52 protein-coding genes and 1 tRNA gene (2 of these 53 only partly in view) are annotated in these 57,671 nt (G+C 66.0%); 44 read left to right on the forward strand and 9 right to left on the reverse strand.

The window, feature by feature from the left end:
* Together IP91_RS11505 and pssA are read left to right on the forward strand one after the other, a co-directional pair.
* Positions 1-523 carry the 3' portion of an SIMPL domain-containing protein gene (locus IP91_RS11505; RefSeq protein WP_145649098.1) on the forward strand. Its footprint begins 239 nt before the window's first position, so the window shows 523 of its 762 coding nt (coding positions 240-762); the start codon falls outside the window, past its left edge; it ends in the stop codon at positions 521-523.
* Positions 524-662: 139 nt separating this feature from the next.
* Positions 663-1,529 (forward strand): CDP-diacylglycerol--serine O-phosphatidyltransferase, encoded by an 867-nt coding sequence (gene pssA / locus IP91_RS11510; RefSeq protein ID WP_145649099.1) that lies wholly within the window; start codon positions 663-665, stop codon positions 1,527-1,529.
* A 27-nt stretch (positions 1,530-1,556) separates the two neighbouring features.
* Here pssA and IP91_RS11515 read toward each other — a convergent pair whose 3' ends face one another.
* Positions 1,557-2,033 (reverse strand): hypothetical protein, encoded by a 477-nt coding sequence (locus IP91_RS11515; RefSeq protein ID WP_145649100.1) that lies wholly within the window; start codon positions 2,031-2,033, stop codon positions 1,557-1,559.
* 175 nt (positions 2,034-2,208) lie between these two features.
* Between IP91_RS11515 and rpsO the strand changes: the two genes are divergently transcribed.
* The 10 genes from rpsO (at position 2,209) to IP91_RS11565 (ending at position 14,276) form a co-directional block, all read left to right on the forward strand.
* On the forward strand, positions 2,209-2,478 hold the full coding sequence (gene rpsO / locus IP91_RS11520) for a 30S ribosomal protein S15 (RefSeq protein WP_145649101.1): 270 nt from the start codon (positions 2,209-2,211) through the stop codon (positions 2,476-2,478).
* A gap of 220 nt (positions 2,479-2,698) precedes the next feature.
* Complete coding sequence (gene pnp, locus IP91_RS11525; protein ID WP_145649102.1) at positions 2,699-4,813, forward strand: polyribonucleotide nucleotidyltransferase; 2,115 nt, start codon at positions 2,699-2,701, stop codon at positions 4,811-4,813.
* A gap of 119 nt (positions 4,814-4,932) precedes the next feature.
* Positions 4,933-6,522: an AAA family ATPase gene (locus IP91_RS11530; RefSeq protein WP_145649103.1), complete on the forward strand. Its 1,590-nt coding sequence runs from the start codon at positions 4,933-4,935 to the stop codon at positions 6,520-6,522.
* A complete protein-coding gene (locus IP91_RS11535; RefSeq protein WP_145649104.1) occupies positions 6,504-7,538 on the forward strand; it encodes a hypothetical protein in 1,035 nt (344 codons plus the stop codon). The genes IP91_RS11530 and IP91_RS11535 overlap by 19 nt, the downstream gene beginning before the upstream one ends.
* Positions 7,535-9,283, forward strand: coding sequence for a vWA domain-containing protein (locus tag IP91_RS11540; RefSeq protein ID WP_145649105.1), 1,749 nt, complete (start codon positions 7,535-7,537; stop codon positions 9,281-9,283). Before IP91_RS11535 ends, IP91_RS11540 begins: the two co-directional genes overlap by 4 nt.
* Complete coding sequence (locus IP91_RS11545; RefSeq protein WP_145649106.1) at positions 9,280-9,831, forward strand: hypothetical protein; 552 nt, start codon at positions 9,280-9,282, stop codon at positions 9,829-9,831. The genes IP91_RS11540 and IP91_RS11545 overlap by 4 nt, the downstream gene beginning before the upstream one ends.
* Positions 9,816-11,177, forward strand: a complete 1,362-nt coding sequence (locus IP91_RS11550) for a phenylacetate--CoA ligase family protein (protein WP_229474268.1) — start codon at positions 9,816-9,818, stop codon at positions 11,175-11,177. Before IP91_RS11545 ends, IP91_RS11550 begins: the two co-directional genes overlap by 16 nt.
* A complete protein-coding gene (locus IP91_RS11555) occupies positions 11,174-12,205 on the forward strand; it encodes an AAA family ATPase (protein ID WP_145649107.1) in 1,032 nt (343 codons plus the stop codon). The genes IP91_RS11550 and IP91_RS11555 overlap by 4 nt, the downstream gene beginning before the upstream one ends.
* Before the next feature lie 77 nt (positions 12,206-12,282).
* Positions 12,283-13,329 carry a zinc ribbon domain-containing protein gene (locus IP91_RS11560; RefSeq protein ID WP_145649108.1) on the forward strand — a complete coding sequence of 349 codons (1,047 nt, stop codon included), beginning with the start codon at positions 12,283-12,285 and terminating at the stop codon, positions 13,327-13,329.
* A 92-nt stretch (positions 13,330-13,421) separates the two neighbouring features.
* Positions 13,422-14,276 (forward strand): alpha/beta hydrolase, encoded by an 855-nt coding sequence (locus IP91_RS11565; protein WP_145649109.1) that lies wholly within the window; start codon positions 13,422-13,424, stop codon positions 14,274-14,276.
* Here the strand turns inward: IP91_RS11565 and IP91_RS26690 are convergent.
* The 5 genes from IP91_RS26690 to IP91_RS11590 form a co-directional block, all read right to left on the reverse strand.
* Entirely contained in the window at positions 14,273-15,880 is a 1,608-nt protein-coding gene (locus IP91_RS26690) for a methyl-accepting chemotaxis protein (RefSeq protein ID WP_145649110.1), read from the reverse strand. The genes IP91_RS11565 and IP91_RS26690 overlap by 4 nt on opposite strands.
* Before the next feature lie 285 nt (positions 15,881-16,165).
* Positions 16,166-17,620, reverse strand: a complete 1,455-nt coding sequence (locus tag IP91_RS11575; protein WP_145649111.1) for a DUF7133 domain-containing protein — start codon at positions 17,618-17,620, stop codon at positions 16,166-16,168.
* A gap of 39 nt (positions 17,621-17,659) precedes the next feature.
* Positions 17,660-18,580, reverse strand: coding sequence for a carbohydrate kinase family protein (locus tag IP91_RS11580; protein WP_145649112.1), 921 nt, complete (start codon positions 18,578-18,580; stop codon positions 17,660-17,662).
* The gene (locus IP91_RS11585) at positions 18,577-19,788 is read right to left on the reverse strand and encodes an AGE family epimerase/isomerase (RefSeq protein WP_145649113.1); all 1,212 of its coding nucleotides are present in this window, start codon (positions 19,786-19,788) and stop codon (positions 18,577-18,579) included. Before IP91_RS11585 ends, IP91_RS11580 begins: the two co-directional genes overlap by 4 nt.
* 163 nt (positions 19,789-19,951) lie before the next feature.
* Positions 19,952-20,956, reverse strand: a complete 1,005-nt coding sequence (locus IP91_RS11590; RefSeq protein ID WP_145649114.1) for a LacI family DNA-binding transcriptional regulator — start codon at positions 20,954-20,956, stop codon at positions 19,952-19,954.
* Positions 20,957-21,310: 354 nt separating this feature from the next.
* On the opposite strand from IP91_RS11590, the gene IP91_RS11595 reads away from it, so the two are divergent.
* From IP91_RS11595 to axe2C, 6 genes are read left to right on the forward strand one after another with little or no spacing between them, the layout of a single operon-like run.
* Positions 21,311-22,621, forward strand: a complete 1,311-nt coding sequence (locus IP91_RS11595; protein ID WP_229474330.1) for a sugar MFS transporter — start codon at positions 21,311-21,313, stop codon at positions 22,619-22,621.
* 27 nt (positions 22,622-22,648) lie between these two features.
* Entirely contained in the window at positions 22,649-24,880 is a 2,232-nt protein-coding gene (locus IP91_RS11600) for a glycoside hydrolase family 3 C-terminal domain-containing protein (RefSeq protein WP_145649116.1), read from the forward strand.
* Position 24,881: 1 nt separating this feature from the next.
* A complete protein-coding gene (locus tag IP91_RS11605; protein WP_145649117.1) occupies positions 24,882-26,216 on the forward strand; it encodes a glycoside hydrolase 5 family protein in 1,335 nt (444 codons plus the stop codon).
* A 20-nt stretch (positions 26,217-26,236) separates the two neighbouring features.
* Positions 26,237-27,412, forward strand: a complete 1,176-nt coding sequence (locus tag IP91_RS11610) for a glycoside hydrolase family 27 protein (protein WP_229474270.1) — start codon at positions 26,237-26,239, stop codon at positions 27,410-27,412.
* Between the two features lie 13 nt (positions 27,413-27,425).
* A complete protein-coding gene (locus IP91_RS11615) occupies positions 27,426-28,154 on the forward strand; it encodes a GDSL-type esterase/lipase family protein (RefSeq protein ID WP_145649119.1) in 729 nt (242 codons plus the stop codon).
* Complete coding sequence (gene axe2C, locus IP91_RS11620) at positions 28,151-29,242, forward strand: bifunctional acetylxylan esterase/glucomannan deacetylase AxeC2 (protein ID WP_229474272.1); 1,092 nt, start codon at positions 28,151-28,153, stop codon at positions 29,240-29,242. The genes IP91_RS11615 and axe2C overlap by 4 nt, the downstream gene beginning before the upstream one ends.
* Before the next feature lie 77 nt (positions 29,243-29,319).
* Here the strand turns inward: axe2C and IP91_RS11625 are convergent, their stop codons facing one another.
* The gene (locus IP91_RS11625) at positions 29,320-29,928 is read right to left on the reverse strand and encodes a transposase (RefSeq protein ID WP_145649120.1); all 609 of its coding nucleotides are present in this window, start codon (positions 29,926-29,928) and stop codon (positions 29,320-29,322) included.
* Between the two features lie 200 nt (positions 29,929-30,128).
* Entirely contained in the window at positions 30,129-32,822 is a 2,694-nt protein-coding gene (locus IP91_RS11630; protein WP_145649121.1) for a TonB-dependent receptor, read from the reverse strand.
* A 411-nt stretch (positions 32,823-33,233) separates the two neighbouring features.
* Here IP91_RS11630 and IP91_RS11635 point away from each other — a divergent pair, with 411 nt between their 5' ends.
* From IP91_RS11635 to IP91_RS11760, 26 genes are all read left to right on the forward strand, one after another.
* Positions 33,234-33,983 (forward strand): GIN domain-containing protein, encoded by a 750-nt coding sequence (locus IP91_RS11635; protein ID WP_145649122.1) that lies wholly within the window; start codon positions 33,234-33,236, stop codon positions 33,981-33,983.
* A 67-nt stretch (positions 33,984-34,050) separates the two neighbouring features.
* On the forward strand, positions 34,051-34,656 hold the full coding sequence (locus tag IP91_RS11640) for a tetratricopeptide repeat protein (RefSeq protein WP_145649298.1): 606 nt from the start codon (positions 34,051-34,053) through the stop codon (positions 34,654-34,656).
* 112 nt (positions 34,657-34,768) lie between these two features.
* Positions 34,769-35,749, forward strand: coding sequence for an NAD(P)H-quinone oxidoreductase (locus IP91_RS11645; protein WP_145649123.1), 981 nt, complete (start codon positions 34,769-34,771; stop codon positions 35,747-35,749).
* A 127-nt stretch (positions 35,750-35,876) separates the two neighbouring features.
* Positions 35,877-36,650 carry a triose-phosphate isomerase gene (gene tpiA / locus IP91_RS11650; protein ID WP_145649124.1) on the forward strand — a complete coding sequence of 258 codons (774 nt, stop codon included), beginning with the start codon at positions 35,877-35,879 and terminating at the stop codon, positions 36,648-36,650.
* 86 nt (positions 36,651-36,736) lie between these two features.
* Positions 36,737-37,159 (forward strand): preprotein translocase subunit SecG, encoded by a 423-nt coding sequence (gene secG / locus IP91_RS11655; RefSeq protein WP_145649125.1) that lies wholly within the window; start codon positions 36,737-36,739, stop codon positions 37,157-37,159.
* A gap of 96 nt (positions 37,160-37,255) precedes the next feature.
* Positions 37,256-37,340, forward strand: a tRNA-Leu gene (locus IP91_RS11660).
* A gap of 183 nt (positions 37,341-37,523) precedes the next feature.
* Positions 37,524-37,883, forward strand: coding sequence for an NADH-quinone oxidoreductase subunit A (locus tag IP91_RS11665; RefSeq protein ID WP_145649126.1), 360 nt, complete (start codon positions 37,524-37,526; stop codon positions 37,881-37,883).
* Between the two features lie 3 nt (positions 37,884-37,886).
* Positions 37,887-38,363 carry a NuoB/complex I 20 kDa subunit family protein gene (locus IP91_RS11670; RefSeq protein WP_145649127.1) on the forward strand — a complete coding sequence of 159 codons (477 nt, stop codon included), beginning with the start codon at positions 37,887-37,889 and terminating at the stop codon, positions 38,361-38,363.
* 17 nt (positions 38,364-38,380) lie between these two features.
* On the forward strand, positions 38,381-38,974 hold the full coding sequence (locus IP91_RS11675) for an NADH-quinone oxidoreductase subunit C (RefSeq protein ID WP_145649128.1): 594 nt from the start codon (positions 38,381-38,383) through the stop codon (positions 38,972-38,974).
* A complete protein-coding gene (locus IP91_RS11680; RefSeq protein ID WP_145649129.1) occupies positions 38,974-40,227 on the forward strand; it encodes an NADH-quinone oxidoreductase subunit D in 1,254 nt (417 codons plus the stop codon). Before IP91_RS11675 ends, IP91_RS11680 begins: the two co-directional genes overlap by 1 nt.
* Before the next feature lie 15 nt (positions 40,228-40,242).
* Entirely contained in the window at positions 40,243-40,722 is a 480-nt protein-coding gene (gene nuoE / locus IP91_RS11685; RefSeq protein ID WP_145649130.1) for an NADH-quinone oxidoreductase subunit NuoE, read from the forward strand.
* Positions 40,719-42,017, forward strand: a complete 1,299-nt coding sequence (gene nuoF, locus IP91_RS11690; RefSeq protein WP_145649131.1) for an NADH-quinone oxidoreductase subunit NuoF — start codon at positions 40,719-40,721, stop codon at positions 42,015-42,017. The genes nuoE and nuoF overlap by 4 nt, the downstream gene beginning before the upstream one ends.
* A gap of 9 nt (positions 42,018-42,026) precedes the next feature.
* On the forward strand, positions 42,027-44,381 hold the full coding sequence (gene nuoG / locus IP91_RS11695) for an NADH-quinone oxidoreductase subunit NuoG (RefSeq protein ID WP_145649132.1): 2,355 nt from the start codon (positions 42,027-42,029) through the stop codon (positions 44,379-44,381).
* Positions 44,381-45,460 (forward strand): NADH-quinone oxidoreductase subunit NuoH, encoded by a 1,080-nt coding sequence (nuoH, locus tag IP91_RS11700; RefSeq protein ID WP_145649133.1) that lies wholly within the window; start codon positions 44,381-44,383, stop codon positions 45,458-45,460. The genes nuoG and nuoH overlap by 1 nt, the downstream gene beginning before the upstream one ends.
* 15 nt (positions 45,461-45,475) lie before the next feature.
* Positions 45,476-45,964, forward strand: a complete 489-nt coding sequence (nuoI, locus tag IP91_RS11705; RefSeq protein WP_145649134.1) for an NADH-quinone oxidoreductase subunit NuoI — start codon at positions 45,476-45,478, stop codon at positions 45,962-45,964.
* An 18-nt stretch (positions 45,965-45,982) separates the two neighbouring features.
* Positions 45,983-46,627, forward strand: a complete 645-nt coding sequence (locus tag IP91_RS11710; RefSeq protein WP_145649135.1) for an NADH-quinone oxidoreductase subunit J — start codon at positions 45,983-45,985, stop codon at positions 46,625-46,627.
* On the forward strand, positions 46,624-46,932 hold the full coding sequence (gene nuoK, locus IP91_RS11715; RefSeq protein WP_145649136.1) for an NADH-quinone oxidoreductase subunit NuoK: 309 nt from the start codon (positions 46,624-46,626) through the stop codon (positions 46,930-46,932). The genes IP91_RS11710 and nuoK overlap by 4 nt, the downstream gene beginning before the upstream one ends.
* A 35-nt stretch (positions 46,933-46,967) precedes the next feature.
* Entirely contained in the window at positions 46,968-49,076 is a 2,109-nt protein-coding gene (nuoL, locus tag IP91_RS11720; RefSeq protein ID WP_145649137.1) for an NADH-quinone oxidoreductase subunit L, read from the forward strand.
* A 23-nt stretch (positions 49,077-49,099) separates the two neighbouring features.
* Positions 49,100-50,599, forward strand: coding sequence for an NADH-quinone oxidoreductase subunit M (locus IP91_RS11725; protein ID WP_145649138.1), 1,500 nt, complete (start codon positions 49,100-49,102; stop codon positions 50,597-50,599).
* Positions 50,600-50,621: 22 nt separating this feature from the next.
* Positions 50,622-52,115 (forward strand): NADH-quinone oxidoreductase subunit NuoN, encoded by a 1,494-nt coding sequence (gene nuoN, locus IP91_RS11730; RefSeq protein WP_145649139.1) that lies wholly within the window; start codon positions 50,622-50,624, stop codon positions 52,113-52,115.
* Positions 52,116-52,120: 5 nt separating this feature from the next.
* Entirely contained in the window at positions 52,121-52,462 is a 342-nt protein-coding gene (locus IP91_RS11735; protein ID WP_145649300.1) for a DUF2818 family protein, read from the forward strand.
* A 71-nt stretch (positions 52,463-52,533) separates the two neighbouring features.
* The gene (locus IP91_RS11740; protein ID WP_145649140.1) at positions 52,534-53,097 is read left to right on the forward strand and encodes an NUDIX domain-containing protein; all 564 of its coding nucleotides are present in this window, start codon (positions 52,534-52,536) and stop codon (positions 53,095-53,097) included.
* Positions 53,094-53,816, forward strand: a complete 723-nt coding sequence (locus tag IP91_RS11745; protein WP_145649141.1) for a hypothetical protein — start codon at positions 53,094-53,096, stop codon at positions 53,814-53,816. Before IP91_RS11740 ends, IP91_RS11745 begins: the two co-directional genes overlap by 4 nt.
* Before the next feature lie 14 nt (positions 53,817-53,830).
* A complete protein-coding gene (gene ispD / locus IP91_RS11750) occupies positions 53,831-54,529 on the forward strand; it encodes a 2-C-methyl-D-erythritol 4-phosphate cytidylyltransferase (protein WP_145649142.1) in 699 nt (232 codons plus the stop codon).
* Positions 54,526-55,047, forward strand: a complete 522-nt coding sequence (gene ispF, locus IP91_RS11755) for a 2-C-methyl-D-erythritol 2,4-cyclodiphosphate synthase (RefSeq protein WP_145649143.1) — start codon at positions 54,526-54,528, stop codon at positions 55,045-55,047. The genes ispD and ispF overlap by 4 nt, the downstream gene beginning before the upstream one ends.
* A gap of 1 nt (position 55,048) precedes the next feature.
* Positions 55,049-55,345: a hypothetical protein gene (locus IP91_RS11760; RefSeq protein ID WP_145649144.1), complete on the forward strand. Its 297-nt coding sequence runs from the start codon at positions 55,049-55,051 to the stop codon at positions 55,343-55,345.
* Between the two features lie 241 nt (positions 55,346-55,586).
* On the opposite strand, the gene IP91_RS11765 is transcribed toward IP91_RS11760, so the two are convergent.
* Positions 55,587-57,671, reverse strand: partial view of an ATP-binding protein gene (locus IP91_RS11765; RefSeq protein ID WP_199754575.1) — the 3' portion only. Its footprint extends 108 nt past the window's final position; only the last 2,085 of its 2,193 coding nucleotides appear in the window; its start codon lies off the right edge, out of view — the gene reads right to left on this strand; its stop codon occupies positions 55,587-55,589.

The raw sequence follows: 57,671 nt of genomic DNA on the forward strand, positions 1-57,671 counted from the left end.
GGAGGACCCGAAAGCGATCCTGAAGACGACCGGCTACTACACCTATCCCGTGTATCCGGAAGACCGTCCGGTACAGCCGATGGCCGCCAGCAAGCCGCGCGTGCCGACCGCCTGGCGCGTGGGCCATTACGTGGAAGTGAAGACGACCAACCTGGCCGGCCTGCCGAAAACGGTGGCCGCCGCGCAGAAGGTGCTCACGCTCAATTCGATCCGCTTCGGCCTGGCGCCGGCCACGGAGAAGAAGCTGGACGACCAGCGCATCGCCGCCACCTATAAAAACCTGAACGAGCGCATCGCCTCGGTGGCCGGCGCGATGGGCCGCCCGGTCAGCGACGCCGTGGTCGACACCATCGACTTCGAAGGCTCCGGCAACTACGCGGACGGCCGCGAGAATGCCCCCGCGCCGATGGCCATGGCGATGCGCAAGAGCGCGATGGACACGGGCGAGGTGGCCGAGCCGTCGTTCGAGCCGGGCGAAACCACGCTGCAGATGCGCCTGGTGGGCAAGGTGCGCTTCCGTTGATGCGGTAATCGCCAGTCGACCGTACCCCGGTGGCGCGAGCGCGCCACCGTCCGTGCCTGCTCCTCTATAATAGGGCGACCCGGCCAGGCCCCGCGCCCGGCCGGACCCCTACAACAATAACGCAGCACGGACCGCATACATGGCAAAATTCCCCCGTCGCCGGCCCAAGAGCGGCGCCCTCCCCAACGGCAAGGCCCCGCGCCGCACCGTCTTCAGCAGGTTTGCCCGCAAGGGCGCGGAAGACCGGCCCCGTTCGCGCGGCATCTACCTGCTGCCGAACGCCTTCACCACCGGCGCCCTGTTCTGCGGCTTCTACGCCATCGTCATGGCGATGAACCAGCGCTTCGAGCATGCCGCCTGGGCCATCTTCATCGCCATGCTGCTGGACGGCCTGGATGGCCGCGTTGCCCGCCTCACCAACACGCAGAGCGAATTCGGCGCGCAGTACGACAGCCTGTCCGACATGGTGTCGTTCGGCGCCGCGCCGGCGCTGGTCATCTACGAATGGTCGCTGCGCGGACTCGGCAAGCTGGGCTGGATCGCCGCCTTCGTGTACTGTGCCGGCGCCGCGCTGCGCCTGGCCCGCTTCAACACCAATATCACGGTCGTCGACAAGCGCTACTTCCAGGGCATGCCGAGTCCATCGGCCGCGGCGCTGATCGCCGGCTTCGTGCTGATGATGGTGGACCTGGGCGAGGAGGGCGTGATGTACCCGTGGGTGTCGTGGGCGCTGGCGCTGTTCGCCGGCCTGACGATGGTCACCAACGTGCCGTACTACAGTTTCAAGGACGTCAATTTCCGCAAGTCGGTGCCGTTCATCACCGTGTTCCTGATCGCGCTGGCGTTCGCGCTGGTATCGCTCGATCCGCCGAAGGTGATGTTCCCGCTGTTCGTGCTGTACGGGCTGTCCGGCTACCTGGTGTTCTTCGTGCGGCTGGCGAAAGGCAAGAAGGTCTCCATCATCCAGACCGACGAAGACCCCGTCGACCCGACCGAGCGCCGCTGAGCGTCCTGGCCTTCGATCCCGGGTTCGTCAATCGCGCTTGGTGCGCATCTCGTCCGGCCCCGCCATCAGTTCCCGCACGACGCCGTCGCGCGAGAACTCGATGTGCATCATTGAGTCCCACACGCCGGACTGCTTGTAGCGGTAGCTCCACACCGCCAGGTCGCGCAGCCCCAGGTAGGACGTTTCGGACGGGTGGCCGAAGGTGTGCAGGATCGTGTCCTTCGTGTCCACGCCCAGCTTCACGGTGGCGAATTTTTCATCCGTCAGCACCTGTTCGTAGGAAATCAGCCGCCCATCGGCACCGTAGCGGGCCATGTAGGTAAACTGGCCGAACCAGCCGGCACCGTACTCGTGGATGACGATCTCGCCCACGTTGAAGACGGCGGTGGGGCGCCCCAGCCGCGCTTCGACGGCCTCGCGCGGCTCCCCGGGCTGCGGCGGCGGCCCCAGCGCGCAGCCGAGGAGGAACATCGTAGCAATGGCCGGAATGATCGGTTTTTTCATTTTCTCTCTCATCTGGGGGCAAGAATTGTCGCCGGAAGCTGGTACAGGCCGCACATATTCCGTTATACTTGCGGACCTGTCCGATTTGGGCGGGAATTTTCAATCAATGTAGTTCACGATATGCAGGGTTCGGCCCACCGCCTCTACTCCGCACATCGCCTGTGAAAGGTTCATCATGACTGTAGAAAACATCAACAAGTCCGCCATCATCGCGGACAACGCACGTGCCCAGAACGATACCGGCTCCCCTGAAGTGCAAGTCGCCCTGCTGACCGCGCGCATCAACGAGCTGAACGGCCACTTCAAGGCACACAGCAAGGATCACCACTCCCGCCGCGGCCTGATCATGATGGTCAACCGTCGCAAGAGCCTGCTCTCCTACCTGAAGGGCAAGGACGCAAACCGTTACCGCGACCTGATCGCCAAGCTCGGCCTGCGTAAGTAATTTTTGCCGCACCCGTTTTAATCGAGATGCCTGCGCCAGTTCGCTGTCGCGGGCATTTTGTATTTCAGAGCCCGATTTTCTTGCCATCTGAAACCTAAACTTGGCAACCGGAAGCAGGCTCCGACATACAGCAAAAGCAGGATGGCGGCCAGTGTGGCCGTCCGCGGTGAGGTGAACGACAGCCCCTGAAAATCTGTCGGCAATTAGAAAGGGATTACCCATGTTTAACAAAGTTACGAAAACCTTCCAGTACGGCCAGCATACCGTGACCCTGGAAACCGGCGAGATCGCTCGCCAGGCCTCCGGTGCGGTGCTGGTGTCGGTCGACGACACCGTCGTGCTGGCGACCGTGGTGGCCCGCAAGGATGCCAAGCCCGGCCAGGATTTCTTCCCGCTGACGGTGGACTACCTGGAGAAGACCTACGCAGCCGGCAAGATCCCCGGTGGCTTCTTCAAGCGCGAAGGCCGTCCGTCGGAGAAGGAGACGCTGACGTCCCGCCTGATTGACCGCCCGATCCGTCCGCTGTTCCCGGAAGGTTACATGAACGAAGTGCAGGTCATCATCCATGTCCTGTCCGTCAATCCCGAAATCGATCCTGACATCGCCTCGATGATCGGTGCTTCCGCCGCCCTGTGCGTGGCCGGCGTGCCGTTCAACGGCCCGATCGGCGCAGCCCGCGTGGGCTACGCCAACGGCCAGTACATCCTGAACCCGACCACGACCCAGCTGAAGACGTCGCAGATGGACCTGGTCGTTGCCGGTACCGAATCGGCCGTGCTGATGGTGGAATCGGAAGCCAAGCAGCTGTCCGAAGAAGTCATGCTGGGCGGCGTGGTGTTCGGCCACGAGCAGATGAAGGCCGTGATCGACGCGATCCACGAACTGGTGGCCGAAGGCGGCAAGCCGGAAGTCGAATGGACCGCACCGGCCAAGAACGAAGCGCTGATCGCCAAGGTCGCGCAATTCGCCGAAGCGAAGATCAACGAAGCCTACCAGACGAAGAACAAGCAGGCCCGCCAGCAGGCGCTGCGTTCGATGCAGGGCGAAGTGATCGCCGACCTGGCCGCCCAGGCGCAGGCCGAAGGCACCGATGCACCGAACTCGGTCGACGTCGGCAACATCCTGTTCGACATGGAAGCCAAGGTCGTGCGTTCGCAGATCCTGAACGGCGAACCGCGCATCGACGGCCGCGACACGCGCACCGTGCGTCCGATCGCGATCCGCACCTCGGTGCTGCCGCGTACCCACGGTTCCGCGCTGTTCACCCGTGGCGAAACGCAGGCACTGGTCGTCGCCACGCTGGGCACCGCCCGCGATTCGCAGAAGATCGACGCGCTGATGGGCGAGTACACGGATGACTTCATGCTGCACTACAACATGCCACCGTTCGCCACCGGCGAAACGGGCCGCGTGGGCACGCCGAAGCGCCGCGAAGTGGGTCACGGCCGCCTGGCCAAGCGCGCGCTGATCGCCGCGCTGCCGGCACCGGAAGACTTCAGCTACTCGGTGCGCCTGGTCTCCGAGATCACCGAATCGAACGGTTCCTCGTCGATGGCCTCCGTCTGCGGCGGCTGCCTGGCGCTGATGGATGCCGGCGTGCCGATGAAGGCGCATGTCGCCGGTATCGCCATGGGCCTGATCAAGGAAGGCGGCAAGTTCGCCGTGCTGTCCGACATCCTGGGTGACGAAGACCACCTGGGCGACATGGACTTCAAGGTGGCCGGCACCGCGCAGGGCATCACCGCGCTGCAGATGGACATCAAGATCCAGGGCATCACGAAGGAGATCATGCAGGTCGCGCTGGCGCAGGCCAAGGAAGGCCGCGAGCACATCCTGGGCGAAATGCAGAAGGCGATGCCGCACGTGAAGACGGAACTGTCCGACTTCGCACCGCGCCTCATCACCATCAAGATCAACCCGGAAAAAATCCGTGACGTGATCGGCAAGGGCGGCGCCGTGATCCGCGCGCTGACCGAGGAAACCGGCACGCAGATCGACATCAGCGACGAAGGCGTCGTGACGATCGCTTCGGTGGACGCCGCAGCCGGCCAGGAAGCCAAGCGCCGCATCGAAGAGCTGACGGCATCGGTCGAAGTGGGCAAGACCTACGACGGCACCGTGCTCAAGCTGCTGGACTTCGGCGCCATCGTGCAGGTCATGCCGGGCAAGGACGGCCTGCTGCACATCTCGCAGATCGCCAACGAGCGCGTCAACGCCGTGGCCGACTACCTCAAAGAGGGCCAGCAGGTGCGCGTGAAAGTCCTGGAAACGGACGACCGCGGCCGCCTGAAGCTGTCGATGAAGGCTGCCGAAGAAGCTGCACCGGCCGCGTAAGCTGCCGATGGAAGGGCCTCGCGGCCCGTCCTCCCAACAACCGCCAGCGCGTGAGCCTGGCGGTTTTTTTATTGTCCACTCCGCTATACTTGGCAGGTCTCCTTTTGCCGACTCCCCGCATGGCTTTCAACCTGTTCAAGCACCTGTCGCAAGCGCCCACCAATCCCAGCAATGCGACAAAAGCGGCGTCGAACGCGCGCCGGTTCGATGTGGCGGACCTGTACCGCGGTCCGGCACCTGTCGATGCCGATGGCAGGGTCGCCGCGCCGGGCCTGGACGAGAAGCTGCGCCAGGCCTACTTCTGGATCGTCAACAACGCGATCATCAGCCCCCACTACGATATCGAATACAACGACGGCCCGAACCAGAGCTACCGGGTGGGCGACAGCAAGCGGCTGCTCACGCTGCCTTCCGCGCAGAGCTATTCCAGTTTCGTGCTGCTGCCGCTGCTCACGTTCGCGGCGCGGCGAAAGTGCCTGTTCGTCGGCGGCCCGGGGCGTGGCAAGACGGCCAGCGCCATCCTGATGGGCGTGCTGGCCGGCGCGTCGGTCAAGGAGGTCAAGCGGGGTATGCAGCACGGACATCCGCAGATGACGATCGCCGACCTGCTGGGCAATCCGCTGCCGGCGGACCTCGTCAACGCGCAGAGCATGGACGAGATCCGCATCGCCTGGCGCGCCTGGCTGGGCATGCGCGTGAAGATCATCGACGAATACAACCGCATCCCCACCCGCACCCAGAGTGCACTGCTGACGGTGATGAGCGATAACTACGCCGAGGTGCTGAACCAGGTGTACGAGTGCCCGGAGGCGGCCTGGTACCTGACGGCCAACGATGACCAGGGAGGCGGTACTTATCAGGTGATCGAGGCGCTGCGCGACCGCATCGATGTCGTGGTGCAGGCGCTCGCGTTCAACCCGCGCTTCTTGGGCGACCTGCTGGCGCGCATCGAGGCGAACCTGCGCCCGGAGGAGCTGGTGCCGCCGGAGATCGTCTTCAAGCCCGAAGAACTGGATGCGCTGGACGAGCAGGTGAGGGTGGTCGAGATTCCGGAGGACGTGCGGCGGCGGCTGGAATTCTTCGCCAGCCAGTTCGAGCTGATGGAGCTGGCCGGCGGGCAGTTCGAGTACATGACGAAGGACACGGCACGGCTGTCCGGCGTCGACTGGCAGCAGGTGGTTGCGGCGGACAACGGGCGCGACCGGCTGAAGGACCTGGGCTGCCAGACGCGCAACGGCGTCTCCGTGCGCAACCTGATGACGCTGCTGGTCTATGCCAAGGCGCTGGCCTACTTCCGCGGCAATGCTGCCGCCGAGCTGGAAGACGTGCGCCAGATCCTCCCGTTCGTCCTGCATGACAAGCTGATCCCCGATCTGGAGGCGCCGTTCTTCGGCATGCCGGAACACGCGCCGTTCCGCACCGATCGCCTTGGCTGGCTGCGCCACCTGTTCGACCAGTCGTGCGCCGAATACGACCGGCTGGACCTCGACCGCAACGACCCGGTCGGCGACCTGGCCGGCGAGTTTGCGCAGGGCCTCGATGGCGTCAGCGAACGTGAGACCCGCGCGCGCCTGACGCGCATTGAACGCACCATCGACGGCCTGGTCAAGGGCCGCAAGCTGTACGGCCCGCAGTATGACGACCTGCTGAAGCTGAAGTACCTGCACCAGCGCTACACCAACTACCTCGCGTGGCTGCGGTCGCAGTGATTTCCCCAGTGCTTGGCGCCGCTCTGGAAGCGGCCCGTCCACAGCTGAACCGGCGCATCGCCGAAGTCCGGACCGGTGGCGCCGGCTTCGAGGCCGCAACCCTGACCGCCTTCCTCACCATGGCGGTCGATCCCATCGCCATGGCCGTCGCCGCGGTGGATGTCGCGCGCGTCACGCCCGCCGTGCAGGCAGCCATCGATGTCGCATTGACGTTCGGCGTGGCCGATCCGGCGCAGGCGTCGCGCGCCGCGCTTCTGGCCACCACCTGGCAGGCGCTTGTCAGCGCGTGTGCGCCGCTCATCGCTGCCGATCCCGCCCGCGTCCTCGGCATGCTGGGCAACGCCGCGCTCCATATCGACCGCAGCGGCGGCCGCAGCGGCGAGTGGCGCGACTTGATGGCCGTGTCTACTGCCCAGCTCGTGTCCATGGCCGGGTCTGACCCCAGGGTGGACACGAGCTCGACGGTCGAGCAGCTTGCCGCGCTGGGACAGTTGCTCGCGTGGCGGGCCGGGCTCGCGCATTTTCGTGAGGGGGCGCTGGCTGCCGGTGCAGCATTGCCGGAGTCCGTCGCCGTGGCGGCGCTCGGCATGGAGACCGCCATGACTTGGCCGGCAGTGGCGGCCGCGCTGCATGCCAACCCCTGGTGGGGTACCCCCGACGCCGACCTCGCCACCGGCGCTTTCACGGGCCTGGGCGGTGCGTTCGCCGGGCCGCCCGCCGTCGTGCCCTGCGTGGAAGGCTTTTTTGTCGATGGCCGCGAACGCCATCACCTGCTGATCGCGGACCGCTACGGCGCCGTGCTGCACGCATCGAGCGCCGACGAATTCAACGCCGCAGCGCTCGAGCAGGGCCGCCATCCGGCCGTGCAGCTCGACGGATCGCAGCTGCTCATCGGCCCGCGCACGATCGGGCTGGATCTGCCGCGCGACGGCCTGCGGGCTGCCTGCAATCAGCACACGGTCGCCGTCACGTCGCCGTACACGCATGCGATTCGCCTGTTTCCCCTGATGCCATGACCCATGACGACGACACCCGCCTGGCTGCCTGGCGCGCCGCGTGGCCGCAGGCGCTGGCCGCATGGAGCCGCTACACGCGCCTGCGCGAACCGTTCCTGTGCGCCAGCACGATTGAAGCGGCAAAGGAGGGCCTGCAGGGCAGCTTCGCGATGATCTGGCTGGCGGACCAGCGCGTGGTCATCGACCTGGAAGCGATCCGGCGCAACGGCCTGGATGGCTATGAAACGGAGATCCTGGCGCACGAGATCGGCCACCACGTGCTGGCGCCAGGCAGCGTCACGGACCACCTGCGCCTGCTGGCACGCCTGCGCCGCGCATTGCCCACGCTGGAGCGTCATGCACCCGTGCTCGCCAACCTGTATACGGACCTGTTCATCAACGACCGGTTGCAGCGCCAGGCCGGACTGCGCATCGCCGACATCTACCGCATCCTCGCTACGCGGGCAGCCACGACCGCGGAGGACGAAGCCGGCAAGGTCTGGCGGCTGTACATGGGCATCTGCGAGGAACTCTGGCAGTGCCAGGGGCAGCTGGGGGCCGGCAACGATGCGGCCATGGCCACCGATGCCTGGCTCGGTGCGCGGCTGGTGCGTGTCTACGGCAACGACTGGCTCGATGGCGCCGGCCGCTTCGCCACGCTGTTCCTGCCGTACCTGGTGCAGGACACGCAGGTGCCCCAGGGCCTGATGGATACGCTCGCCGCATGCGAAGACGCCGATCCTTCCGGCGTGCTGCACGCCGACCCCGAGGAGGACGACGGGGTCGTCCACCCCGTGCAGGACGAGCGCATCTCGGGCCTCGACGAACCCACTGCGCCGGCCAGCACCGGCGGCGACGGTCAGATGCGCGAGCCGTTCGAGTACGGCGAGATGCTGCGCGCTGCCGGAATACGCCTATCCGAGGAAGCGGTCGCGATCCGCTACTACCGCGAACGGGCCTTGCCATACCTGGTGCCGTTCCCGCAACGGCGCATGCCGGAAACACCAGAACCGCAGCTCGAAGCGCTGGAACCATGGAGCATCGGCGATCCGCTCGACGAGATCGACTGGCTGCACAGCCTGATGCTGGCGCCCGTACCGATCCCCGGCGTGACAACGCTGCGGCGCAGCTACGGTACCGAACCCGCGCACGTGTCGCGCCCCTTGCCGATGGACCTCGACCTGTACGTGGACAGTTCCGGCTCGATGCCCGATCCGCGCCGCGCCACGTCCTGGCCGGCCCTGGCGGGCGCGGTGCTGGCACTGTCCGCGCTGCGGGCCGGCGCATCGGTGCGTGTCACGCTGTGGAGCGGCACGCGCCAGGTCCTCGATACGGGCGGTTTCAGCCGCGACGACACGGTCATCCTCGGCGTGCTGACGGGATATTTCGGTGGCGGCACGGCCTTCCCGATCCACAGCCTTCGCGACCTGTACTGCGATGCGAGGCTGCAGCCGAAGCGGAGGTCCCGCGCCACGCACCTGCTGATGATTTCCGATGCCGGCATCGACACGCTGTTCGACAAGGACGAACGGGGCAACAGCGGCTGGGACGTTGCGGCCTGCGCGCTGCAGGCGGCGGGCGGCGGCGGCACCATGGCTTTGCAGATCCCGCAGGAATGGCGTACGCAGCAGGACTGGACGGCGTTCAGGACCCTGGCCCGCGCGCAGGAAGAGCAGGGCTGGGACATCAGCCCTGTCGACCGGCTGGAAGACCTGCTGGCATTCGCGCGCCGCTTCAGCACGCGTCACTACGGGCCGCAGCCATGACGACGCAGGGACCGCCGCTGGCAATGCTCACACGCCGCCTGGCCGAGACGCCAGGCGAATTCCTTGACACGCCCCATGTGGCGGCGGTTGCCAACGACGTGGCACTGCTGTTGGGCGCGCGCCTGCCCCCGCCAGTCCTGAAACGCATGGCAAACCTGGGGAGCGGCCAGCGCCGCCCGCTCGTGGCATTGCTGGCCTGGATGCTGGCGGACGACTGGTTCGTCGCCACGCCGCCCGGCCAGCCAGCCCTGGTGGCCCTGTTCGAGGAAGGCGCCGCCGAACTGGCGGCCACTGCCTCGGCGCGCCGCTTCATCGGGGATCCCGAGCGCCGCGAGGAACTGGTGCGCGTGGCGCTGGCACGGCTGGGCTGGCATCCAGCCGATGAAACGCACTCGCAGGCCACCGACCGTCTCGCCGCGATCAGCGGCATCGAACGCCGCCGCCTGCTGGAGGCAAGCCGCGCCGCCGAACGCCGCGCCCGCGAACTGCGCGAGGCGCTGGCCCGCCAGGCCGCCGAGGAAGCGGCGGACAAATGGTCGCGCGAATGACGGGCAACGCCACCGACACGGACCGCTATCCCACGCTGACGGAAGCGGGCCGCCGTATGCTGGCCTTCATGCGCGAGCATCCCTGCGCGCCGCAGTATCGCAATCACAGCGGCAACCGGCTGCTGCCGCATGAGGTGGCCCTTGCGCGCGCCGCCGAGGCGTCGGTGCCGTACGCGCCCTTCCTCTGGCGGCCCGGCAGCGAGCCGCCCTGGCTGCCGGCGTTCATCGCCGAAACGTTCGCGCGCGTGCCGTACTACCGCGCGCAGGGCACGCCACCAGGCCGGCTGGCCGACCTGGTCACCATCGCGCGCGCCGACCTGGCCCACGACGTTACGCGCTTCGTGCCGGACGACGCGGATGCCGCGCGGCTGCTGAACTTCCGCACCACCGGCACCACTGGCCATCCGCTGCAGGTGCCATCCCATCCGCTGGTGGCGGCGCGCTACCTGGCTTACCACAAGCGCGCGTTGCGCCGCTTCGGCATCGAGCTGCGGCATGGCGCGGGGCAGGTGGGCGTGATCCTGCTGGGCTTTCAGCAGCGCTGCTTCACCTATGTATCCGTGACGCCGACCATGGGCGAATCGGGCCTGGCGAAACTGAACCTGCACCCCGTGGACTGGCGCGATCCGGAGCACCGCGCGCGCTATCTCGATGCGATGGCGCCCGAGGTGATCTCCGGCGACCCTCTGTCGTTTGCCGAACTGCTGCGACTGCCGATGACATGGCGGCCGCGCGCGCTGCTGTCGGTGTCGATGCAACTGCTGCCGGGCCTGCGTCGCGAACTGGAAACACGGTTCGATTGCCCGGTGCTCGACCTGTACTCGATGAACGAAGTGGGGCCGGTGGGCGTGTTCGATGCGCAGTGTGGCGGCCACGTGCTGCTGCAGCCGGAACTGTACGTGGAAATCCTCCACCGGGACGGCAAGCCTGTACCGCTGGGTGAGCGGGGCGAAGTCACCGTCAGCGGCGGCTTCAATACCTGCCTGCCGCTGCTGCGCTATCGCACCGGCGATTTCGCTTCGCTGGTTGACGGCGACGCGGCACCCATACTGCGCGACCTGTCGGGCCGGGCACCGGTACGCTACCGCCGCGCGGATGGGAGCTGGGTCAACAATATCGACGTCACGCACGCACTGCAGGCGCTGCCGCTGACGCACTTCACTGTCCACCAGGACAGTGCCGGCGCGTTGACGTTGCGCCTCGACCGCCACGGCCAGCAGTGGGCGGCAGCAGCGGAAGCAGCGCTGCGCGCATTGATGGGATCGGTGCCGTTGCGGGTGGACCTGCTGGCGGACGAAGACAAGGTGGTGCAATACACGTCCGCAATCCCGGAGGCCATCGCATGACATTCCGCACCGGCCTCGTGGTCGGCAAATTCTGTCCGCTGCACCTGGGCCATGAACTGGTGATCCGCCACGCTGCGCGGCATTGCAGCGACGTCGTCGTCATCAGCTACACGAAACCGGAATTCCCCGGCTGCGAGCCGCCCCGCCGCGAACGCTGGCTGCGCGAACGCTTTCCGGAGGCGGACGTGCTGGTGCTGGACGATGCGCGCCTGGCCGCACACTGCACTGCCCGCGGCCTGCCAGTCCGCACGCTGCCCGACAACACCGCGCCGGACGAAATGCACCGTGAATTCGTGGCTTGGCTATGCACCGCGCTGCTGGGCCGCACGGTGGACGCCGTGTTCACCAGCGAATCGTATGGTGACGGTTTTGCTGCCACGCTGGCGCGCCGTTTTGGCCATCCGGTGCAGCACGTGTGCGTGGACCGTGCGCGGCACGAAATCCCTGTCTCAGGCACGACCGTGCGCGCCGACGTGGGGCGGCACCGCGCGTTGCTGGCGCCATCGGTCTATGCCGACTTCGTGCCACGGGCGGCGTTCCTGGGGGGCGAGTCCAGCGGCAAGTCCACGCTGGCCGGGCGCTTCGGCGCCGTGGCCGGCAATGCCTGCGTGCCCGAATTCGGCCGCGAGTGGTGGCATCGGCGTGGCGGAGAATTCGGGTTCGACGATATGTTGCACATCGCCCGCACCCAGGTCGGCATGGAACACGAGCGCGTGGCGCAGACCAGCGGCTGGCTCGCTTGCGACACCACGCCGCTGACGACGCTGTTCTACAGCCTGGACCTGTTCGGCCGCGCCGATCCGGAACTGGAACGGCTGGCGCGCCGCCCGTACGATGCCGTGTTCCTGTGCGCGCCGGACTTCGCCTTCGTGCAGGATGGGACGCGGCGCGAGCCGGCGTTCCGCCTGCAGCAGCATGCCTGGTATGTGTGCCAGCTGCATGAACGCGGCGTCCCATATGTCGAACTGGCTGGCACCATCGAGGAACGCCTGGCCGTCGTGCTGGCCACCACCGGCAGGATCGCGTAACCCCGCTTGAGCAGGATCGACCGGACCCATGCGTGCGGATGCTACGCTCGCGACACTTTCAACCACGAGGAGCATCAATGAGCAAAGCCCTGCGTCTCTCCGAAAAATGGTTCCAGCGCGGCCTGTGGCTGGTCGCGTTTCTTTTTGCCGGCTTCCTGATCGGGCTGGGCGGCAAGGTCGTCGACAATATGAACCTGGTCGAGGAGCCACTCGATGTCGAGCAGTTCATCGACGCGCGCGAGCTGGCCACCGCGCGCCGGCAGGTGGCGGCGGCAGAGAAGATCACGACCAATGCGCGCGAGCTGGTGGAGCAGGCCCGCCAGAAGCACAAGGTGGCCGATGCCAATACGCAGTCGGCCCGCGAGACGTTCGACAACTGGCTTGCCACGCGCAGCGTCACGGCGCGCTCCGAGCAGGATCCGGAAGTGATCGCCCGCACGCGCCAGCTCGATACGCTGAAGGCGGAAGAGCGCAAGGCGCTGGCGGCCGTCGAGGCGCAGGAGCAGCGCGCGCTGGACGCATCGCAGGCCCAGGAGCGGGCGCGCGAGCGCATCCACGAACTGAGCGCCGCGGCGCAGCCACAGTACGAAAAGGCGATGCAGCTGCGCGAACTGCGCGTGTTCGGCTACCGCCTGGCCCTCACGCTGCCGCTGCTGCTGATTGCCGGCTGGCTGTGGAAGACGCAGCGCAAGAGCCGCTGGTGGCCGTTCGTGTGGGGCTTCATCTTCTTCGCGCTGTTCGCGTTCTTCGTCGAGCTGGTGCCCTACCTGCCCAGCTATGGCGGCTACGTGCGCTACGTGGTGGGCATCCTGCTGACGGTGGTGGTGGGCCGGCAGGCCATCCTCGGCCTGCAGCGCTACCTGGAGCGGCAGAAGGCGGCCGAGGCCCTGCCGGACACGCAGCGCCGCGAGAACCTGGGCTACGACACGGCGCTGGCGCGCATGGCGAAGGGCGTCTGCCCCGGCTGCGAACGGCACGTGGACCTGAAGGATCCGCACCTCGATTTCTGCCCGCACTGCGGCATCGGCCTGTTCAACCGCTGCACGGCCTGCACCACGCGCAAGAACGCCTTCACCCGCTTCTGCTTCTCGTGCGGCACGCAGGCCGTGGCGAACCAGGCTTAGCCATGAAAGCCGCGCCGGGGACTTGCGCCCGCGCACACGCCGCCATTGAGCGCCGCCTATCCTGAACGGATCGTTCACGACAGGAGGAGTTCATGAAAACGGCGAATCTGAAGAATGCAGCTCGGTTGCTGGAATCGCTGAAATTGCCGAAGCTGCCGAAGTTGTCGAAGCTGGTATGTCTGCTGGCGCTCGGTGTGCTCTCGATGGTACGGGCCGGGAGCGCCATGGCGCAGCAGGACGCCACCGCGCCGGCCGTCGTGCTGGTGCACGGCGCTTGGGCGGACGGATCGAGCTGGGACAGGGTGGTGCCGCTGCTGCAGAAGCACGGGCTGAAGGTGGTGGCCGTGCAGCTGCAGCGGGCTTCGCTGGCAGGCGATGCGGCAATCGTGCGCCGCGCCGTCGCGGCGCAGGGTGCGCCGGTCGTGCTGGTAGGGCATTCGTACGGCGGTGCCGTGATCACGGAAGCCGGCACGGCGGATCAGGTGCGGGCGCTGGTCTACGTGGCCGCGTTCGCGCCGGGCGACGGCGAATCGATCGCCGACATCACGCGCCCGTATCCGCCCGGCCCGTTCCAGGCCGGCTTCATTGCCGACAGTGCCGGCTATGTGCGCCTCAGCGACGAGGTCTATCACCGTTATTTCGTGCCGGACCTGCCCGAGGCGCGGCGCGCCGTGCTGGCCGCCACGCAGGGACCGGTCTTTGCGGGTGTACTGGAAGACAAGGTAACGAGGGCGGCCTGGCACGACCGCCCCGTCTACTGGGCGCTGCCGGACAATGACCAGATCATCCCCACGCCGTTCCAGCAGCTGGAAGCGGCGCGCACGAACGCACACGTGACGCCGATCATCCGATCGGGTCACGTGCCGTTACAGTCGCATCCGGGGGAAGTCACGGCCGTGATCCTGCAGGCCGTGACGGAGGTGATAAAGGAGGAGGGTGCCGACTAGGCCTGCAGCGCCAGCTTGGCCGCCGCGCGGGTCTGGCCCAGGGCCGGGCGGGCGTTCTGCTGCTGCAGCCGGAACACGCTGACCGTCTGCTCCAGCGTGGCCGCCTGTTCCTGCAGCGAGCCGGCCGCGGCGGCCGCTTCTTCCACCAGCGCCGCGTTCTGCTGCGTCACCTGGTCCATCTGCGTGACGGCGTCGTTGATCAGGTCGATGCCGGCACTCTGCTCGGTACTGGCGGCCATGATCTCGCCCATGATGTCCTGCACGCGCTTCACGCTGCCAACGATCTCGTCCATCGTCGTGCCGGCCTGGCCGACCAGTGCCGACCCCGCGTTGACGCTGGACACGGAATTGTCGATCAGCTGCTTGATTTCTTTCGCCGCGGCGCCGGAGCGCTGCGCCAGGTTGCGCACCTCGGAGGCGACGACGGCAAAGCCGCGGCCCTGTTCGCCGGCGCGGGCCGCTTCCACCGCGGCGTTCAGCGCCAGGATGTTGGTCTGGAAGGCGATACCGTCGATGACGGAAATGATGTCGACGATCTGCTTCGACGACGCCGTGATGGCGCCCATCGTGTCGACCACCTGCGAGACGATCTGGCCGCCCTGCTGGGCCACTTCGCTGGCCGAGACCACCATCGTGTTGGCCTGGCGGGCATTGTCGGCATTCTGGCGCACGGTGGCGGTCAGTTCTTCCAGCGACGAAGCGGTTTCTTCCAGGCTGGCGGCCTGCTGTTCGGTGCGGCGCGACAGGTCCATATTGCCGTCGGCGATTTCGGCGCTCGCCACGGCGATCGCGCCGCTGCCTTCACGCACGGTGCGCACGGTGCCGGCCAGCTGCTGCTGCATGCGGTCCAGGCCTTTGAGCAACTGGCCCATTTCATCGTGACGGTCGGTGTCGACCGGGTTCGACAGGTCGCCGGCGGCCATGGCATCGAAGTGGCCCAGCACGTCGTGCAGCGGACGCATGATGGCGCGCACCAGCGTGATCGAGCCGACGACGATCAGCGCCAGGCCGATGACCACGGCGGCGATCGACAGGTTCAGCACGCGCTTGTACATCGCCTGGCTGCTGCCGAAACCTTCCTCGGCGGAGTCGAACTGGTACTTCTCCAGCTTTTCGGCGGCTTCATTGAACGAGTTGAAATACTTCGTCATCTCCTTCATGGCAAACCGGTCGATCGCGGCAGCGTCGTGATCCAGCAGGGCCTTCGACATGCCGTTCAGGCCCTGTTCGACCAGCAGCTTGTGCTTGGCGACCATGTCGTCCGCCAGGGCTTTTTCTTCGGCCTCCTGCGGCAGCGCCAGGTAGCGCTGCAGGTTCTCGGACGACTTCGCCACGAAGCCGTCGGCGCGCTTGATCAGCGCCGGCACTTCGTCGGAATCCGGATGGAACACGGCGCGGTCCTGCGCAAAGCGGGCGCGGGCGATGAAGATCTTGGTCTGCGCGATGGCGACCGTGGATGCCATCTGGTTCGTGTAGGTATCTTCCAGCGTCGCATTGACGGTGCGGATGCCCCAGATGCCCATGAGGCCAACGGCGAGGATGATGGCGCCCAGGATGGCCATGGTGGCAACGAGGCGGGTACGGATGGTCAGGCGGTTCAGCATGGATGGTTCCGTCGTGATGACAGGGCCGGCAATACGCAGGCCCTGAACGTAAACAGGAGCGCCATGGGAGATCCGGCATGGCGGGCGAATGCGCAGGGCTACGGCGCGGTAGTGCTCGGGGGAGGCCGTGAGAGCCGGCTGGCGCGGGCAGCGGTTGGGGCCGCGCGCACTCCGTGAGCGAAGGACGCAACAGTAGCATGACTGTTTATGTGAGGCAACTAAAAGTGGCCTCCCTGTTGCGTATTTGCCGGTTTCGCCCGGCGTGGCATTCGCCCTTCGGCGGCGTCATTTTCCCGTGTAGGTCACCCGGTAGATGCGCCCGGCCACGTCGTCCGTCACCAGCATCGCGCCGTCCGCCATGACGGCGATATCGACCGGCCGGCCGCTCACGTCGTCGCCCTGCAGGAAGCCGCCGATGAAGGTGGTGGTCGTGACTTCCTGGTTGCCCTGCAGCGTGACGAGGCTGACCCGGTAGCCGATCTTCTGCGTGCGGTTCCAGGAACCGTGCTCGGCCACGAAGACCTGGTTGCGGTACTGGGCCGGGAATTGCGTGCCGGTGTAGAAGGCCAGGCCCAGCGGCGCCGTGTGCGGACCGAGCTTCGCCACCGGCGGCGTGAACTCGGTACAGGCGCGCGCCTTGCCGAACACGGGATCGGGCACCACGCCGCCGTGGCAGTACGGGAAGCCGAAATGCATGCCGATCTTCGGCGCCACGTTCAGTTCGCACGACGGGGTGTTGTCGCCCAGCTCGTCGCGGCCATTGTCGGTGAACCACAGCTCCTTCGTCTGCGGGTGCCAGGCGAAGCCCACCGTGTTGCGGATGCCGTTGGCCACCATCTCGCGGCCGCTGCCGTCCGGATTCATGCGCCAGATCTTCGAGTACACCTCGTCGTCCTTGTCGCACACATTGCAGGGCGAGCCCACCGGGATGTACAGCTTGCCGTCCGGCCCCACCTTGACGATCTTCTCGCCATGCCATTTGTCGTTCGGCAGGCCGGTCTTGATGACCTGATATGCCGGCTTGCTCGCGTAGGTCCGGTCGATATTGTCGATGCGGATCAGGCGGCCGATCTCGGACACGTACAGCGCGCCATCGAGCAGGGCCACGCCGATCGGCGCGTCCAGGCCCTCGGCCACGGTGACCACCTTGTCGGCCTTGCCATCGCGGTTCTCGTCCACCACGGCGTACACCTTGCCGGCCTTGCGCGAGCCCACGTAGACGATGCCGCTGTCCGACACGGCCATCGAGCGTGCGTTCGTCAGCCCTTCGGCATACACGGCGATCGAGAAGCCCTTGGGCAGCGTCAGGCGGGCCAGCGCCTCGTCCACCCTGGCGGCGGGCGCACTGGTGGTGGCCGCCCCTGCGCCTGCCGCTGCTCCTGTCACTGCGCCTGTCACTGCGGCCTTCTGCCCACCCGGCGCGACGTAGGCGGCCAGCGCCGCGATCTGCGTCCTGTCCAGCGTGCCTTCCCAGCCCGGCATGCCCTTGTCCGGAATGCCCTTCGCGATGATCCTCGACAGGTTGGCGGGCGTCGGGGCGCCATGCACCCACTGCTTGTCCGCCAGGCTCGGCGCCGTCGCACCTTCCAGCTTCACGCCGTGGCAGGACGCGCAGTTGTTCTGGTACAGCTTCGCGGCATCGCTCGGGGTGATTGCGGCGGGTGCCGCGTGCACGGTGGCGGCCGCCGTGACACCCGCAGTGACACGTACGAGCAGGGCGAGGGGAAGGGCAAACTTCATCGAATACTCCGGTCGGGTTGTAGTGCCGCCATCATAAGCTCAAGCGCGCCCCGCCTCCAGCAGAAGCCGCTCGATCGTGGCGCGCGAGGGCGGGGTGGCACCGGCACCGATGCAGGCAGCGGCACCGGCAGCGGCGGCATACTGCAGGTGCTCCCGTGGCGAGCGCGCCGGTGCCGCCAGCTGGCTGTGCACGAAACCGGCGATGCTGGCGTCGCCCGCGCCCACCGTATCCGCCACGGTCACGCGCAAGGCGGGTGCATGCCACGCGTCTGCGCCGCTGTGCAGCGACGCGCCCCGGTCGCCCTGCGTGTACAGGTATTGCGCGGCCGGGTTGAAGCTGCGCAGCGTGGCAAACGCGCCGTCGATGTCGTCGGTGCGGAACAGCCCCGCCAGGTCCTCGTCGGAGACTTTCACGACATCGGCCAGCGCCGTCATCGCGCGCAGCGTGGCGTCGTAGCGCTCGTCCATCAGCAGGCGCCAGTTCGGGTCATAGCTGATGCGGATGCCGGCCCGTTTCGCGTCGGCGGCCAAATCGAGCAGGCGGGCGGCAAGCGGCTGGCGTGCCAGGCTGATGCCGCCGAAGTGCATCCAGCGGCAGTGCGTGCGCCAGTCTCCGGGCAGCGCGCCCGGGTCGAAGTGCAGGTCGGCGCTGTCGTCGCCAACGAAGAAGTAAGCGGGCGGCGCCAGCCGGTGCACGATGGCCAGCAGGGGCGCCTTGTCGAGGCGCTGCAGGAACCGCCCGTCCAGCCGCGCCGCCTGCGTTGCTTGCCACAGCGCGTCGCCGAACACGTCGCGGCTGATGGCGCCGGCGAAGGCGCTGGGCACGTCCAGCGCGGCCATCGCCCGCGCCACGTTCCACGTCGAGCCGCCGGTGCGCGCGGTCCACTGCGTATGCGTGGTGTCCGCCACAATCAGGTCCGTCAGCGCTTCGCCGGCGGCGATGAAGACCGGGCCGCTCACCGGCCGTCCTCCAGCACCGTCAGCACTTCGTAGCAGGCGCCCATCGTGTGGTAGTCGGTCTTGCCGGCCGGGCTTTTCTCGTCGGTCAGCTTGGCGTTGTCCGGGGCCAGGATGCGGTACCAGGCACCATGCGTGTGGTCGACGAAATGCTGCCAGCTGTACGTCCAGATGCGGTCGTACCAGTCCCAGTAGCGCGCCTCGCCGGTGCGTGCTCCCAGCAGCGCCGCGGCGGCCAGGCTTTCCGCCTGCACCCAGAAATACTTGAAGCCATCGCAGATCGACCCGTCCGGCGCGAAGCCGTAGTGGATGCCGCCATGCTGCGCATCCCACGCTTTTGCCAGCGCCGTGTCGAAAAAGTGCACGGCACGTGGCAGCAGCCAGTCGGATGGCCCGGCCAGCTGGCCGGCATGCCGTTCCAGGATCAGCAGCAGCTTGGCCCATTCGGTCAGGTGGCCGGGCTGGAAGCCCCACGGGCGGAAGATGTTGCTGCTGTCGTGGCGGTTGTAGTCGCCGTCGACGGACCAGTCCTCGCGGTAGTGTTCCCACACCAGGCCGCCCGCCAGCCCGGCCTGCCGCACGGTGATGTTGTGCGCCAGCGTTTCGGCGCGATGCAGGTAGCGTACGTCGCCGGTCGCGTCGAACGCGGCCAGCAGCGCCTCGCAGCCGTGCATATTGGCGTTCTGGCCGCGGTAGGGCGCCACCTGCCAGGCGGCCGTCGCTTCGTCCGCATACAGGCCATGCTGCGGTTCCCAGAAGTGCTGCTCCATCAGTGCATAGGTCTCTTCCAGCCAGCCACGGGCCTCCGCCACGCCGGCCTGCAGCGCATGCGCATAGGCCAGCAGCACGAACGCCAGGCCGTAGCAGTGGTTGGTCGCATCGCTGACGCTTTTTACCCCGCCTTGCCAGTCCAGCTGCCACGCATAGCCGCCGGTGGCCGGATCGCGGTGGACGTCGCGCAGGAAGGCCAGACCGTGGCGCACGCGCTGCAGGTCGGCCGCTTCCCCGAAGTGGCGATACGCCATCGCATGATTGAACACGAAGCGGGTGCTGCTCACCAGGTGGCGCGTGTGCGCGTCGTAGACCGTGCCGTCGTCCTTGTAGAAATGATAGAAGCCGCCGCTCGGGTCGAGCGAGCGGGGATCGTAGAAATGGCGGGTGGCGCGGATATGCCGCAGCAGCGTTGCGCGGGAATGAAAATCGGGTAGCATCGATGGTCCGTTGTCAGGTGTCGGGCGTGGGGTATCAAATACTCGGGGTGTCAACTTGCTTGGGTAGTGCAGCCGCCGCGGCAGGCGTGAAGGGGCCCGCACCGCCATCCGGCTGCCCGGTGGCGGTGTTGCGTGCGGCATCGGTGAACGCTTTCTGGGGCCGTCAACCCACCGTGCTGGCGCGGACCACCAGCTCGACGGGCGCGATGCTTTCCACCACCTCGTCGGTGCGGCCGCCCAGCAGCAGGTCCACGCCCAGCGCGCCCAGGGCCTTCTTGTCGATGCGCAGCGTGGTCAGCGGCCGGTGGCCCAGCACGGCCGTCGAGATATCGTCGAAGCCCACGATGGCGATATCGTGCGGCACCTTCAGGCCCTTCGCCAGGCAGCAGCGCATGGCCACCAGCGCGGCGCTGTCGTTGTAGCAGAACACGGCATCGGGCGGTTTCGGCAGCGCCAGGAGGGCTTCCATCGCTTCCCAGGCGCCCTGTTCCAGGTCCACGCCATCGGGCAGCGGTGCTTCCAGCCGCGGATCGGCCAGGATGCCGGCCTCGAACAGCGCCTGCCGGTAGCCACGGGCGCGCTCGCGGATGCTGTAGTGGGACAGCGAGCCGCAGATGAAGCCCACGCGTTCGCGGCCCCGTTCGATCAGGTGCTTCGTGCCCAGGTAGCCGCCCATCATGTTGTCCGGGTTGACGGAGCTGTAGCCGCGCAGCCGCATGTCGATGAGCACCATCGGCTTGCCGGTGGCGCGCAGCGCCGACAGCAGCTCGGGCTCGAAGAAGCCGGCGCACACGATCGCATCGGGCGCATGCATCCGCAGCTGGTCCACCAGGCCATCGGCCGGGCCCACCGCCATGAACGACAGCACGATGCCCTGCTTGCGGCAGGCCTCCTCGGCGCCGTGCAGTACCGGCGAATAGAACGGGCTGCTGGCGGCCGTGTTGTGCTGGCGATGCAGCAGGAACGTCAGGCGGCGCAGGCGCTTCGGCCGCAGCTTGCAGAAATCGTAGCCCAGGTCGCGGGCCGTGTTCAGCACCATGCGGCGCGTCACTTCCGTCAGCCCCGGTTCGTTCTTCAGCGCCCGCGAGATGGTGCCCGCCGAGACGCCGGCAGCCCGGGCGATGTCGCGGATCGTCACGCCGCCCTGTGCGGCAAGGGCGGCACTCATGGCCGGCCGCCCGCTGGAAGATAATTCATCGATCGCCTCCGTTGTGGTTGAGCGGCCGCCGGCCGGACCGCGCCCGGGCCGCTCTTTATGATCACAGTCTTGCACAGCGGTGCGGGCATGGTCAAACGCCGGATGGCGTCGGCGCGGCAGTTTAGTCGGATTTACTAAACACGCGTTCCTGGCGCCCGGCATGCTGCGGTGCGCCAGAGACAGCGGGGTGGAACGGTGTTTAGTGAACAGCGCTAAACTGCCGCCGTTTCGCCGATGGGGTTTGACCGGCCGCGCAGCCTTCTGCAGAATCGTTGTCATAACTACAGCCGGCCCGGCCGGATACGGAGACGATCAATGGCACAGATGGCACCCGCGGCGCTGGCGCCGCAGGGCAGCGCCCCGGCGCAGCCGCAGCAAACCTTTCCCCTCGTTGTCATCACCGTGCTGTTCTTCATGTGGGGCCTCCTCACGTCGCTCAACGACGTGCTGATTCCGCATCTGAAGTCCGTCTACACGCTCAACTACGTGCAGGCGATGCTGGTGCAGCTGTGCTTCTTCGGCGCCTATTTCATCGTGTCGCTGCCGGCCGGCGCGCTGATCCGCCGCATCGGCTACCAGCGCGGCGCCGTGGCCGGGCTGGTGGTGGCCGCCGCGGGCTGCGCGCTGTTCTACCCGGCGGCGACGCACGGCTACGGGCTGTTCCTGTTCGCCTTCTTCGTGCTGGCGGCCGGCATCACCGTGCTGCAGGTGGCGGCCAATCCCTTCGTGACGGTGCTCGGCCCGCCGGCCACCGCATCGAGCCGGCTGACGCTGACCCAGGCGTTCAACTCCCTGGGCACGACCATCGCGCCGGCGCTGGGCGGCCTGCTGATCCTGCAGGGCATGCCCGCCGCCGTCGATGCCGCCCGGCTGGCCGGCGATGCACTGGCCCGTTACCGCCTGCAGGAGGCGGCCGCGGTGCAGGGCCCCTACCTGGCGCTGGCCGCCACGCTGCTGGTGCTGGCCGTGCTGTTCGCGCTCGTCAGGCTGCCCGTGATCGGCCAGTCTGGAGCAGTGCCGCAGGCCGGGCGCACTGCCATCCTGGCGCACCGCCACCTGGTACTTGGCACGGTCGGGATCTTCCTGTATGTGGGCGGCGAGGTGGCGATCGGCAGCTTCCTCATCAACTTCATCGGCGAACCGCAGATCGCCGGCCTGGATCATGGCGCGGCCGCCAATTACGTCAGCTATTACTGGGGCGGCGCAATGATCGGCCGCTTTGTCGGCTTTGCGGTGATGCGCCGCGTCAGTCCGGGCAAGGCGCTGGCATGCAATGCGGCGGCCAGCATCGTGCTGCTGCTCGTGGCGATCTTCGGCAGCGGCGCCGTGGCGATGTGGGCGCTGATCGCGGTGGGCCTGTTCAACTCGATCATGTTCCCCACCATCTTCAGCATGGCCCTGTACCGCCTGGGCGCGCAGACGGGGCAGGCCTCGGGCATCCTGTGCATGGCCATCGTCGGCGGCGCCATCGTGCCGTTCGTGCAGGGCGCGCTGGCCGATGCGGTCGGCCTGCAATGGTCGTTCGTGGTGCCGGCCGCCTGCTACGTGTTCATCCTGTATTTCGGCATCCGCTATGCACGGCTGTATGTCGACAATCAGGATATCGACCATCAGGACATCGCTTCACAACAATAAATCAACAATTAAATCACGAGGAGACCCATGAACCACGCAGCAATCCTGCTGGCGCTGGCGGCCCTGCCACGCCTGGCCGCAGCCGCCGATCCCGCGCCACCGTGGCTGGACCCGCAGGCCGATCCGGACCGCCGCGCCGCCCTGGTGCTGAAGGCGATGACGCAGAAGGAAAAGCTGGTTCTGCTATCGAGCCATTTCGGCGCCGACCATGCGGGCAACAAGACGAAAAAAGTGGCGGAAGCGCTGCCGTTTTCCGCCGGCTATGTGCCGGCCATTCCCCGCCTCGGCCTGCCGGCCCTGTTCCTGACCGATGCCGGCATCGGCGTGGCCACCCAGTACACGACGACGCCGCGCGAACGGACCTCGCTGCCATCGGGCCTGGCCACGGCAGCCACGTGGAACCGCCAGCTGGCCTACGAGGGCGGGCGGATGATCGGCGCCGAGGCGCGCGCGTCGGGCTTCAACGTGATGCTGGCCGGAGGCGTGAACCTGATGCGCGAACCGCGCAATGGCCGCAACTTCGAATACGGCGGCGAGGACCCGCTGCTGGCCGGCACGATGGTGGCCGAGCAGGTGCGCGGCATCGAGTCGAACCACCTGATCGCCACGCTCAAGCACTATGCCCTCAATGCCCAGGAGACCGGGCGCTTCGAACTGGATGCGCGCATCGACCCGGCGGCGCTGCGCCAGTCCGACCTGTTCGCGTTCCAGCTGGCGCTCGAACAGACCGGCGCCGGATCGTTCATGTGTGCGTACAACCGGCTGAACGGGCCTTATGGCTGCGAGCATCCCTGGCTGCTCGATGGCGTGCTGAAGGGCGACTGGGGGTTCAAGGGGTTCGTGATGTCCGACTGGGGTGCCACGCACAGCACGGTGGCGGCGGCCAATGGGGGGCTCGACCAGCAGTCGGGTTTTGAATTCGACCGCTCCCATTACTTCGGCGGCGCACTGGACGAGGCGGTGGAAAACGGCTTCGTGCCGCAGGCGCGCCTGGACGACATGGCGCGGCGCGTGCTGCGCACCATGTTTGCCAAGGGTGTGGTCGATCATCCGGTGAAGGAGGGCGGGGCGATCGATTACGCCGCGCATGCCCGCATCAGCCAGGCCGATGCCGAGGAAGGGATCGTGCTGCTCAAGAATGCGGGCAACCTGCTGCCGTTGAAGAAGGATGTGAAGAAGATCGTCGTCATCGGCGGCCACGCGGACAAGGGCGTGCTGGCCGGCGGCGGCTCGTCGCTGGTGTATCCGCGCGGCGGCAATGCCGTACCGGGCCTGCTGCCGGCCACCTGGCCCGGCCCCGTCATGTTCCATCCGTCGTCGCCCGTGAAGGCGATCGCGGCGCAGCTGCCGGGCGCGCAGGTCGTGTTCCACGATGGCGGCGATCCGGCGCAGGCGGCGGCTGCCGCGGCAGGGGCGGACGTGGTGCTCGTCTTCGCCACCCAATGGGTCGGCGAGGCGCTCGACGCCACCTCGCTGGCGCTGCCGGACGGGCAGGATGCGCTGATCGCCGCCGTGGCGGCAGCCAATCCGCAGACGGTCGTGGTGCTGGAGAACAGCGGGCCGGTGCTGATGCCATGGCTGGACGGCGTCCCCGCCGTCGTCGAGGCGTGGTATCCCGGCACCCATGGCGGCGAGGCGATCGCCCGCGTGCTGTCCGGCGACGTCAATCCGTCCGGCCGCCTGCCGGCCACGTTCCCGGCCGCCGAGGCGCAATTGCCGCGGCCGAAGCTCGATGGCGACCCGGCCCGGCCGGAAGAGCGCTTCGCGGTCGATTACCACGAGGGCGCCGCGGTGGGCTACAAGTGGTTCGACCTGAAGGGGCACCGGCCGCTGTTCCCGTTCGGTTACGGCCTGTCGTACACGCAGTTCGCCTACCACGACCTGAAGGCGGACCTGGTGGATGGCAAGGTGCGGGTGCGCTTCACCGTTGCGAACACGGGGCGCGTGCCGGGCAAGGATGTGCCGCAGGTGTACGTGGCGCCGGTATCGGCGAAATGGGAAAGCCAGAAACGCCTGGCCGGCTGGGACAAGGTGGCACTGGCGCCGGGGCAAAGCAGCGCCGTGACGGTGTCCATCGACCCGCGGCTGTTCGGCATGGTGCGTGGCGAGACCGGCACGTGGCAGGTAGCCGCCGGCCGTTACCAGGTGAGGCTGGCCCGGCATGCCGGCGATAGCGCGGCGCAGACCGTGACGATTCAATTACCGGCCCAGGTGCTCGACGTGGCCGGCCGCCCGACAACGAAAAAAACCGGAGGATGACATGAAGAAGACGATCGCACTGGCAGCCGCGCTGCTGATGATGGGCGTGGTGCCTGCGGCATCGGCCGCTGTGAAGGATGCCGCAAAGGACAATCCATTCGTGGCCGTGCAGAAGACGCACTTCACGCGCAACGGCAACCCCTATTACATTGCCGGCGCCAATTTCTGGTACGGCGCCTACCTGGGCGCCAACGACCGTCCGCGGCTGCTGAAGGAACTCGACACGCTGAAAGGCCTCGGCATCAACAACCTGCGGGTGCTGGCCGTATCCGAGCAGACCGACATGAAGAGCGCGGTGCGTCCCGCCACCACCAGCGCGCCGGGGCAGTACGACGAGCGCCTGCTGGCCGGCATGGATGTCCTGCTGGCCGAGATGGGCCGGCGCGACATGACGGCCGTGATCTACCTGAACAATTTCTGGCAATGGTCCGGCGGCATGACGCAGTACCTGAACTGGTTTGCCGGCACGCCGGCGCTCGACCCGAACGTGACGAAGGACTACGACACCTACATGCGCGAGACGGCGCGCTTCTACACCAACGACAAGGCGCAGGCCGAGTACCGCAACGTCATCCGCACCTTCATCGGCCGCACGAACACGGTGACCGGCAAGCCGTATGCGGGCGACCCCGTGATCATGTCGTGGCAGCTCGCCAACGAGCCACGTCCCGGCAATGCCGGCGTCTCGCCGCAGGAAAAGGCGATCTACGTGAAGTGGATCGCCGACACGGCTGCCTACATCCGCGGCCTGGACGGGAACCATCTGGTCAGCACAGGCAGCGAAGGCCTGGCCGGTTCCGCGCAGGATGCGGCCCTGTTCGAACAGGCACATGCCAGCCGCGATGTCGACTACCTGACCTACCACCTGTGGCCGAAGAACTGGGGCTGGATCGATTCGAAGCGCGTGGATGCCACCTGGAGCGGCGCCCTCGAGAAGAGCAGTCATTACCTGAACGTGCATATCGACTATGCGAAGAAACTGGGCAAGCCGATCGTGCTGGAGGAATTCGGCATGGACCGCGATGGCGCCTCGTTCGATGTCAAGGCGTCCACGACCGTGCGCGACCGTTTCTACAAGGTGGTGTTCGACGTGGTGGTCGGCCGCGCCGAGCGGGGCGATCCGGTTGCCGGCTTCAACTTCTGGGCCTGGGGCGGCACCGGCCGCGCGGCCAATGCCGATTACTGGTGGAAGGAGGGCAATGACCTGATGGGCGATCCGCCGCAGGAAGAGCAGGGCCTGTATTCCGTGTTCGATACGGACCGGTCGACGCTGGCGCTGATCCGCCAGTACGCCGACCGCCTGCATGCACTGGAGCGCAAGCGGGGCCAGAAATGAGGACGCTGGCCGGTATGGTCATGCTGCTCGTCGTTGCCACGGCCCATGCGCAGAAATACGAGGGGCTGGCGGCGACGCCGCAGATGGGCTGGAACAGCTGGAACAAGTTCGCCTGCGAGATCAGCGAACAGCTGATCCGCGACACGGCCGATGCGATGGTGAAGAACGGCATGCGCGACGCCGGCTACACCTACCTGAACATCGACGATTGCTGGCATGGCCAGCGCGATGCCGACGGCAACATCCAGGCCGACCCGGTGCGCTTCCCGTCGGGGATCAAGGCGCTGGCCGATTACGTGCATGCGCGCGGCCTGAAGCTGGGGCTGTATTCCGACGCCGGCGCCAGGACGTGCGGCGGCCGGCCCGGCAGCCGCGGCCATGAATACCAGGATGCACGCACCTATGCCGCGTGGGGCGTCGATTACCTGAAGTACGACTGGTGCGAGACGGCGGGCCTGAAATCGGAAGGCGCCTACACGACGATGCGCGACGCGCTGCGCGCCGCGGGCCGGCCGATCCTGTTCTCCATCTGCGAATGGGGCGATACCAAACCATGGGACTGGGCGAAGGAGGTGGGGCATTCGTGGCGCACCACCGGCGATATCACCGCCTGCTGGGACTGCGAGCTGTCGCACGGGTCGTGGTCGTCGTTCGGCGTGCTGAAGATCATGGACAAGACGGCCGCGCTGCGCAAGTACGCCGGTCCCGGCCACTGGAACGACATGGACATGCTCGAAGTGGGCAATGGCCTGACGCCGGACGAGGAACGCGCGCACTTCTCGATCTGGGCGATGATGGCGTCGCCGCTGATCTCGGGGAACGACCTGCGCAGCATGACGCCGGCGACGCTGAAGATCCTCACCAACCGCGATGTCATCGGCATCAACCAGGACAGGCTGGGCGTGCAGGCGCTGCGGCGCATGGCGCAGGGCGACCTGGAAATGTGGATCAAGCCACTGGCCGGCGGCGACTGGGGCGTGCTGTTCCTGAACCGCGGCGAGCGCACGGTCGATTACCATCACGACTGGCAGAAGTACCCGCTGGCGGACGACCTGTCGAAGCACGAGGCGGACCTGAAGAAAACGACGCTGCGCTGGACCGATTTGTGGCAGGGGCGGGGCGGCGACACGTCGAAACCGCTGGACGTGAAACTGGCGCCGCACAGCGCGATGATGCTGCGGCTGAAAGCACCGTGACCCGGAGGTGAACGTGAAGAAGGCAGTGATGGTGGCGGCGCTGGCCGCACTGGGATGCGCGTGGACGGCGCTGGCGGAAGGGCGTTCTTGCGCGCTGAACGTCGAGCCGCGCACCGTCGAGTATCCGTGGATGTCGATCGCGCGCTGGCATGCCATGAACGATGCGCTGAAGGCGCGCGCCGCGCAGGGCGATGTCGACGTGCTGTTCCTCGGCGACTCGATCACCGAGATGTGGGATGGGCAGGCATGGGACAGCCACTTCGGCAAGTACCGCGCCGCCAATTTCGGCATCGGCGGCGACCACACCGGCAATGTGCTGTGGCGGCTGCAGCACGATGGCATGGAGCGGCTGCGGCCGAAGGTGGTGGTGCTGCTGATCGGCGTGAACAACCTTGGCCTGTGCAACGAAAGGCCGGAGCAGGTCGCGGACGGCGTCAAGGCAGTAGTGGCGCAGCTGCGCGCGCTGTATCCGGAGGCGAAGATCCTGCTCAATGCCATCCTGCCGAATGGCCAGCTGGCCGGGGACGAACGCCGCAGCAGAACGCAGGCGGTCAACCGCGCGATCGCCATGCTGGATGATGGCCGGCACGTGATCTTCCGCGATGACGGCGCGCGCTTCCTCGAACCGGATGGCGCCATCGCCAGCACCACCATGGCTGATTTCCTGCACCTCACGCCCAAGGCCTATGCCACCTGGGGCGATGCGCTGGTGCCGGAGATCGACAGGTTGCTGGGGCGATGATGCCGTGGTCGCATGGCGAGGTGTTGCGGAGGCTGGCGGCGCGCTGGTGGTGCGTTGGTGCGGGCGTGGTGGCAGCGCTGGTTTGCGGCGGCGCCGGTGCTGCCGAGGCGGTACTGGCGGGTGGCGACAGCGTTGCCCTCATGGGACGGGTGGTCGATACCGCGGAGGGCGCGGTGCGCGTCGCGTATCCCGGCGTGTCGTCATTCGTGCGCTTCGACGGGCGTGAGCTGGTGCTTGACGCGTCATCCACCGGCGACAGGAGCTACCTCGATGTCATCGTCGATGGCCAGCTGGTGGACACGGTGCATCTGTCGCGCGGGCGGGCGTCCTACCGGCTGGTGCATGGCGCGCCGGCGCTGCGCACGGTGCAGGTGCTGCATCGGTCGGAGACGTGGCATGGCATCGTCACGCTGCACGGTTTCGCCACCGATGGCCGCGTGCTGGCGCCGCCTTCCTTGCCGGCGCGCCGGCTGCTGTTCCTGGGCGACTCCGTCACCTGCGGCGAGGCGCTGGAGCGCACCCCGCCCGGGCCGAAGCAGCCCGTATGGTGGAACCCGCGGCTATCCTACGGCATGCTGGTTGGCGCCGCGCTGGACGCGCAGGTGCAGCTGGTGTGCCACGGCGGGCGGGGACTGGTGCGCAGCTGGAACGGCCGTACGGACGACTTCAATCTGGACCGCTTTTACGGGCTGGCGATCGCCGATGCCGCCGCGCCGGCCGCGTGGGACCAGCGCCGCTACGCGCCCGACCTGATCGTCAGCGCGATCGGCACCAACGATTTCAGCCAGGGCATTCCCGACCGCGCTAGGTATGTCGACACCTATGTGGCCTTCGTGCGCACGCTGCTGCGCGACCATCCCCAGGCGCAGATCGTGCTGACCGAGGGTGCCATCCTCGACGGCGAGAAAAAGGCCGCGCTGACCGGCTGCATCACCGCCACCCTGGCCCGCATCGGCAGCGCCCGCGTCCACTACATCCCCTCCCGCCACTACCCCGGCGACCCCGCCGACGCCCACCCCACCCGCGCCCAGCACGCGCAGATGGCCAGCGACTTCGTCCCACCCCTGCGCCAACTGATGAGCTGGTAGCTAACCAACAGCGGGGACAGTCCCCGTTTTTAGGAAATATTGCTCATCTAAAGCACTCGTGCGGCGGTCGAAGGCGATCAAGCGCCGATCTGGCGATTGCCGGCGGCGGCATTGCGGATGACTTGCACATGCGCCGGATCGAGCGCTTGCGAAAACAGCGACCGGTAGGCGCCGTACCGCTGCGCTGTCATGGCGCCTAGCCCCAGGTAGGATGCGAGCGGTGTCAGCAGATCGTCCACGAACAGGCCCGCATTGCCCGCGTAGCTCGACCACCGATATCTTCCCGGATGTGCCACCATGCCGGCCCGCACCGGATTGAGCTCGATGTATTGGTGACACGTCAGCAGGTAGGTCTCGTTGGTCACCGGCGACGAGCGGAACCTGTCCTCCCACACGCTGCCCGAACGCCCGAGACGGCGATTGATGTACTGGGCATAGTTCTGCGCGATGGCTTTCATCATCGGTGCCAGCATGGTGACGTCATCCATGGTGGCGAGCAGATGGACATGATTCGTCATCAGCACGTAGGCGTGGATCGCTCCGCCATAGAATTCCGCGTAGTCCCGTACCCAGTTCAGGTAGACGAGATAGTCGGAGCGCTGGAAGAAGCATGGCTGGCGGTTATGGCCGCGCTGGATGAGATGCAGAGGATAGCCTGGCAGCAGCAGGCGGGCGCGGCGTGGCATGTGTGGCTCCTCGCTAAGAGAAGCTCAACTGTGGCATCCACCGCAACAGCACCCCGTGCGGTAGCACAATGCGTGGCCGAAGCACCACGGAACGTGTTTCCCAAAATCGGGGACAGTCCCCAATTTCAGGAAATATTTCCAGAAAAAGGGGACTGTCCCCGTGGTAGAAAGAACACAGCCCCGCGTTGGAAGGCGCAGCCTCAGTACTCGGCGCCGACCCGCACCCCGAACATGCGCGGTTCGACGTAGTAGGCCTTCATGAAGCCGCCGTAGACGGATTCGCGGTTCAGCGCCGCGTGCTTGTCCGCGGCGTTGCGGACATACACTTCGGCGTGCCACTTGTCGTTCGGGGCGTCGAGGCGGGCCGAGAGGTCCGCCAGCGCGTAGGCTTTCTGTAAGCGGCCGACCGTGGCGAAGTCCGAATTGCGCAGGTCGAAGTAGGCCTTGTCGCGCCAGTTCACCTTGACGTACGGCGTGATGCGGAAGCCGCTCGGCAGCGCGAACTCCTGCGAGAAGTTCAGGTTGACCTGGAACTTCGGGGTGTTCGGCAGGTGGTTGCCGTCGATGTTGTACAGCCGGCGGCCCTGCAGGTTCTTCTCCGGACCGGTGTACGCGGGCGGGCAGGGCGGCAGGCCCAGCTCGGTGCGCACATCGCACTGGTAGTCGTCGGAGAATTCCGGGAAGTCGTGCACGTCGGTGTTGATGTACGCGATCCCGCCGCCGAAGCGCGCGCCGCGCCATGGCCGGTAGTCCCATTCCAGTTCCAGGCCCGGGATGTCGACCTTGCCGACATTGATGGTGCGCCAGCTTTCGTACACGTCGCATTTCGGCTGGTCGCTCGGGCAGGGCAGGCCGTTGTCAGGGATGATCTGGTTGACGAAGTAGGTGCCCGTCAGCTGCATGTCCTTGTACTTCATCCAGAACGCCGTGGCCGACAGCGACAGCGTGTTGTCCAGGAACTTGCCCTTGTAGCCCAGCTCGAAGTTCGTCACGGTCTCGGGACCATAAGGCAGGAACGTCACGACACCCGGCTTGCCGTCCGCGCACAGGTGGTAGTTGCAGGTGTCCGCCTTGTCGGCGAAGCCGCCGGCCTTGTAGCCGGTGGAGACGGACGCATAGGCCATCTGGTTGGTCGTGATCTGCTTCTGCAGGCCGACGCGCCAGGTGACCTTCTTCCAGGTTTCCTTGTGGTCGTTCGACGTGGGCGCGCCGTACAGGCGGTAGGCGGCCACGCTGCCACCCATCGCGTCCGTCAGGTCGGTGCCGTTGTGGACGTGGAAGCCGGGCGTGCCCGGCGTGCCCTGGCTGTATAGGCCGTTGTAATAGGCGGGATCGCCTTTCCAGTTGGCGCCATACACCTCGCCGCCCTTGTCCTCCTTGCTGTCGCTGCTGTAGCGCGCGCCGAGGGTGCCGGTCCAGGTGGGCATGAACTGCCAGTCCGCCTGCGCGAACACGGCCTTGGCATCGACCTGGCGGTTGGGCTGGTGATACAGCACCGAGCCCACGTCGCCGTACGGCTTCTGGATGGTGTTGGTCTGCTCGTAGTCGATGCGGTTACGCTCGTGCATCCAGAACAGGCCGGCCACGTACTGCACCTTGCCCAGCGACTGCTTCAGCTGCGCTTCGTGGACCGTCGACAGGTAGCGCGACGACAGCGTGCGGTGGAACGAATCCGTCAGCGGCCACGTGCCCCAGTTGCCATCGACCGAGTTCGGATATGCGCCATTGATCTGGAACGGCGCCGCGTGCTGCATGCCCATCTCGTCGTCGGTGCGCTCGGCGCGTTTCTGGTCCGCCACCTGGAAGGTGTAATCGAACGTGGTGGTCGGATTGATGGTCCACGACAGGCCGGTGCGCAGCGTGCGGATCTGCATGTCCACCTCGCCGGGCACGTTGACCAGCAGGTCCCACTTGCCCGTGCCCGGCGCGCAGGTGTAGCGCGTGCCGGCCGAGGCATCGCAGTCGCGGAACGATGCGCCGCCGGCGCCATCGTCCTGGAAGTGTTCGTATGCGGCCTTCAGCGTGAGGTCGCGGTTGACCTTGTACAGTGCCGACAGGCGCGCCGCCCACTGGTCCTGGTTCGTGTAGTACTTGTCCTTGCCGATCACCTTGTTGAAGCGCTGGTCCACATCGGGAATGCCATCGGGGATCCAGCCCAGCTGCGGCGCATTCGCCTCGGACAGGTCGCGCATCTGGTTGGCGTAGCCGTCGCGCGTGACCTTCATGAAGGTGCCCCGCAGCGCCAGCTGGTCGTTCACCTTGACGTTCTGGACGGCGGTCACCTGCTTCTTGCGGTAGTTGCCCAGGTCGATGTCGGCCTTGCCGTAGTTACCGGAAAAATCCGGCTTGGCCGGAATGACATTGACGCTGCCGCCCGTCGAGTTGCGGCCGAACAGCGTGCCCTGCGGGCCGCGCAGCACTTCCACCTGGTCGACGTCGAACATCAGCGCCTGCGCACCCTGCGGTCGCGGCGAATACATGCCGTCGACGTGGAAGCCCACGGCCGGGTCGCCCGTTTCCGTGAAATTGGTCGACGTGATGCCGCGGATCGTGATCTGCACGGCGGAATCCAGACCGCTGTTCTGGATGACGACGTTGGGAATTTCGCCGGACAGGTCGGCCAGGCTGGTGGCGCCCTTGCGCGTCAGCTGGTCCTGGCTGAATGCCGACACGGCCAGCGGCGTGCGCAGCAGTGACGTGGAGTAGCGCGTGGCCGTCACGCGTACTTCGGGGATCTGCTCGCCGCCATTGGTGGGGCCCAGCGTGGGCGCCTCGGCTGCCGGCGTGCTGGCCGGGTCGGCCGCCGCGCCGCCTGCCTGGGCGTGGGCGGACCAGGCGGGCAGGCCGCAGGCGCTGGCCACGGACAGGCTCATCAGGGTTCTTCTGAAATCCATCTCGTCTCCTTGGTATATTGGCCGAACGGCCTTATTGGCGAGACGAGTATTGATTTTTAAAATTGCAAGATCAAGCAATTCCCCAAATGCCGTTGCTGTTTAATCCGATTTACTAAACACGACAATGAGCAGTGCAATCAGCAGTGCAAGGTGCGCCGCGCGGCGGAAGACGCCCGCCAATGCCGGCCCGGGGCTGTTGCGTGAAACGGGATTGCCTGCGGCCCGGTCCGTGATTCCGGCGCCCCGTCCCGTCGATCTGCATTTCGTCGCAAACGACCGGTCCCTGCCGAGCGGGGACGATAATATCGGGTCATCGTTGCTGCCTGTCCGAATCCGCGCCGGCGCGCGTCTCGACAGCTCGCACCTCCGGTGTCGCGCCAGTGCAGTTCATTCATCGATCAAGGGAGCACCATGCACAACCGATTCAGCCTTGCCCTCGCGGCGACCATGTTCTGGCTCGCCTGCGGTGGCGCCGCGGCCCAGACGACGACCGAAACGCGGGACGTCGACGCACGCATCGTGCGCGTCAAGCTCGATGGCATGCTCGACCTGAAACTGACCCAGGGCGCCGTGCCGGCCTTGCGGATCATCGGCGACGGCCGCCATGTGGGCAGGGTCAGGGCGGTACAGACGGGCGATACGCTGGAACTCGACAGCGGCGGCGGGGGCAGTCGCGCGTCGGTGCGTGCCGAACTGGTGCTGCCGCAGTTGCGCGAAGTGGTGTCGGAGGGCCTCGGCACGGCGGAAGTGACGGGCTTTTCCGGCGACCAGATCCAGATCACGCTGGAAGGCGCGGGCAGCATGAAGGTGGTGTGCGACTACCGCCATCTGAAGGCCAACCTGGGCGGCATCGGCAGCATGCACCTGTGGGTGTCCGATAACGAATCCGTCGAGCTGGACCTGGGCGGTGCCGGCTACGTCACGCTGGGCGGCCGCAGCAAGCTGCTGAAGGCGTCGCTGGGGGGGCTGGGCGGACTGAACGCCCAGCAGTTCCAGGCCGAGTCGGTGGACCTCGACCTGTCCGGCCTCGGCAACGCCACCGTCAATGCCCGCACCAACGCGAAGCTGAACCTTTCCGGACTGGGCTCGGTCACCGTGTACGGCAAGCCCCAGCACCGCGATGTCAGCGTCGACGGGCTGGGCAAGGTCAGCTGGAAGTAAGCCGGACGAGCAGATGAACAAACCACAGGACAAGCATCCGATCCGCATGAATACACTTGGCAGACTGATGGGCATCATCGGCATCTCCCTGGCGATCGCGCTGGCGCTGCAGGGCAGCGCGCAGGCCGGTTTCGCCGAAGGGGCGACCGCCTACAACAACCGCAACTATGCGCAGGCCTACCGGACGATCCTGCCCCTGGCCCGTGCCGGCAATGCGGATGCGGAACACCTGCTGGGCCTGATGTACTACATGGGCCGCGGCGTGCAGCAGGACTACAAGCAGGCGCTGCAGTGGCACCGCCGCGCCGCGCTGCAGGGCAAGGCCGACGCGCAGTATGTCGTCGGCGCCATGTATTACACGGGCAATGCCGTGATCCAGGACCACAGGCAGGCCGTCACCTGGTTCCGCAAGGCGGCCGAGCAGGGCCATGCCGACGCGCAGCAGGTGCTCGGCCTGATGTACCGCTATCACATCGGCGGCATGCCGGAAGATAACGTGCTGGCCTACATGCTGTGGAACCTGGCGGCGGCCGGCGGCAACGCCAACGCGGCCGAGCAGCGCGCTGCCGTCGCCAGGAAGATGACGCCCGAGCAGATCGAGGAGGGCCAGGCGCTGTCCGCCGCCTGGCAGCCGGGCAAGCCGCTGCCGCGCACGTCGCGCACGGGGGACTGAACGCCCGCCGATGCAGTCGCGATGTCGCGATTGCCGCTCCGCCATCCGCCGCCAGCCTTCACCGATTTCCCCGCTGGGCTAGAATCGTCCCTTTGATCGAAAGGACGACATCATGCGCGCAATCGAGATCACGAAGTCGGGCCCGCCGGAAGTGCTGCAGCTGTGCGAACGCGACCAGCCGGTGCCGAAGGCCGGTGAAGTGCTGATCAGGGTCCATGCGGCCGGCATCAACCGGCCGGACGTGTTCCAGCGCCAGGGCAGCTACGCGCCGCCACCCGGTGCCAGCGACCTGCCGGGCCTGGAAGTGGCGGGCGAGATCGTCGGCGGCGACGTGGGCGATTCCGGCTTTAATAATGGCGACCTGGTCTGCGCGCTCGTGCAGGGCGGCGGCTATGCCGAGTACGTCACCGCGCCGGTCGGCCAGTGCCTGCCCGTGCCGCACGGCCTGTCGCCGCTGGAGGCCGCCTCGCTGCCGGAGAACTATTTCACGGTCTGGAGCAATGTGTTCGACCGCGGCCGCCTGGCCGAAGGCGAGACGCTGCTGGTGCAGGGCGGCACGTCGGGCATCGGCGTCAGCGCCATCCAGCTGGCCAGCGCGCTGGGCCACCGCGTGTTCGCCACCGCCGGCAGCGAGGAGAAGGCGCGCGCCTGCGAACAGCTGGGCGCGGAACGGGGCATCAACTACCGCCACGAGGACTTCGCGGCCATCGTCAAGGAAATCACCGGCGACAAGGGCGTGGACGTCATCCTCGACATGGTGGGCGGCGACTACCTGCCGCGCGAGATCAACTGCCTGGCCGACGACGGCCGCATCGTCGTCATCGCGCTGCTGGGTGGCGCCAAGGGCACGCTGGACATGGGCCAGGTGCTGCGCCGCCGCCTGACGGTCACGGGCTCCACCCTGCGTCCGCGTTCCGTCGCGTTCAAGGCGGCGATTGCCCGCCAGCTGCGGGACACCGTCTGGCCCCTGATCGAGGCGCAAAAAATCAAACCGGTGATTTATGAGAGCTTCCCGCTCGAACAGGCAGCGCGCGCCCATGCACTGATGGAAAGCAGCACGCATACGGGCAAGATCATGCTCCAGATCGCCTGAAACAGGCCATCATCCGGGCCGCGACCGTTGTGGTCCGGCCGATTTTCATGCCAATTTGAAATTTCGTTGTTTGACCCGTGGTTGTGACGCACGTTACAATCGGGGGTTCATTACAACGCGGATCACTATGCGACGCAAACTCGTCATCGGCAACTGGAAGATGAACGGCAGCCTGGCCGCCAATTCGGTATTATTACGCGGGATCGCCGCCGGCCCTGCCAACCAGAACGTGACGACGGCCGTGTGCGCACCGGCACCGTACCTGGCGCAGTGCCAGGCCGAGCTGGCGGGCACGGCGATCGCATGGGGTGGGCAGGATGTCTCGGCCTACGCGGCCGGCGCCTACACGGGCGAGGTGGCGGCCTCGATGCTGCAGGATTTCGGCTGCCGCTACGTGCTGGTCGGCCATTCCGAGCGGCGCGCCTACCACCACGAGACGAACGAACTGGTCGCGCAGAAGGCGCGCGCGGCACTCGATGCGGGCCTGACGCCGGTGGTCTGCGTCGGCGAAACGCTGGCAGAGCGCGAGGCCGGCCGCACCAATGTGGTGGTCTGCGCGCAGCTGCAGGCCGTGCTGGACGTGCTGGAAAATCCGGCGCTGGAAAAGCTGGTGCTGGCCTACGAGCCGGTGTGGGCGATCGGCACGGGCAGGACGGCCACGCCGGCGCTGGCCCAGGAGTTGCACGCGGCGCTGCGCAAGCAGGTGGCCGTGCGCAGCGAATCGGCGGCCGCGACCATCGCCATCCTGTACGGCGGCAGCATGAAGCCGGAGAATGCGAAGGATCTGCTGGCGCAGCGCGATATCGATGGCGGCCTGATCGGTGGCGCAGCGCTGAAGGCCAAGGATTTCCTGGCCATCACCGGGGCGGCCAATGAGGCTGCCAATGAAACCGCAAACTGAAGCAGCACGGCAATAAAGAATATCCCGGGGACGGGAAGGGTAGACGGAGTAATGCTCCGGCAATTTAAAAACTGAAATGGAATAACATGAACACCTTGTTCAATCTGATCGTCGTCGTGCAGGTCCTGTCGGCGCTGGCCATCATCGGCCTGGTGCTGATGCAGCACGGGAAGGGCGCCGACATGGGCGCCGCATTCGGTTCCGGCGCGTCCGGCAGCCTGTTCGGCGCCACCGGCTCCTCGAATTTCCTGTCGAAGTCCACGGCCGTCGCGGCCGCGATCTTCTTTGCTTCCACGCTGGGCCTGGCCACCATGGCCAACACGCGCAGCACCAGCAGCGGCGTGCTGTCGAACGTGACGGTGCCGGTGAAGGGCTCCGCCGCCATTCCGGGCAACGCCCCGACGGCCCCGGCCGCCCCGGCAACGGACGCCGGCGTGCCGCCAGCAACGGCCCCGGCAGCGACGCCAGCCGTCTCGCAGCCGACCCCGGCCCCAGCCGTACCAAAGTAAAACAGACAACTTTAAGTTTTTTGCCGTTTTTCTCCTTGATCTAGCGTAATGTACATTAACAAAACGCGCAAAGACGAGTAGAATAGCGGCCTTAATGCCGACGTGGTGAAATTGGTAGACACGCTATCTTGAGGGGGTAGTGGCGCAAGCTGTACGAGTTCGAGTCTCGTCGTCGGCACCAGAAATTTTGAGAAGCCAGCAAAAAGGCCCATGAGTTATCCCTCAAGCCTCACGCTGGTTTTTTTACGAGGATGTGTCGTTTGATCCTGGTCTGTAGCGTTTGAACGGGGTCGAGCGTTCCGGCCACACCGCAACGGTGTGGTGCCTCACCAACCGGTCGTTCAACAACAGCTGTGAGCCTTTCGTGAACCTCGAAAATTATTTCCCCGTACTTCTGTTCATCCTGGTCGGCATCGGTGTCGGCGTGGTGCCCCAGATCCTCGGCCGGATTCTCGGTCCGTACAAGCCCGATGCGGCGAAACTCTCCCCCTACGAATGCGGCTTCGAAGCCTTCGAAGATGCGCGCATGAAGTTCGACGTGCGCTACTACCTCGTCGCGATCCTCTTTATTCTGTTCGACCTTGAAACGGCTTTCTTCTTCCCATGGGGCGTCTCCATGCGCGAACTGGGCTGGCAGGGCTATGTGACGATGATGGTGTTCATCGCCGAATTCGTCGTCGGTTTTTGGTATATCTGGAAGAAAGGTGCCCTTGATTGGGAATAAGCCATGGCTATTGAAGGCGTATTAAACGAAGGTTTCATCACCACCTCGGCCGACAAGCTGATCAACTGGGCGCGCACCGGGTCGATGTTCCCGATGACGTTCGGTCTGGCCTGCTGCGCAGTCGAAATGATGCACGTGGGCGCAGCCCGTTACGACATGGACCGTTTCGGCGTCGTGTTCCGTCCGTCGCCGCGCCACTCCGACGTGATGATCGTGGCCGGCACGCTGTGCAACAAGATGGCGCCCGCGCTGCGCAAGGTGTACGACCAGATGTCCGAACCACGCTGGGTCATTTCGATGGGTTCCTGCGCCAACGGCGGCGGCTACTACCACTACTCCTATTCCGTCGTGCGCGGCTGCGACCGCATCGTGCCCGTCGACGTCTACGTGCCAGGCTGCCCGCCCACCGCGGAAGCCCTGTTGTACGGCATCATGCAGCTGCAAAACAAGATCAAGCGCACCAACACGATCGCACGTTAAACGGGGCGCGCAAGAATATGACAATACAACTGGAAGCATTGGGAGGCGCCCTGGCAAGCGCCCTGGGCGAGCGCGTCACCACCACGGTGGCCCTCGGTGAAATCACCCTGGTGGTCAAGGCCAACGACTACCACGCAGTGATGCAGACGCTGCGCGACGACCCCGCACTCGGTTTCGATACCTTCATCGACCTGTGCGGCGTCGACTATTCCGAATACGGCGAAGGCACGTGGGAAGGCCCGCGCTTCGCGGCCGTCACGCACCTGCTGTCCGTGAAGCACAACTGGCGCGTGCGCGTGCGCACGTTCTGTCCGGACGACGAGATGCCGCTGGTGCAGACGATCACGGACATCTGGCGTGCCGCCAACTGGTACGAGCGCGAAGCGTTCGACATGTACGGCATCCTGTTCGAAGGCCACAACGACCTGCGCCGCATCCTCACCGACTACGGCTTCATCGGCCACCCGTTCCGCAAGGACTTCCCGGTCGCCGGCTACGTGGAAATGCGCTACGACGCCGAACAGGGCCGCGTGGTGTACCAGCCGGTCACGATCGAGCCGCGTGAAAACGTGCCGCGCGTGATCCGCGAAGAAAAATACGGGATGAAATAATGGCTGAGATTAAGAACTACACCCTGAACTTCGGTCCGCAGCACCCGGCCGCGCACGGCGTGCTGCGCCTGGTGCTGGAGCTGGACGGCGAAGTGATCCAGCGCGCCGACCCGCACATCGGCCTGCTGCACCGCGCCACCGAGAAGCTGGCCGAGCAGAAGACCTACCTGCAGTCCGTGCCGTACATGGACCGTCTCGACTACGTGTCGATGATGTGCAACGAGCACGGCTACGTGCTGGCCATCGAGAAGCTGCTGGGCATCGAAGTGCCGCTGCGCGCGCAGTACATCCGCGTGATGTTCGACGAGATCACCCGCATCCTGAACCACCTGATGTGGCTGGGCGCGCACGCGCTGGACGTGGGTGCCATGGGCCCGTTCCTGTACTGCTTCCGCGACCGCGAAGACCTGTTCGACTGCTACGAAGCCGTGTCCGGCGCGCGCATGCACGCGGCCTACTACCGCCCGGGCGGCGTGTACCGCGACCTGCCGGATGCGATGCCGAAGCACCGTCCGTCGTCGATCCGCAGCCAGAAGGAAATCGACCGCCTGAACGAACACCGCCAGGGCTCGCTGCTGGACTTCCTGGAAGCGTTCACGACCCGTTTCCCCGGCTATGTCGACGAATACGAAACCCTGCTGACCGATAACCGCATCTGGAAGCAGCGGACCGTGGGCATCGGCGTGGTCACGCCGGAAGATGCGCTGGCCATGGGCTTCACCGGCGCCATGCTGCGCGGTTCCGGCATCGAGTGGGACCTTCGCAAGAAGCAGCCTTACGAAGTGTACGACCTGATGGACTTCGACATCCCGGTGGGCACGAATGGCGACTGCTACGACCGCTACCTGGTGCGCGTGGAAGAGCTGCGCCAGTCGAACCGCATCATCAAGCAGTGCATCGAGTGGCTGCGCAACAATCCCGGCCCCGTGATGACGGACAACCGCAAGGTGGCACCGCCGTCGCGCGTGGACATGAAGTCCAACATGGAATCGCTGATCCACCACTTCAAGCTGTTCCAGGAGGGCTTCCACGTGCCGCCGGGCGAGGTGTACACCGCGATCGAACACCCGAAGGGCGAATTCGGCATCTACATCGTGTCCGACGGTGCCAACAAGCCGTACCGCCTGAAGATCCGTACGCCGGACTACACGCACTTGCAGAGCCTGGATGAAATGGCGCGCGGCCACATGATCGCCGACGCCGTCACCATCATCGGCACGCAGGACATCGTGTTCGGCAGTATCGACCGCTAACGAGGGCAGGAAAAGATGATGTTATCCGAGCAGTGTTATAAAAAAATCGACCGCGAGCTGGCCAAGTACCCGGCCGACCAGCGCCAGTCGGCCGTGATGGCCGCGCTGGCCCACGCCCAGGTCGAGCTGGGCTGGCTGTCGCCAGAAACGATGAAGGAACTGGCCGACTACATCGGCATGCCGGCCATCGCCGTGCAGGAAGTGGCCACCTTCTACAACATGTACAACCTGAAGCCGACCGGCCGCCACAAGATCACCGTGTGCACCAACCTGCCATGCGCGCTGTCGGGCGGCGTGAAGGCCGGCGAGCACCTGAAGCAGAAGCTGGGCATCGACTGGCGCGGCACCACCGCCGACGGCGAGTTCTCGCTGCAAGAGGGCGAATGCATGGGCGCCTGCGGCGACGCACCGGTGCTGCTGGTGAACAACCACCGCATGTGCAGCTTCATGAACAACGACAAGATCGACGCGCTCGTGGAGGAGCTGAAGAAATGACTTCGCTGCACGACCGACATATCAACCCGCTGATCCTGAAGGATCTGAACGGTGACAACTGGGGCCTGGCCGAGTACGTGAAGCGCGGCGGCTATTCCGCGCTGCGCAAGATCCTCGAAGGGAGCATCGCGCCCGAGCAGATCATCGCCGACCTGAAGGCTTCCGGCCTGCGCGGCCGCGGCGGTGCGGGCTTCCCGACCGGCCTGAAGTGGAGCTTCATGCCGCGCCAGTTCCCGGGCCAGAAATACCTCGTCTGCAATACCGACGAAGGCGAGCCGGGCACGTTCAAGGACCGCGACATCATCCGCTACAACCCCCATGCACTGATCGAAGGCATGGCGATTGGCGCTTACGCGATGGGCATCACCGTGGGCTACAACTACATCCACGGCGAAATCTTCCAGGACTACCTGCGCTTCGAAGAGGCGCTGGAAGAGGCGCGCGCCGCTGGCTACCTGGGCGACAACATCCTGGGCAGCGCGTTCAGCTTCCAGCTGCATGCGCACCACGGCTACGGCGCCTACATCTGCGGCGAGGAAACGGCGCTGCTGGAATCGCTGGAGGGCAAAAAGGGCCAGCCGCGCTTCAAGCCGCCATTCCCGGCCTCGTTCGGCCTGTACGGCAAGCCGACCACGATCAACAACACGGAAACGTTCGCGGCCGTGCCGTTCATCCTGAACATCGGCGCCGAGAACTACGCGGCGCTGGGCAAGCCGAACAACGGCGGCACGAAGATCTTCTCGATCTCCGGCGACGTGGAGCGTCCGGGCAACTACGAAGTCCCGCTCGGCACGCCGTTCGCCAAGCTGATGGAACTGGCCGGCGGCATGCGCGGCGGCCGCAAGATCAAGGCCGTGATCCCGGGCGGTTCGTCCGCCCCGGTGATCCGCGGCGAGATCATGATGCAGACGGACCTGGACTACGATTCGATCGCCAAGGCGGGCTCGATGCTCGGTTCCGGCGCCGTGATCGTGATGGACGAGACGCGCTGCATGGTCAAGGCGCTGGAACGCCTGTCGTACTTCTACTACGAGGAATCGTGCGGCCAGTGCACGCCATGCCGTGAAGGCACGGGCTGGATGTACCGGATGATCCACCGCATCGAGAACGGCGAGGGCCGCGCGTCGGACCTCGACATGCTGAACTCGATCGCCGACAACATCCAGGGCCGCACGATCTGCGCGCTGGGCGACGCCGCCGCCATGCCGGTGCGCGCGTTCATCAAGCAATTCCGCGAAGAATTCGAATATCACGTCGAGCACAAGCACTGCCTGGTGCCTGTCTCGGCCTACTAAGCGTCCATCATGGTTGAAATTGAAATTGACGGCAAGAAGGTAGAAGTCGCACCGGGTTCGATGGTGCTGGAAGCTGCCAACAAACTGGGAACGTATATCCCGCATTTCTGCTATCACAAGAAATTGTCGATCGCCGCGAACTGCCGCATGTGCCTCGTCGAAGTGGAGAAAGCGCCGAAGCCGTTGCCGGCCTGCGCCACCCCCGTCTCGGCCGGCATGATCGTGCGCTCGCACAGCGAGAAGGCCGTGCGGGCGCAGAAATCGGTGATGGAATTCCTGCTGATTAACCACCCGCTGGACTGCCCGATCTGCGACCAGGGCGGCGAGTGCCAGCTGCAGGATCTGGCGGTCGGCTATGGCAAGAACAACTCGCGCTACGAAGAAGAAAAGCGCGTGGTCGTGCCGAAGCAGGCCGGCCCGCTCGTCTCCATGAAGGAGATGAGCCGCTGCATCCACTGCACCCGCTGCGTGCGTTTCGGCCAGGAAGTGGCCGGCGTGATGGAGCTCGGCATGCTGGGCCGCGGCGAGCACGCCGAGATCACCACCTTCGTGGGCGAAGCCGTCAGCTCCGAGCTGTCCGGCAACATGATCGACCTGTGCCCGGTGGGCGCGCTGACGTCGAAGCCGTTCCGCTACAGCGCCCGTACCTGGGAACTGTCGCGCCGCAAATCGGTGTCGCCGCACGATGGCCTGGGTGCCAACCTGATCGTCCAGGTCAAGCAGGGCAAGGTCAAGCGCGTGCTGCCGCTGGAAAACGAAGCGATCAACGAGTGCTGGATTTCCGACAAGGACCGCTTCTCGTACGAAGCGCTGGATTCCGCCGAACGCCTGACGCAGCCGATGCTCAAGCAGGGCGGCGAATGGAAGCAGGTCGACTGGCAGACGGCGCTGGAATACGTGGCGCACGGCCTGAAGAACATCAAGCACGAACACGGCGCCGATGCGATCGCCTCGTACGCGACCGCCCACTCCACGCTGGAAGAGCTGGTGCTGCTGAAGAAACTGAGCTCGGGCATCGGTTCCGAGAACATCGACTTCCGCCTGCGCCAGACCGACTTCGCGCTGGACGGCCAAGTGACGCCATGGCTCGGCATGCCGATCGCCGACGTGTCGAACCTGCAGGGCGCGCTGGTCATCGGCTCGTTCCTGCGCAAGGATCACCCGCTGCTGGCCACGCGCCTGCGCGCCGCCGTGAAGAACGGCGCCAAGCTGTCGCTGATCCACGCCACGGCCGACGACAGCCTGATCACGGTTGCCAACAACATCGTGGCGGCACCATCGGACTGGCTGGCGGCCCTGTCGGGCATCGTCTCGGCGGTCGCTGCGGCCAAGGGCGAAGCGGCACCGGCCGGTTTCCCGGGCGAGTTCGATGACGCTGCAAAAGGCGTCGCTGCCAGCCTGCTGGCCGGCGAACAGAAGGCAGTCTTCCTCGGCAACGCCGCCGTGCACCATCCGCAGGCCTCGGCCATCGCTGCCGCGGCGCAGTGGATCGCCAACGCCACGGGCGCCAAGCTGGGCTACCTGACGGAAGCGGCCAACACGGTCGGCGGCTACATCGCCGGCGCGTTCTCGTCGCAGCCGGCGGCCGCCTTCTCGGTGCCGAAGAAAGCGTACCTGCTGCTGAACGCGGAACCGGAACTGGATGCGGCCAATCCGCAGCAGGCCGTCGCCGCACTGAAAGGTGCCGAGATGGTTGTCGTGATGTCGGCCTTCAAGCATGGCGCCGACTACGCCGACGTGCTGCTGCCGATCGCGCCGTTCGCCGAAACCTCCGGCACCTTCGTCAACTGCGAAGGCCGTGCGCAAAGCTTCAATGGCACCGTCAAGCCGCTGGGCGATGCCCGCCCGGCCTGGAAGGTGCTGCGTGTGCTGGGCAATATCCTCGGCCTGCCGGGCTTCGACTACGAAACCTCGGAAGCGATCCGCGACGAAGCACTGGGTGCTGGCGTTGCTGACGTCACGGCCAAGCTGTCGAACGTGTCGCGCGTCGCACTGACGTCCGCATCGTTCGGTTCGGGCGAAAGCCTGGAGCGCATCGCCGACGTGCCGATCTATTTCTCGGATGCGCTGGTGCGCCGTTCCGCGCCGCTGCAGGCAACCGTCGACGCGCAGGCGCCGCAGGCTGTCATTTCGGCCGCGCTGGCCGGCCAGCTGGGCGTGCAGTCGGGCGACCTGGTGCAGGTGCTGCAGGGTAGCGGCGCGGCGATCCTGGCGGCGCGGGTGGACAACCGCCTGCCGGCCAATGTCGTGCGCGTTTCGGCGGCACACCCGTCGACGGCCACGCTGGGCGACATGTTCGGTGCGATCTCGGTGGCCAAGGTTGCAGCGGCAGCCGCTGTCGCCAATGCAGGAGGGGCTCAATAATGGCGCTGGAATTCGTCAACAACATCAACGCCGCCGGCGCCGACGCGCTGGGCGCGGCCTGGCCGCTGGTGTGGAACCTGATCAAGGTCGTGCTGGTGCTGATGCCCCTGCTCGGTCTGGTCGCCTACGCCACGCTGTGGGAACGCAAGCTGATCGGCTTCATCCAGATCCGCATCGGCCCGAACCGCGTGGGTCCGATGGGCCTGCTGCAACCGATGGCCGACGGCATCAAGATGCTGCTCAAGGAAATCGTCATCCCGACCAAGGCCGCGAAAAGCCTGTTCGTGATCGGCCCCGTCATGACCATCATGCCGGCACTGGCCGCCTGGTCGGTCGTGCCGTTCGGTCCGGAAGCCGTGCTGGCCAACGTCAACGCCGGCCTGCTGGTGCTGCTGGCCATCACGTCGATGGAAGTCTACGGCATCATCATTTCCGGCTGGTCGTCGAACTCGAAGTACTCGTTCATGGGCGCCATGCGCGCTTCGGCGCAGATGATCTCCTACGAGATCCCGATGGGCTTCGCGCTGGTCGTGATCCTGATGGTGTCCGGTTCGCTGAACTTCATCGACATCGTCAGCAGCCAGCAGGTGGGCCGCTTCGCCGACATGGGCGTGAACTTCATGTCGTGGAACTGGCTGCCGCTGCTGCCGCTGTTCGTGGTCTACCTGACCTCCGGCCTGGCCGAAGCGAACCGCGCACCGTTCGACGTGGTCGAGGGTGAGTCCGAGATCGTCGCCGGCCACATGGTGGAATACTCCGGCATGTCGTACGCGATGTTCATGCTGGCCGAATACGCCAACATCATCCTGGTCGGCGCGCTGGCCTCGATCATGTTCCTGGGCGGCTGGTCCGCACCGTTCGCCTTCTTGGAATTCGGCGGCGGCTTCGGCGGCTTCTTCTGGCTGTTCGTGAAGACGTTCCTGATCGTCTCGCTGTTCATCTGGGTGCGCGGTACCTTCCCGCGTTACCGCTACGACCAGATCATGCGTCTGGGCTGGAAGGTCTTCATTCCCCTGACGCTGTTCTGGCTCGTGCTCGTCGCGACGTGGATGCAGACGCCGTGGAACATCTGGAAGTAAGGAAGCGCACACAAAATGACACGAGTAAAAGAAATCATCGGCAGCCTGATGCTGTCCGAGCTGATCAAGGGTCTGGCGCTGACGGGGAAGTACATGTTCTCGCGCAAGATCACGGTGCAGTACCCGGAAGAGAAGACCCCGATGTCGCCACGCTTCCGCGGGCTGCACGCACTGCGCCGCTATCCGAACGGCGAAGAGCGCTGCATCGCCTGCAAGCTGTGCGAGGCCGTGTGCCCCGCGATGGCGATCACCATCGAATCCGACGAGCGTGACGACGGCAGCCGCCGCACCACGCGCTACGACATCGACCTGACCAAGTGCATCTTCTGCGGCTTCTGCGAAGAGTCGTGCCCGGTGGATTCGATCGTCGAAACGCACGTGCTGGAATACCACGGTGAGAAGCGGGGCGACCTGTACTACACCAAGGAAATGCTGCTGGCAGTGGGCGACCGGTACGAGGCGGACATCGCCGCGAACCGCGCCGCCGATGCCGCGTACCGCTGAAAACGATCGGAACCATTCATGACTTTTACAACCGTATTGTTCTACGTGTTCGCGGCGATCATGATCGCCTCCGCGGCACGCGTGATCACGGCGCGCAATCCCGTGACGGCGGCACTGTTCCTGGTGCTGGCCTTCTTCCAGGCGGGCGGCATCTGGCTGCTGCTGAAAGCCGAGTTCCTGGCCATCGTGCTGGTGCTCGTCTACGTGGGCGCCGTGATGGTGCTGTTCCTGTTCGTGGTGATGATGCTCGATATCGACACGGACAAGATGCGCGAAGGCTTCTGGAACTACCTGCCGGTGGCCTCGATCGTCGGCGGCATCATCGTGCTGGAAATGGCATCGGTACTGTGGCGCAGCTTCGGCGTGGGCGATGCGCCCGTGCCGGAAGCGGCCAACACGATCGGCTCCACCAAGGCGCTGGGCCTGCTGATCTACACGAAATACATCTACGCGTTCGAGATCGCCGCCGTGATCCTGCTGCTGGCCATCGTTGCCGCCGTGGCGCTGACGCTGCGCAAGCGCAAGGACCAGAAGTACTTCGATCCGGGCGAGGCCGTACGCGTCAAGCGCAACGACCGCCTGCGTATTGTAAAAATGGATGCGGTCAAGATGGATGCGGTCAAGCCGCAGTCTGCAATCGTTGAAACGAAGGAGGCACCATGACCTTGTCGCTGGCTCATTACCTGGTCCTGGGCGCGATCCTGTTCGCGATCTCGATCGTGGGCATTTTCCTGAACCGCAAGAACGTCATCGTGCTGCTGATGGCCATCGAACTGATGCTGCTGGCAGTGAACATGAACTTCGTGGCCTTCTCCCACTTCCTGGGCGATCCGGCTGGCCAGATCTTCGTGTTCTTCATCCTGACGGTGGCGGCGGCGGAATCGGCCATCGGCCTGGCAATTCTGGTGCTGATGTTCCGTAACCTGGACACCATCAACGTCGAAGACCTGGACAGCCTCAAAGGCTAGTTTTAACCCTCGAATAATAAACAGATAGGTTCATCATGACAGGGCTTAACCCTAACCTTCTCCTCGCCGTTCCCCTCGCGCCGCTGGCGGGGTCCGCGATCGCGGGCCTGCTGGGCACGAAGTTCTTCGGCAACGTGGCCGGCCGCAAGGTCGCCACGGTCGCCACGATCCTGGGCGTGCTGGTCGCGTTCCTGCTGTCCTTCAGCACCTTCCTGCAGGTGCTCGACGGCGCCACCTACAACGGTACCGTGTACCGCTGGATGACGGTCGCCGGCATCAACCTGGAAGTGGGCTTCCAGGTCGACTCGCTGACCGCGATGATGATGTGCGTCGTGACCTTCGTGTCGCTGATGGTGCACATCTACACCATCGGATATATGGCCGAAGACGAGGGCTACAACCGCTTCTTCTCGTACATCTCGCTGTTCACGTTCTCGATGCTGATGCTCGTGATGGCCAATAACTTCCTGCAGCTGTTCTTCGGCTGGGAAGCCGTGGGCCTCGTGTCGTACCTGCTGATCGGTTTCTGGTACACCCGGCCGACCGCCATCTTCGCCAACATGAAGGCCTTCCTGGTCAACCGCGTGGGCGACTTCGGTTTCATCCTCGGCATCGGCCTGATCCTGGCCTACACGGGTTCGATGGACTACCAGACCGTGTTCGCCAAGAAGGACCTGCTGGTGAACGGCATCCTGCCGGGCACGGACTGGATGGTCATCACCGTGGCCTGCATCTGCCTGTTCATCGGCGCGATGGGCAAGTCGGCCCAGTTCCCGCTGCACGTGTGGCTGCCGGACTCGATGGAAGGTCCGACCCCGATCTCCGCACTGATCCACGCGGCAACGATGGTCACGGCCGGCATCTTCATGGTGTCGCGCATGTCGCCGCTGTTCGAACTGTCGGACGTGGCCCTGTCGTTCGTGCTGATCATCGGCTCGATCACGGCGCTGTTCATGGGCTTCCTGGGCATCATCCAGAACGACATCAAGCGCGTCGTCGCGTACTCCACGCTGTCGCAGCTGGGCTACATGACGGTCGCGCTTGGCGCCTCGGCCTACTCGGTTGCCGTGTTCCACCTGATGACGCACGCGTTCTTCAAGGCGCTGCTGTTCCTCGGTGCCGGTTCCGTCATCATCGGCATGCACCACGACCAGGACATCCGCAACATGGGCGGCCTGCGCAAGTACATGCCGATCACGTGGATCACGTCGCTGCTCGGTTCCCTGGCGCTGATCGGTACGCCGTTCTTCTCCGGCTTCTACTCGAAGGATTCGATCATCGAGGCGGTGCACGCCACGCACCTGCCGGGCGCGGGCTTCGCGAACTTCGCGGTGCTGGCCGGCGTGTTCATCACGGCGTTCTACTCGTTCCGCATGTACTTCCGCGTGTTCCATGGTCCGGAAAACTTCGGCAAGGCCCACGCGCATGATCATCACCACCACGATGACCACGCAGTGGCCAAGGCCGCGCACGGCGATCCGCACGCGCTGCACGATTCGGATGCGCACCACGAGGAAGAGGAAGACGATCACGGCCACCACGGCCTGGCACCGGGCGAGAAACCGCACGAGTCGCCGTTCGTCGTCTGGTTCCCGCTCGTCGCACTGGCGATTCCTTCGGTCCTGATCGGTTTCTTCGCGATCGCACCGATGCTGCACGGCTCGTTCTTCGACAACGTGATCTTCGTCGATGCTGCCAAGCACCCGGCCATGCACGAACTGGGCGAAGAGTTCCATGGCGCCGTCGCGATGGCGATCCACGGTCTCACCACCGCACCGTTCTGGCTCGCGCTGGCCGGCGTCGTCGCGTCCTACTACTGCTACATGGTCAACCCGCGCGTCCCGGCCTGGTTCTATGACAAGTTCAAGTTCCTGCACACGCTGCTGGACAACAAGTACTACATGGATGCGTTCAACCAGGCCGTGTTCGCGAAGGGCGCCCGCGTGCTGGGCAACGGCCTGTGGCAGGTGGGCGACCGCACGATCATCGACGGCTTCTTCGTCAACGGCAGCGCGAAGCTGGTGGGCTGGTTCTCGTCGCTGACGCGCCTGGGCCAGACCGGTTACATCTATCACTACGCGTTCGTGATGATCATCGGTATCCTGGGCTTCCTGGTCTACTTCCTGCCGTTCTGGCACGCTTAAGCCACACGCAAAAGAGATAAAAGATGCAGTCAACGTTAAATACTCTTCCTCCTTACCTGAGCCTGTCGATCTGGCTGCCGATCCTGTTCGGCGTCATCATCCTGGCGATCGGCCGCGATTCGCGCGCCGGGCTGGTACGTGTGCTGGCACTGGTCGGTTCCGTCGTGTCGCTGCTGCCCACGATCCCGCTGTTCACGCAGTTCGACAACGCGGCACACGGCGTGCAGTTCGTTGAAAAGGCGGCCTGGATCGAGCGCTTCAACATCTTCTACACGCTGGGCATCGATGGCCTGTCGCTGTGGTTCGTGCCGCTGACGGCGTTCATCACGATCATCGTGGTGATCTCCGCCTGGCAGGTGATCCAGGAACGCGTGGCCCAGTACATGGGCGCCTTCCTGATCCTGTCGGGCCTCATGATCGGCGTGTTCTGCGCGCTGGACGGCCTGCTGTTCTACTTCTTCTTCGAAGCCACGCTGATCCCGATGTACATCATCATCGGTATCTGGGGTGGCGCGAACCGGGTGTACGCGGCGTTCAAGTTCTTCCTGTACACCTTCCTCGGCTCGCTGCTCACGCTCGTCGCGCTGATCTACCTGTACAACAAGTCCGGTACCTGGGACATCCTGGCCTGGCACCAGCTGCCACTGACGATGAACGAGCAGGTCGCCGTGTTCGTGGCCTTCTTCATGGCGTTTGCCGTGAAGGTGCCGATGTTCCCGGTGCACACCTGGCTGCCGGACGTCCACGTGGAAGCGCCGACCGGCGGTTCCGCCGTGCTGGCCGCGATCATGCTGAAGCTGGGCGCCTACGGTTTCCTGCGCTTCTCCCTGCCGATCACGCCGGACGCGTCGCACTACCTGGCGCCCGTCGTCATCGTGCTGTCGCTGATCGCCGTGATCTATGTCGGCCTGGTGGCGATGGTGCAGAAGGACATGAAGAAACTGGTGGCGTACTCCTCGATCGCCCACATGGGCTTCGTCACGCTGGGCTTCTTCATGTTCAACGACATGGGCACCCAGGGCGCGATCATGCAGATGATCTCGCACGGCTTCATCTCCGGCGCGATGTTCCTATGCATCGGCGTGCTGTACGACCGCGCCCACTCGCGCCAGATCGCCGACTACGGCGGTGTCGTCAACAAGATGCCGCGCTTCGCCGCGTTCTTCATCCTGTTCTCGATGGCCAATTGCGGCCTGCCTGCCACCTCCGGTTTCGTGGGCGAATTCATGGTGATCCTGGGTGCCGTGCAGTTCAACTTCGTGACCGGCATCCTGGCCGCGACCGCGCTGATCCTGGGCGCCGCCTACTCGCTGTGGATGGCCAAGCGCGTCATCTTCGGCAAGGTGACGAACCACCACGTGGCCGAGCTGACCGACATCAACGGCCGCGAGTTCTTCATGCTGGGCGTGCTGGCGATCGCGGTACTCGTCATGGGCCTGTGGCCGGCGCCATTCACCGACACGATGCAGACGTCGGTGGCCGACCTGCTGCAGCATGTCGCGCAGACCAAGCTTGCACAATGATTGCAGATAGGACCCACGTTTCATGATTCCGACACCTGATAACAACCTGATCCCGATCTACCCGGAGATCTTCCTGCTGGTCGCCACCTCGGCGATCCTGCTGATCGACATGTTCCTGGCCGAGTCGAAGCGGGGCATCACGTACGTGCTGTCGCTGCTGGCCCTGGCCGGCGCGGCTGCCTTCACGTATGCCGACTTCGCGTCCGGCGCGACGACCTACACGTTCCAGAACATGGTCGTGTCGGACCCGATGGGCAACCTGCTCAAGCTGTTCACGTATCTGACCATCGGCATGACCCTGGTGTATTCGCGCCAGTATTCGCATGACCGCGGCATGCTGGGCGGCGAGCTGGGTGGCGAGTTCTACGTCCTGGCGCTGTTCTCGGGCCTGGGCCAGATGGTCATGATCTCGGCCAACAGCTTCCTGTCCGTGTACCTGGGCCTGGAACTGATGTCGCTGTCGCTGTACGCGCTGGTGGCCCTGCGCCGCAACAGCACCACGTCCACCGAAGCGTCGATGAAGTACTTCGTGCTGGGCGCGCTGGCTTCCGGCTTCCTGCTGTACGGGATGTCGATGCTGTACGGCGCCACGGGCACGCTGGTGATCACCGAGGTGGCTGCCAAGATCGCCGCCGGCACGATCAACCCGACCATCCTGGTGTTCGGCATCGTGTTCCTGGTGGCCGGCCTGGCATTCAAGCTGGGCGCCGTGCCGTTCCACATGTGGGTGCCGGACGTCTACCAGGGGGCGCCGACCGGCGTCACGCTGCTGCTGGGCGGTGCGCCGAAGCTGGCCACGTTCGCCATCTGCATCCGCCTGCTGGTGGAAGGCCTGCTGCCGCTGGCGATCGACTGGCAGCAGATGCTGATGATCCTGGCCGTGCTGTCGCTGATCATCGGTAACGTGACCGCCATCGCGCAGACCAACCTGAAGCGCATGCTGGCTTATTCCACCATCGCGCAGATCGGCTTCGTGCTGCTCGGCCTGATGGCCGGCGTGACGGGCACCGATGCGTCGAACGGTCCGGCCGCCTACAGCGCCGCGATGTACTACACGATCACCTACGTGCTGACGACGCTCGCGACGTTCGGCCTGATCATGGTGCTGTCGCGCGCCGGCTTCGAAGCGGACAACCTGGCCGACTTCCGCGGCCTGGGCAAGCGCTCCGGCTGGTATGCGCTGGTGATGACGGTGCTGATGTTCTCGCTGGCCGGCGTGCCGCCGATGATGGGCTTCGCCGCCAAGTTCGCCGTGCTGCAGACCGTGCTGGCCACCGGCCAGCTGTGGCTGACCGTGTTCGCCGTGATGGCCTCGCTGGTCGGTGCGTTCTACTACCTGCGCGTCGTGAAGACGATGTGGTTCGACGAACCGGTCGACACGGCACCGATCAAGGTCGCCTTCGACAAGAACGTCGTGCTGGCCCTGAACGGCGCGCTGGTCATCGTGCTGGGCGTCGCGCCGGACGCACTGCTCAATGCGTGCCTGCACGCGATGACGCGCACGCTGGCGTCTTAAGCATGATGGAGGCGGGCGGCGCGGCATGGCTGGTGATCCTGCTGGCACTCGTGCTGGCCAACCTGCCGTTCTTCAATGACCGCATCCTCGCCCTGTTTCCGCTGCCCGTCGTCCTGACGGCCAGCGGGGCAGGGGCTTCTCCCGAAACGCCTCCCCGCAAGCCTTTCCTTTTGCGCCTGCTCGAACTGGTGCTGCTGTACTTTGCCGTCGGCGCAGTCGGCATGCTGCTGGAAGGCCGCATCGGCACCGTGTTCCCGCAGACGTGGGAGTTCTACGCCATCACCGGCTGCATGTTCCTGGTCTTCGCCTTTCCCGGCTTCGTGGTGCGCTATCTTCGGAAGCACTGAGGCGCAAGCGCTGAGCACAGTAATCGGGTGCGCGCTGCTACACTGTCGCTTTGACGACAACAGGAGTGGGCATGAGCAATGACGCGCATCTGCGGGAAGACAAGGTCGATGGCGGTGTCGCCTACGATGGCAGCTTCCTGAAGATCCACCGGGACCACGTGCGCCTGCCGAACGGGAAGATCACCAGCCGCGAATACATCCGCCATCCGGGCGCCGTGGCGATCCTGCCCGTGCTGGACGACGGCCGCATCCTGCTGGAGCGCCAGTTCCGCTACCCGAACGACCGGGTGTTCATCGAATTCCCGGCCGGGAAGATCGACGCGGGCGAGGATCCGTTCGAGAGCGCCAAGCGGGAGCTGGAAGAGGAAACCGGCTACACGGCCAGCGAGTGGCACTTCGTCACCACCATCCACAACGCCATCGCCTATTCGGACGAGCACCTGGACCTGTACCTGGCACGCGGCCTGAAGGCAGGCGAAGCAAAGCTCGATGAAGGCGAATTCGTCGAATGCTTCACGGCCACGCTCGACGAGGCACTGGCCTGGGTGCGCAACGGCGAGATCTCCGACGTGAAGACGATCATCGGGATCTTCTGGCTCGACAAGCTGCGCTCCGGAGTGTGGACGCCGGAATGAACCACGGGCCGGCCGCGCTGCTGCTGTGCTGCGCGTGGGGTGCGGCCGGCGCCGCTTTTTCGGCGCCGGCGTCCTCCGAACCGAAACGCACGGCATTCCAGATCCGCTGCGAGGATTCGATCGCCAAGACCGTCTCCGTGCTGTCGGCCAAGCAGAACGGCTTTTCCGTCAACACGCAGCTGTCGTACAAGATGCTGACGGCAATGAAGGGCGTGGCGCGCGCCAACCAGTATGTGCTGGGGCTGACGCGCACCGAGTCGATCGTGCAGATCGGCCTGGGCGGCGCGATGCTGCAGGACACGGCCACGGGGTACGAGTGCATCGCACCGCAGATCAAGGTGCAGCTCACGTATGCGCCCGTGAAGGTCTATGTCGGCAACGAGTTCCCGGCCGGGACCTGCGGGTACAAGGAGATCCTGGCCCACGAAATGCGCCACATGCAGACCTATATGGACAGCCTGCCGCGCGTCGAGAAGACCGTCAACGCGGCGCTGGCGAAGCGCTTCGGCGGCAAGCCCCTGTACGCGCCGGTCGGCACCGCGCGCTCGGCGCTGGCCTTCGAACTGGACAGCGGCTGGCTGCCGTTCATCAAGGCCGAGATGGCCAAGGTGGAAGCCCTGCAGGCGCAGATCGATACGCCGGCCGAATACGCGCGGCTGTCGAAGGTGTGCAGTGGCGAGATCCAGAAGATCCTGATCAGGACGCGTGCCGGACGCTGATGCGACGAAAAACCATGAACGCAACACCACAATATTTTGCCTTGATCCCGGCCGCCGGCGTCGGTGCCCGCATGGCGGCCGGTTGTCCGAAGCAGTACCTGCCCCTGCTGGGCAGGCCGATGCTGGGGCATACGGTGGACGCCTTCCTGCGCTGCCGCCACATCGCGCACACCTATGTCGTCGTGAGTGCCGGCGATGCCTACATCGATGATGTGCTGCCCGCGCAGACGCCCGGCATGACGGTGCTGCGCTGCGGCGGCGCGACGCGGATGGAATCGATCCGCAACGGCCTGCGGCTGATCGCAGCGGACATCGACCCGCAGGACCGCGTGCTCGTGCACGATGCCGCGCGGCCCGGCCTGACGCCGGCGCTGATCGACACGCTGATCGATGCGGCCGGCACCGACCCGGCCGGCGGCCTGCTGGCACTCCCAGTGGTCGACACGGTCAAGACCACGCGGGGCGGCAGCGTCGCCACCACGCCGCGCGACGGCCTGTGGCTGGCGCAGACGCCGCAGATGTTTCCGTATGCGCTGCTGCTGCGCGCGCTGGAAGAGGCGCCCGATCCTGCAGCGATCACGGACGACGCCAGCGCCGTCGAGATGCTGGGCTTCTCGCCGCGGCTCGTCGAAGGCCATCCCCGCAACCTGAAGGTCACGCTGCCCGGCGATGTGCGCATCGCCGAGATGTACCTCACCATGGACTCCGTATGACGAATTCTTCCTCTCCTTCTTCTTCCATCAAGCTGCCGTACCGGATCGGCCAGGGCTACGACAGCCACCGCCTGGTCGAAGGCCGCAAGCTGATCCTCGGCGGCGTCGAGATCCCGCATGCGAAAGGCCTCGACGGCCACTCCGATGCGGATGCGCTGCTGCACGCCGTGACGGATGCGATCCTGGGCGCGGCCGCGCTGGGCGACATCGGCCGCCACTTTCCCGACACGGCCGTGGAATTCAAGGGCGCCGATTCGCGGGTGCTGCTGCGCGTGGCGGCAGAGCGCGTGAAAGCAACGGGCTACGACATCGGCAATGTCGATGCGACGATCATCGCGCAGCGGCCGAAAATGGCGCCGCATATCGCCACCATGGTGGCGCATATCGCCGCGGACCTGGGCGTCGATCCCGGCCAGGTGAATGTGAAGGCGAAGACCAACGAGAAGATGGGCTACCTGGGCCGCGAGGAGGGCATCAACGCGGAGGCCGTGGCGCTGCTGGTGCTGCGCGGCGCCTGACATGGGCCGCGATCTTTCCGCCTACCGCGAAGTGGCCATCGAGTCGTACGACGATGGCGGCGCAGTGCGCATGCGGCCCGTGGTGGGGCAGGCCTATCACCCGCACCTGCGCGTGCAGTGCGCGCGCGCCTTCGTGCTCGACTACCCGGCCGGCACGCGCTTCCTCGTGCACGCCAAGCTGACGGACCGGCTGGGCGGGCCGCCGTTTTTATACGTGTATCACGGCGATCAGGTGGTGGTGCTCACCCCGGCGCAGACGAAGAAGTTCCTGGCGGAGTTCCGGCGCGGGAGGATCTGAGCGGCGGCGCCGGTGCGCGTCGGTGTCCGACATCCTTGCCGCCATGGTGCAGGTCGTGGCCCCACGCCTGAGCCGGGAAGGGTGCCGGACACCGGTGCGGATGCTTCGGCGGATGCTTCGGCGGATGATTCAGCGGATGATTCAGCGAGAGCCGGTGACCGACACCATTCCCGGTTGAGGCTAGTGGGTGGAATGCCGGTCGTGGCGGGAATGGTGCCAGAAACTACCGGCTGGGGTGCCGTCAGCCGGCGGGCCGCAGCGGAAAGGCCACGCGGAACACCACGTGCGGGTCTTCGTGGCGGTACTCGATCGTGCCGCCGTGGCCCTGCACCACCTTCTCGGCGATGTACAGGCCCAGGCCCATGCCGGTGCGGTTCGACGTGCTCTGCAGCGCCATGCGCTTGAACGGGTTGAACAGCTGGGCGGCCAGTTCCGGCGCGATCGCCGCGCCTTCGTTACGCACTTCCAGCACCACCCGGCCGTCTTCCGCCCGCAGCGAGACGAGGATCGGATGGCCGCCGGCGCCATGATGGCGCGCGTTGCTGAGCAGGTTGCTGATCACCTGCGCCATCCGGTCCGGATCGGCGCTCCCGGTCACGCCGGGTGCGATGTCGGCCTGGTAGTTCGAGCCGGGATGCGCCATGCGGGTTTCATCGAGCAGGTCGTCGACCATCTTCGACAGGTCCACCTCGACCTTGCGCATGGTGAGGCCCAGGCCGCTGTCGAGGCGGCTCATGTCCAGCACCTGGCTGATCAGCCGCTGCATGCGGCCGCTGGAGCGCTCGATGCGCTGGCCCAGCTTCTGCGGCTGGGCGCCATGCTGCAGCACGGTGGCGGCCATCGAGATCGACTGCAGCGGATCGCGCAGGTCGTGGCCCAGCATCGCCAGCAGCTGCATGCGCGCCCGTTCCACTTCGGCATGGCGCGCCATGCTGGCGCGGTGCATCTCGCCCAGCAGCTGCTCGGCCACCAGCTGGCGCGCGTCGTCCCATGGCACGGCCTTGTCGTGCACCGATTCCACCCACTCCTCGAACGAACCGCGCGGCGACAGGCGGTGGCCCAGCGGCCCGGTCTTGAGCAGCTTTTCCGGCTTTCCCGCCCACCGCACCGTTTCCACCTGTTCCTTCCGCATCGCCAGCAGCCAGCCGGCGGTGGCAGGGTCGAAGTGCAGCGCCAGCATGCCGACCCACGGGCCGATGCGTTCCTGCAGTTCGGACGGCCACTGCTTGCGGTCGCAGCGCTGCAGCATTTCCTCGCCATCGGGCGGCAGGCTGGCGACGATCGCGGCTGCGAGGTCTCCGCCGATGTCGCCATGCGTGGTGACCTTGCCCTGCTGCGCGAACACCAGCGCATCGGCATCCAGGCTGCCGGCCAGGTCGGCCGCATGGCGCTCCAGCGCGGACATCACATCGTCCTCGTGCAGCAGCGTTTCGATCAGGTGCGTGCGCACGGCGGCGGCCTGCTCGGCCAGCGCCATGTGCGCCTTCGCGTCGATGCTCTGGACGACGGCCGCCAGCACCTGGGCCACCACGTCGCAGGCCATGCGCACGGAATAGGGCACGCGCAGCGGCGCCATGTGGTGGCAGGCCAGCAGGCCCCACAGCTTGCCGTTGACGACGATCGACACGCTCATCGACGCGCCCACGCCCATGTTCTGCAGGTACTCGACGTGGATCGGCGACACGCTGCGCAGTACCGCGTGGCTCATGTCCAGCGGCGGATCGCCCGCCACGCCCAGCACCGGCACCGGCGCGTAGCCGATGTCCGCGATCAGGCGCAGCGTGTTGATGGCGTACAGGCGGCGCGCCTGCGCCGGGATGTCGCTGGCCGGATAACGCATTTCGAGCAGGGGCTTCAGGTCGATGCGGCGGCTTTCGGCCACCACGTCGCCGCTGTCGTCGTGACGGAAGCGGTAGGCCATCACGCGGTCGAAGCCCGTGATCGCGCGGATCTGGTCGACGGCATGGCGCAGCAGCGCGGCGATCGACTTCTGGCGGCGCAGGCGCTCGATGGCGGCGTGCGCCTTCAGCGCGAACGCGGCCAGTTCGTCGGCAGCCACGTGGCGCAGCTCGAATTCGGCAATGACGCGGCCGCCATTGCCATGCACCACGCAGTCGAACGTGTAGCCGTTCAGCTGCGTCTCGATGCCGGTGGGCGTGGCGGTGGTGTCGGCCAGTTCCTCCAGGCAGTCGTGCAGCTGGGCCGTCACTTCGCTGTCGAACTTCAGGCGGTCGTACGGCGTGCCGAGGACGGGCGTGAAACCCAGCAGCTCGGGCACGTTGGCGCTCCAGGCGCGCAGCAGGCCGTCCGGCGCGAACGCCAGCAG

Source organism: Pseudoduganella lurida, assembly GCF_007830455.1.
GTDB lineage: Bacteria > Pseudomonadota > Gammaproteobacteria > Burkholderiales > Burkholderiaceae_D > Rugamonas > Rugamonas lurida.

Bases quoted from the DNA above. Each gene is read 5' to 3' on its own strand.
- IP91_RS11640 (WP_145649298.1), top strand. From the start codon at position 34,051: ATGGGCATCATCGGCATCTCCCTGGCGATCGCGCTGGCGCTGCAGGGC.
- IP91_RS11575 (WP_145649111.1), bottom strand. From the start codon at position 17,620: ATGAAGTTTGCCCTTCCCCTCGCCCTGCTCGTACGTGTCACTGCGGGT.
- nuoI (WP_145649134.1), top strand. From the start codon at position 45,476: ATGACACGAGTAAAAGAAATCATCGGCAGCCTGATGCTGTCCGAGCTG.
- nuoL (WP_145649137.1), top strand. From the start codon at position 46,968: ATGACAGGGCTTAACCCTAACCTTCTCCTCGCCGTTCCCCTCGCGCCG.
- IP91_RS11745 (WP_145649141.1), top strand. From the start codon at position 53,094: ATGAACCACGGGCCGGCCGCGCTGCTGCTGTGCTGCGCGTGGGGTGCG.
- IP91_RS11565 (WP_145649109.1), top strand. From the start codon at position 13,422: ATGAAAACGGCGAATCTGAAGAATGCAGCTCGGTTGCTGGAATCGCTG.
- IP91_RS11600 (WP_145649116.1), top strand. From the start codon at position 22,649: ATGAACCACGCAGCAATCCTGCTGGCGCTGGCGGCCCTGCCACGCCTG.
- ispD (WP_145649142.1), top strand. From the start codon at position 53,831: ATGAACGCAACACCACAATATTTTGCCTTGATCCCGGCCGCCGGCGTC.
- IP91_RS11585 (WP_145649113.1), bottom strand. From the start codon at position 19,788: ATGCTACCCGATTTTCATTCCCGCGCAACGCTGCTGCGGCATATCCGC.
- secG (WP_145649125.1), top strand. From the start codon at position 36,737: ATGAACACCTTGTTCAATCTGATCGTCGTCGTGCAGGTCCTGTCGGCG.
- IP91_RS11735 (WP_145649300.1), top strand. From the start codon at position 52,121: ATGGAGGCGGGCGGCGCGGCATGGCTGGTGATCCTGCTGGCACTCGTG.
- IP91_RS11530 (WP_145649103.1), top strand. From the start codon at position 4,933: ATGGCTTTCAACCTGTTCAAGCACCTGTCGCAAGCGCCCACCAATCCC.
- IP91_RS11740 (WP_145649140.1), top strand. From the start codon at position 52,534: ATGAGCAATGACGCGCATCTGCGGGAAGACAAGGTCGATGGCGGTGTC.
- ispF (WP_145649143.1), top strand. From the start codon at position 54,526: ATGACGAATTCTTCCTCTCCTTCTTCTTCCATCAAGCTGCCGTACCGG.
- IP91_RS11760 (WP_145649144.1), top strand. From the start codon at position 55,049: ATGGGCCGCGATCTTTCCGCCTACCGCGAAGTGGCCATCGAGTCGTAC.
- IP91_RS11545 (WP_145649106.1), top strand. From the start codon at position 9,280: ATGACGACGCAGGGACCGCCGCTGGCAATGCTCACACGCCGCCTGGCC.
- IP91_RS11670 (WP_145649127.1), top strand. From the start codon at position 37,887: ATGGCTATTGAAGGCGTATTAAACGAAGGTTTCATCACCACCTCGGCC.
- IP91_RS11550 (WP_229474268.1), top strand. From the start codon at position 9,816: ATGGTCGCGCGAATGACGGGCAACGCCACCGACACGGACCGCTATCCC.
- IP91_RS11635 (WP_145649122.1), top strand. From the start codon at position 33,234: ATGCACAACCGATTCAGCCTTGCCCTCGCGGCGACCATGTTCTGGCTC.
- axe2C (WP_229474272.1), top strand. From the start codon at position 28,151: ATGATGCCGTGGTCGCATGGCGAGGTGTTGCGGAGGCTGGCGGCGCGC.
- nuoG (WP_145649132.1), top strand. From the start codon at position 42,027: ATGGTTGAAATTGAAATTGACGGCAAGAAGGTAGAAGTCGCACCGGGT.
- IP91_RS11645 (WP_145649123.1), top strand. From the start codon at position 34,769: ATGCGCGCAATCGAGATCACGAAGTCGGGCCCGCCGGAAGTGCTGCAG.
- nuoN (WP_145649139.1), top strand. From the start codon at position 50,622: ATGATTCCGACACCTGATAACAACCTGATCCCGATCTACCCGGAGATC.
- IP91_RS11610 (WP_229474270.1), top strand. From the start codon at position 26,237: ATGCTGCTCGTCGTTGCCACGGCCCATGCGCAGAAATACGAGGGGCTG.
- IP91_RS11540 (WP_145649105.1), top strand. From the start codon at position 7,535: ATGACCCATGACGACGACACCCGCCTGGCTGCCTGGCGCGCCGCGTGG.
- IP91_RS11710 (WP_145649135.1), top strand. From the start codon at position 45,983: ATGACTTTTACAACCGTATTGTTCTACGTGTTCGCGGCGATCATGATC.
- nuoF (WP_145649131.1), top strand. From the start codon at position 40,719: ATGACTTCGCTGCACGACCGACATATCAACCCGCTGATCCTGAAGGAT.
- nuoK (WP_145649136.1), top strand. From the start codon at position 46,624: ATGACCTTGTCGCTGGCTCATTACCTGGTCCTGGGCGCGATCCTGTTC.
- nuoE (WP_145649130.1), top strand. From the start codon at position 40,243: ATGATGTTATCCGAGCAGTGTTATAAAAAAATCGACCGCGAGCTGGCC.
- IP91_RS11630 (WP_145649121.1), bottom strand. From the start codon at position 32,822: ATGGATTTCAGAAGAACCCTGATGAGCCTGTCCGTGGCCAGCGCCTGC.
- nuoH (WP_145649133.1), top strand. From the start codon at position 44,381: ATGGCGCTGGAATTCGTCAACAACATCAACGCCGCCGGCGCCGACGCG.
- pssA (WP_145649099.1), top strand. From the start codon at position 663: ATGGCAAAATTCCCCCGTCGCCGGCCCAAGAGCGGCGCCCTCCCCAAC.
- IP91_RS11560 (WP_145649108.1), top strand. From the start codon at position 12,283: ATGAGCAAAGCCCTGCGTCTCTCCGAAAAATGGTTCCAGCGCGGCCTG.
- IP91_RS11590 (WP_145649114.1), bottom strand. From the start codon at position 20,956: ATGAGTGCCGCCCTTGCCGCACAGGGCGGCGTGACGATCCGCGACATC.
- IP91_RS11605 (WP_145649117.1), top strand. From the start codon at position 24,882: ATGAAGAAGACGATCGCACTGGCAGCCGCGCTGCTGATGATGGGCGTG.
- IP91_RS11515 (WP_145649100.1), bottom strand. From the start codon at position 2,033: ATGAAAAAACCGATCATTCCGGCCATTGCTACGATGTTCCTCCTCGGC.
- IP91_RS11625 (WP_145649120.1), bottom strand. From the start codon at position 29,928: ATGCCACGCCGCGCCCGCCTGCTGCTGCCAGGCTATCCTCTGCATCTC.
- IP91_RS11725 (WP_145649138.1), top strand. From the start codon at position 49,100: ATGCAGTCAACGTTAAATACTCTTCCTCCTTACCTGAGCCTGTCGATC.
- IP91_RS26690 (WP_145649110.1), bottom strand. From the start codon at position 15,880: ATGCTGAACCGCCTGACCATCCGTACCCGCCTCGTTGCCACCATGGCC.
- rpsO (WP_145649101.1), top strand. From the start codon at position 2,209: ATGACTGTAGAAAACATCAACAAGTCCGCCATCATCGCGGACAACGCA.
- pnp (WP_145649102.1), top strand. From the start codon at position 2,699: ATGTTTAACAAAGTTACGAAAACCTTCCAGTACGGCCAGCATACCGTG.
- IP91_RS11595 (WP_229474330.1), top strand. From the start codon at position 21,311: ATGGCACCCGCGGCGCTGGCGCCGCAGGGCAGCGCCCCGGCGCAGCCG.
- IP91_RS11675 (WP_145649128.1), top strand. From the start codon at position 38,381: ATGACAATACAACTGGAAGCATTGGGAGGCGCCCTGGCAAGCGCCCTG.
- IP91_RS11555 (WP_145649107.1), top strand. From the start codon at position 11,174: ATGACATTCCGCACCGGCCTCGTGGTCGGCAAATTCTGTCCGCTGCAC.
- IP91_RS11680 (WP_145649129.1), top strand. From the start codon at position 38,974: ATGGCTGAGATTAAGAACTACACCCTGAACTTCGGTCCGCAGCACCCG.
- tpiA (WP_145649124.1), top strand. From the start codon at position 35,877: ATGCGACGCAAACTCGTCATCGGCAACTGGAAGATGAACGGCAGCCTG.